At 52.6% G+C, this 57,671-nt stretch carries 41 protein-coding genes, 6 tRNA genes, 6 rRNA genes, 1 pseudogene and 2 riboswitches (1 of these 56 cut by a window edge); of the genes and pseudogenes, 15 read left to right on the top strand and 39 right to left on the bottom strand.

Features of this window, described 5'->3' with window-relative positions; translation table 11 throughout:
- The 6 genes from aceA to HV311_RS23550 all read right to left on the bottom strand — a co-directional run.
- Window positions 1-1,270: the 5' portion of an isocitrate lyase gene (gene aceA, locus HV311_RS23525; RefSeq protein WP_016155323.1), read on the bottom strand. 35 nt of this gene lie to the left of the window's left edge; the window shows 1,270 of its 1,305 coding nt (coding positions 1-1,270); the start codon lies at window positions 1,268-1,270; the stop codon falls past the left edge of the window.
- Between the two features lie 35 nt (window positions 1,271-1,305).
- Complete coding sequence (gene aceB / locus HV311_RS23530; protein WP_191220531.1) at window positions 1,306-2,907, bottom strand: malate synthase A; 1,602 nt, start codon at window positions 2,905-2,907, stop codon at window positions 1,306-1,308.
- A gap of 268 nt (window positions 2,908-3,175) precedes the next feature.
- On the bottom strand, window positions 3,176-4,105 hold the full coding sequence (metA, locus tag HV311_RS23535) for a homoserine O-acetyltransferase MetA (RefSeq protein ID WP_016155321.1): 930 nt from the start codon (window positions 4,103-4,105) through the stop codon (window positions 3,176-3,178).
- Between the two features lie 340 nt (window positions 4,106-4,445).
- A 5S ribosomal RNA gene (rrf, locus tag HV311_RS23540) occupies window positions 4,446-4,561 on the bottom strand.
- A 95-nt stretch (window positions 4,562-4,656) separates the two neighbouring features.
- Window positions 4,657-7,563, bottom strand: a 23S ribosomal RNA gene (locus HV311_RS23545).
- A gap of 234 nt (window positions 7,564-7,797) precedes the next feature.
- Window positions 7,798-9,339, bottom strand: a 16S ribosomal RNA gene (locus tag HV311_RS23550).
- The 16S, 23S and 5S rRNA genes sit together here, the layout of an rRNA operon.
- A gap of 619 nt (window positions 9,340-9,958) precedes the next feature.
- On the opposite strand from HV311_RS23550, the gene purH reads away from it, so the two are divergent.
- Together purH and purD are read left to right on the top strand one after the other, a co-directional pair.
- The gene (gene purH / locus HV311_RS23555; RefSeq protein WP_191220532.1) at window positions 9,959-11,548 is read left to right on the top strand and encodes a bifunctional phosphoribosylaminoimidazolecarboxamide formyltransferase/IMP cyclohydrolase; all 1,590 of its coding nucleotides are present in this window, start codon (window positions 9,959-9,961) and stop codon (window positions 11,546-11,548) included.
- A 15-nt stretch (window positions 11,549-11,563) separates the two neighbouring features.
- Window positions 11,564-12,853, top strand: coding sequence for a phosphoribosylamine--glycine ligase (gene purD / locus HV311_RS23560; protein WP_131380469.1), 1,290 nt, complete (start codon window positions 11,564-11,566; stop codon window positions 12,851-12,853).
- Here the strand turns inward: purD and zraR are convergent.
- Together zraR and zraS are read right to left on the bottom strand one after the other, a co-directional pair.
- Window positions 12,850-14,175: a sigma-54-dependent response regulator transcription factor ZraR gene (gene zraR / locus HV311_RS23565; RefSeq protein ID WP_049282587.1), complete on the bottom strand. Its 1,326-nt coding sequence runs from the start codon at window positions 14,173-14,175 to the stop codon at window positions 12,850-12,852. The genes purD and zraR overlap by 4 nt on opposite strands.
- Before the next feature lie 5 nt (window positions 14,176-14,180).
- Complete coding sequence (zraS, locus tag HV311_RS23570) at window positions 14,181-15,566, bottom strand: two-component system sensor histidine kinase ZraS (RefSeq protein ID WP_191220533.1); 1,386 nt, start codon at window positions 15,564-15,566, stop codon at window positions 14,181-14,183.
- Between the two features lie 264 nt (window positions 15,567-15,830).
- On the opposite strand from zraS, the gene zraP reads away from it, so the two are divergent.
- A complete protein-coding gene (zraP, locus tag HV311_RS23575) occupies window positions 15,831-16,271 on the top strand; it encodes a zinc resistance sensor/chaperone ZraP (RefSeq protein ID WP_016155316.1) in 441 nt (146 codons plus the stop codon).
- Window positions 16,272-16,330: 59 nt separating this feature from the next.
- Here zraP and HV311_RS23580 read toward each other — a convergent pair whose 3' ends face one another.
- From HV311_RS23580 to nudC, 6 genes are all read right to left on the bottom strand, one after another.
- Entirely contained in the window at window positions 16,331-17,023 is a 693-nt protein-coding gene (locus tag HV311_RS23580) for a DUF1481 domain-containing protein (protein ID WP_016155315.1), read from the bottom strand.
- Between the two features lie 11 nt (window positions 17,024-17,034).
- A complete protein-coding gene (hupA, locus tag HV311_RS23585) occupies window positions 17,035-17,307 on the bottom strand; it encodes a nucleoid-associated protein HU-alpha (RefSeq protein ID WP_001044509.1) in 273 nt (90 codons plus the stop codon).
- Window positions 17,308-17,493: 186 nt separating this feature from the next.
- Window positions 17,494-18,084 (bottom strand): YjaG family protein, encoded by a 591-nt coding sequence (locus tag HV311_RS23590; RefSeq protein ID WP_003842015.1) that lies wholly within the window; start codon window positions 18,082-18,084, stop codon window positions 17,494-17,496.
- A gap of 33 nt (window positions 18,085-18,117) precedes the next feature.
- The gene (nfi, locus tag HV311_RS23595) at window positions 18,118-18,798 is read right to left on the bottom strand and encodes a deoxyribonuclease V (RefSeq protein ID WP_103284365.1); all 681 of its coding nucleotides are present in this window, start codon (window positions 18,796-18,798) and stop codon (window positions 18,118-18,120) included.
- Window positions 18,799-18,807: 9 nt separating this feature from the next.
- The gene (hemE, locus tag HV311_RS23600) at window positions 18,808-19,872 is read right to left on the bottom strand and encodes a uroporphyrinogen decarboxylase (protein ID WP_046276272.1); all 1,065 of its coding nucleotides are present in this window, start codon (window positions 19,870-19,872) and stop codon (window positions 18,808-18,810) included.
- Between the two features lie 43 nt (window positions 19,873-19,915).
- Window positions 19,916-20,689 (bottom strand): NAD(+) diphosphatase, encoded by a 774-nt coding sequence (nudC, locus tag HV311_RS23605; protein WP_016155312.1) that lies wholly within the window; start codon window positions 20,687-20,689, stop codon window positions 19,916-19,918.
- A 96-nt stretch (window positions 20,690-20,785) separates the two neighbouring features.
- On the opposite strand from nudC, the gene rsd reads away from it, so the two are divergent.
- The 7 genes from rsd (at window position 20,786) to thiH (ending at window position 26,897) form a co-directional block, all read left to right on the top strand.
- Window positions 20,786-21,274, top strand: coding sequence for a sigma D regulator (gene rsd / locus HV311_RS23610; protein ID WP_191220534.1), 489 nt, complete (start codon window positions 20,786-20,788; stop codon window positions 21,272-21,274).
- Window positions 21,275-21,323: 49 nt separating this feature from the next.
- Window positions 21,324-21,446: riboswitch (TPP riboswitch) on the top strand.
- An 83-nt stretch (window positions 21,447-21,529) separates the two neighbouring features.
- The gene (thiC, locus tag HV311_RS23615; protein ID WP_016155310.1) at window positions 21,530-23,428 is read left to right on the top strand and encodes a phosphomethylpyrimidine synthase ThiC; all 1,899 of its coding nucleotides are present in this window, start codon (window positions 21,530-21,532) and stop codon (window positions 23,426-23,428) included.
- Window positions 23,428-24,063 carry a thiamine phosphate synthase gene (gene thiE / locus HV311_RS23620; protein ID WP_191220535.1) on the top strand — a complete coding sequence of 212 codons (636 nt, stop codon included), beginning with the start codon at window positions 23,428-23,430 and terminating at the stop codon, window positions 24,061-24,063. Before thiC ends, thiE begins: the two co-directional genes overlap by 1 nt.
- Window positions 24,056-24,814, top strand: coding sequence for a HesA/MoeB/ThiF family protein (locus HV311_RS23625; protein ID WP_191220536.1), 759 nt, complete (start codon window positions 24,056-24,058; stop codon window positions 24,812-24,814). The genes thiE and HV311_RS23625 overlap by 8 nt, the downstream gene beginning before the upstream one ends.
- Window positions 24,795-24,995, top strand: a complete 201-nt coding sequence (gene thiS / locus HV311_RS23630) for a sulfur carrier protein ThiS (RefSeq protein WP_191220537.1) — start codon at window positions 24,795-24,797, stop codon at window positions 24,993-24,995. The genes HV311_RS23625 and thiS overlap by 20 nt, the downstream gene beginning before the upstream one ends.
- Before the next feature lies 1 nt (window position 24,996).
- Window positions 24,997-25,767 (top strand): thiazole synthase, encoded by a 771-nt coding sequence (gene thiG / locus HV311_RS23635; protein WP_080860949.1) that lies wholly within the window; start codon window positions 24,997-24,999, stop codon window positions 25,765-25,767.
- A complete protein-coding gene (gene thiH, locus HV311_RS23640) occupies window positions 25,764-26,897 on the top strand; it encodes a 2-iminoacetate synthase ThiH (protein WP_191220538.1) in 1,134 nt (377 codons plus the stop codon). Before thiG ends, thiH begins: the two co-directional genes overlap by 4 nt.
- Window positions 26,898-27,016: 119 nt before the next feature.
- On the opposite strand, the gene cspE is transcribed toward thiH, so the two are convergent.
- Complete coding sequence (gene cspE, locus HV311_RS23645) at window positions 27,017-27,229, bottom strand: transcription antiterminator/RNA stability regulator CspE (RefSeq protein WP_016155304.1); 213 nt, start codon at window positions 27,227-27,229, stop codon at window positions 27,017-27,019.
- Between the two features lie 1,091 nt (window positions 27,230-28,320).
- Between cspE and HV311_RS23650 the strand changes: the two genes are divergently transcribed.
- Window positions 28,321-28,626: a PTS sugar transporter subunit IIB gene (locus HV311_RS23650; protein ID WP_016155303.1), complete on the top strand. Its 306-nt coding sequence runs from the start codon at window positions 28,321-28,323 to the stop codon at window positions 28,624-28,626.
- A 4-nt stretch (window positions 28,627-28,630) separates the two neighbouring features.
- Window positions 28,631-28,948, top strand: coding sequence for a PTS lactose/cellobiose transporter subunit IIA (locus tag HV311_RS23655; RefSeq protein ID WP_016155302.1), 318 nt, complete (start codon window positions 28,631-28,633; stop codon window positions 28,946-28,948).
- 147 nt (window positions 28,949-29,095) lie between these two features.
- Here HV311_RS23655 and rpoC read toward each other — a convergent pair whose 3' ends face one another.
- The 13 genes from rpoC to HV311_RS23720 all read right to left on the bottom strand — a co-directional run bounded on the left by rpoC (window position 29,096) and on the right by HV311_RS23720 (window position 43,230).
- The gene (gene rpoC, locus HV311_RS23660; protein WP_016155301.1) at window positions 29,096-33,319 is read right to left on the bottom strand and encodes a DNA-directed RNA polymerase subunit beta'; all 4,224 of its coding nucleotides are present in this window, start codon (window positions 33,317-33,319) and stop codon (window positions 29,096-29,098) included.
- Between the two features lie 76 nt (window positions 33,320-33,395).
- Window positions 33,396-37,424 (bottom strand): DNA-directed RNA polymerase subunit beta, encoded by a 4,029-nt coding sequence (gene rpoB / locus HV311_RS23665; protein ID WP_003033111.1) that lies wholly within the window; start codon window positions 37,422-37,424, stop codon window positions 33,396-33,398.
- Window positions 37,425-37,744: 320 nt separating this feature from the next.
- Window positions 37,745-38,110 carry a 50S ribosomal protein L7/L12 gene (gene rplL, locus HV311_RS23670; protein ID WP_000028882.1) on the bottom strand — a complete coding sequence of 122 codons (366 nt, stop codon included), beginning with the start codon at window positions 38,108-38,110 and terminating at the stop codon, window positions 37,745-37,747.
- 66 nt (window positions 38,111-38,176) lie between these two features.
- Window positions 38,177-38,674 carry a 50S ribosomal protein L10 gene (gene rplJ / locus HV311_RS23675; RefSeq protein ID WP_005132895.1) on the bottom strand — a complete coding sequence of 166 codons (498 nt, stop codon included), beginning with the start codon at window positions 38,672-38,674 and terminating at the stop codon, window positions 38,177-38,179.
- A 358-nt stretch (window positions 38,675-39,032) separates the two neighbouring features.
- Window positions 39,033-39,740, bottom strand: a complete 708-nt coding sequence (rplA, locus tag HV311_RS23680; RefSeq protein ID WP_016155300.1) for a 50S ribosomal protein L1 — start codon at window positions 39,738-39,740, stop codon at window positions 39,033-39,035.
- A 3-nt stretch (window positions 39,741-39,743) separates the two neighbouring features.
- Complete coding sequence (gene rplK, locus HV311_RS23685) at window positions 39,744-40,172, bottom strand: 50S ribosomal protein L11 (RefSeq protein ID WP_003033122.1); 429 nt, start codon at window positions 40,170-40,172, stop codon at window positions 39,744-39,746.
- Window positions 40,173-40,327: 155 nt separating this feature from the next.
- Complete coding sequence (gene nusG / locus HV311_RS23690) at window positions 40,328-40,873, bottom strand: transcription termination/antitermination protein NusG (protein ID WP_003033125.1); 546 nt, start codon at window positions 40,871-40,873, stop codon at window positions 40,328-40,330.
- Between the two features lies 1 nt (window position 40,874).
- Window positions 40,875-41,258, bottom strand: a complete 384-nt coding sequence (gene secE, locus HV311_RS23695; protein ID WP_053389755.1) for a preprotein translocase subunit SecE — start codon at window positions 41,256-41,258, stop codon at window positions 40,875-40,877.
- Between the two features lie 230 nt (window positions 41,259-41,488).
- A complete protein-coding gene (gene tuf, locus HV311_RS23700; RefSeq protein ID WP_003031109.1) occupies window positions 41,489-42,673 on the bottom strand; it encodes an elongation factor Tu in 1,185 nt (394 codons plus the stop codon).
- A gap of 118 nt (window positions 42,674-42,791) precedes the next feature.
- Window positions 42,792-42,867 (bottom strand) — tRNA-Thr (locus HV311_RS23705).
- A 5-nt stretch (window positions 42,868-42,872) separates the two neighbouring features.
- Window positions 42,873-42,947, bottom strand: a tRNA-Gly gene (locus HV311_RS23710).
- Between the two features lie 114 nt (window positions 42,948-43,061).
- Window positions 43,062-43,146 (bottom strand) — tRNA-Tyr (locus HV311_RS23715).
- A gap of 8 nt (window positions 43,147-43,154) precedes the next feature.
- Window positions 43,155-43,230, bottom strand: a tRNA-Thr gene (locus tag HV311_RS23720).
- Window positions 43,231-43,249: 19 nt separating this feature from the next.
- Between HV311_RS23720 and HV311_RS28120 the strand changes: the two are divergent.
- Window positions 43,250-43,330, top strand: a pseudogene (locus tag HV311_RS28120) (hypothetical protein); the annotation flags it as partial.
- Window positions 43,331-43,619: 289 nt separating this feature from the next.
- On the top strand, window positions 43,620-44,570 hold the full coding sequence (gene coaA, locus HV311_RS23725) for a type I pantothenate kinase (RefSeq protein WP_003031107.1): 951 nt from the start codon (window positions 43,620-43,622) through the stop codon (window positions 44,568-44,570).
- Window positions 44,571-44,603: 33 nt separating this feature from the next.
- On the opposite strand, the gene birA is transcribed toward coaA, so the two are convergent.
- The 9 genes from birA to btuB all read right to left on the bottom strand — a co-directional run bounded on the left by birA (window position 44,604) and on the right by btuB (window position 55,051).
- Window positions 44,604-45,566: a bifunctional biotin--[acetyl-CoA-carboxylase] ligase/biotin operon repressor BirA gene (gene birA / locus HV311_RS23730; protein ID WP_185655178.1), complete on the bottom strand. Its 963-nt coding sequence runs from the start codon at window positions 45,564-45,566 to the stop codon at window positions 44,604-44,606.
- Entirely contained in the window at window positions 45,563-46,591 is a 1,029-nt protein-coding gene (gene murB / locus HV311_RS23735; protein WP_191220539.1) for a UDP-N-acetylmuramate dehydrogenase, read from the bottom strand. The genes birA and murB overlap by 4 nt, the downstream gene beginning before the upstream one ends.
- A 250-nt stretch (window positions 46,592-46,841) precedes the next feature.
- Window positions 46,842-46,957: ribosomal RNA gene (rrf, locus tag HV311_RS23740) — 5S ribosomal RNA — on the bottom strand.
- A 95-nt stretch (window positions 46,958-47,052) separates the two neighbouring features.
- Window positions 47,053-49,959 (bottom strand): 23S ribosomal RNA (locus tag HV311_RS23745).
- A gap of 208 nt (window positions 49,960-50,167) precedes the next feature.
- A tRNA-Ala gene (locus HV311_RS23750) sits at window positions 50,168-50,243 on the bottom strand.
- A gap of 108 nt (window positions 50,244-50,351) precedes the next feature.
- Window positions 50,352-50,428: transfer RNA gene (locus HV311_RS23755), tRNA-Ile, on the bottom strand.
- Between the two features lie 71 nt (window positions 50,429-50,499).
- Window positions 50,500-52,041 (bottom strand): 16S ribosomal RNA (locus HV311_RS23760).
- 375 nt (window positions 52,042-52,416) lie between these two features.
- Window positions 52,417-53,268 (bottom strand): glutamate racemase, encoded by an 852-nt coding sequence (murI, locus tag HV311_RS23765; protein ID WP_016157938.1) that lies wholly within the window; start codon window positions 53,266-53,268, stop codon window positions 52,417-52,419.
- Window positions 53,213-55,051: a TonB-dependent vitamin B12 receptor BtuB gene (gene btuB, locus HV311_RS23770; protein WP_191220540.1), complete on the bottom strand. Its 1,839-nt coding sequence runs from the start codon at window positions 55,049-55,051 to the stop codon at window positions 53,213-53,215. The genes murI and btuB overlap by 56 nt, the downstream gene beginning before the upstream one ends.
- A gap of 65 nt (window positions 55,052-55,116) precedes the next feature.
- Window positions 55,117-55,303, bottom strand: a riboswitch (cobalamin riboswitch).
- Between the two features lie 115 nt (window positions 55,304-55,418).
- Between btuB and trmA the strand changes: the two genes are divergently transcribed.
- Window positions 55,419-56,519, top strand: coding sequence for a tRNA (uridine(54)-C5)-methyltransferase TrmA (gene trmA / locus HV311_RS23775; protein ID WP_019077891.1), 1,101 nt, complete (start codon window positions 55,419-55,421; stop codon window positions 56,517-56,519).
- A 45-nt stretch (window positions 56,520-56,564) separates the two neighbouring features.
- Here trmA and HV311_RS23780 read toward each other — a convergent pair whose 3' ends face one another.
- Window positions 56,565-56,924 (bottom strand): YijD family membrane protein, encoded by a 360-nt coding sequence (locus HV311_RS23780; RefSeq protein ID WP_016155292.1) that lies wholly within the window; start codon window positions 56,922-56,924, stop codon window positions 56,565-56,567.
- 15 nt (window positions 56,925-56,939) lie between these two features.
- Window positions 56,940-57,575, bottom strand: coding sequence for an HTH-type transcriptional repressor FabR (fabR, locus tag HV311_RS23785; RefSeq protein WP_003028862.1), 636 nt, complete (start codon window positions 57,573-57,575; stop codon window positions 56,940-56,942).
- Window positions 57,576-57,671 lie beyond the last annotated feature (96 nt).

The raw sequence follows: 57,671 nt of genomic DNA on the forward strand, positions 1-57,671 counted from the left end.
CGGTCACTGAAGAAGTGCCGCCCTGAATGATGGTGGTTACTTTGTCGAAGTAGCCTGTACCTACTTCCTGCTGATGGGACACGAAGGTGTAACCATCTTTAGCCGCCGCAAATTCCGGCTGCTGAACCTTCTCAACGTAGTGGCGCATGCCTTCACCCTGCGCATAGGAATGCGCGAGGTCGAACATGTTGAACCACATGCTGTGAATACCCGCCAGCGTAATGAACTGGTATTTGTAACCCATATCGGACAGCTGTTGCTGGAAGCTGGCAATGGTTTTGTCATCCAGGTTTTTCTGCCAGTTAAACGATGGCGAACAGTTGTAGGCCAGCAGTTTGCCTGGGAATTTCGCATGAATAGCATCGGCAAAGCGCTTCGCCAGTTCGAGGTCCGGCGTGGAGGTTTCACACCACACCAGATCCGCATACGGTGCGTAGGCCAGGCCACGGCTGATTGCCTGCTCAATACCCGCATGCGTACGGTAGAACCCTTCGCTGGTACGTTCGCCAGTGATGAACTCGCTATCGTATGGGTCACAATCAGACGTAATCAGATCGGCTGCGTCAGCATCGGTACGCGCAATCACCAGCGTCGGAACGCCCATAACGTCTGCAGCCAGACGGGCTGCCACCAGTTTCTGGATAGCTTCCTGAGTCGGCACCAGGACTTTGCCGCCCATGTGACCACATTTTTTCACCGATGCGAGCTGATCTTCGAAGTGAACGGCCGCTGCACCAGCCTCAATCATCGATTTCATCAGTTCAAACGCGTTCAGTACCCCGCCAAAACCCGCTTCCGCATCGGCAACGATCGGCAGGAAGTAATCCACATAGCGCGGATCGTTCGGCTCAATACCGGTTGACCATTGGATCTGATCGGCACGACGGAATGTGTTGTTGATCCTGTCCACCACCGCCGGAACGGAGTTCGCTGGATACAACGATTGATCCGGATACATGCTGGAAGCCAGGTTGGCATCTGCCGCCACCTGCCAACCTGAAAGGTAGACCGCTTCAATACCAGCTTTCGCTTGCTGCAGCGCCTGACCACCAGTCAGCGCACCGAGGCTGTTGATATAACCTTTCTTCGATTCGCCGTGTAGCAGACGCCACATTTTCGCCGCGCCAAGCTGCGCCAGCGTGCATTCCGGGTTGACCGAGCCACGTAATTTCACCACTTCCTCCGCGCTATAGGGGCGCGTGATGCCTTCCCAGCGCGGTTGAGTCCATTCTTTCTGTAATTCTTCGATTTGTTGAGTACGGGTTTTCATGTGCAGATGCTCCATTAGGATAAATTGTGGGTAAATTAGGCCAACAGGCGGTAGCCCGGTAACGTCAGGAAGTCAATTAACTCGTCGGAAGTGGTGATTTGCTCCATCAGGCGCGCGGCATCATCAAAACGCCCGCTGCTGTAGCGGTGTTCTCCCAGTTCGTCCTGAATCACCAACATCTCTTCGGCCAGCATCTGGCGGAACAACGGTTTGGTAACCGGTTTGCCGTTGCTGAGCGTTTTCTGGTGGTGGATCCACTGCCAGATGGAAGTACGAGAGATTTCGGCGGTGGCCGCATCTTCCATCAGACCATAAATCGGTACGCAGCCATTACCGGAGATCCACGCTTCGATGTACTGCACCGCGACACGAATGTTGGCACGCATGCCTTCTTCAGTACGCTCACCTTCACAGGGTGCCAGCAATTGTTCTGCGGTAATCGGCGCATCTTCTTCACGGGTCACGAACAGCTGATTTTTGTTTTCGCCGAGTACGTCGTTGAACACCGCCATTGCGGTATCTGCCAGTCCTGGATGGGCAATCCATGTGCCGTCATGACCGTTATTGGCTTCCAGCGCTTTGTCCGCTTTTACCTTGGTCAGAACCTGGTTGTTACGTTCCGCATCTTTGCTGGGAATGAACGCGGCCATGCCGCCCATCGCGAACGCGCCGCGTTTATGACAGGTTTTAATCAGCAGACGCGAATACGCACTGAGGAATGGCTTATCCATCGTCACCACCTGACGGTCCGGCAACACGCGATCCGGGTGGTTCTTCAGTGTTTTGATATAGCTGAAAATGTAGTCCCAGCGACCGCAGTTCAGGCCCACAATGTGGTCACGCAGCGCGTACAGAATTTCGTCCATCTGGAAAACGGCTGGCAGCGTTTCAATCAGCAGGGTCGCTTTAATTGTGCCGCGCGGCAGATTAAAGCGATCCTCTGCATAGCTGAACACTTCGCTCCACCATGCCGCTTCTTGCCAGGCCTGCGTTTTGGGTAGATAGAAATAAGGGCCACTGCCTTTTGCCAGCAACGTTTTGTAGTTGTGGAAGAAATAGAGGGCAAAGTCGAACAGGCTGCCCGGGATCGATTCGCCACGCCAGGTGACGTGTTTTTCCGGCAGATGCAGACCGCGAACGCGGCACACTAACAGGGCCGGATTGGGTTTGAGTTGATAAATTTTACCGGCTTCGTTGGTGTAGCTAATGGTGCCATTGACTGCATCGCGCAAGTTGATCTGCCCGTCGATAACTTTGCTCCACTCAGGAGCCAGCGAATCTTCAAAATCAGCCATAAAGACTTTGACGTTCGCGTTCAGCGCGTTGATAACCATCTTGCGCTCAACCGGTCCGGTAATCTCTACACGGCGATCCAGTAAATCATCAGGAATACCGCGAACTTTCCAGTTACCTTCACGAATGGAAGCTGTTTCCGAAATAAAATCAGGCAACTTACCGTCATCAATATCCTGCTGCTGCTGGATACGTGCAGCCAGAAGTTTATTCCGCTTTGGCGTAAATCTTGTCACCAACTCGGTCAGAAACTCCACCGCTTCAGCGGTCAGAATCTGCTGTTCCTGTTCGCCACGCGGCCTGGTGAAGATCAGTTCATCGGTTGTCGTTGCCTGTTGATTCATTGCGTAGTTCCTCGTCATTGATCCAAACACATCCCCAATGCGAACGAAGGATCGTTGTGCGGTTTTCGTTCAGCACAACTAAGACTACTCATTTAAATTTCAAAATCAAAAACAATTTCCATTTTTAATTTAATTATCAATTAACTTATTGATAACAATATAAATAAAATTTAATTACACATTGAGGTACGTTTCGGAAATAAAAAAGGCACCCGAAGGTGCCTGATTCAACATGCTGAAACGCTTAAGGATCGTCTGTTACAGAAGATTAATCCAGCGTTGGATTCATGTGACGCAGATCATATGGCGTGATCTGGTAAACGTAATAGTTGAGCCAGTTGGTAAACAACAGATTGCCGTGGCTACGCCAGGTTGCCCGCGGTTTATTTTGCGGGTCATCTTTTGGGAAGTAGTTATAGGGCACTTCCGGCGTTAAGCCCGCTTCGACGTCACGAAAATATTCACTGCCGAGTGTATGGGCGTCATATTCAGGATGGCCCGTTACGAAGGCGATACGTTTATCTTTGCTGGCAAACAGGTAGGCATCTCCCTCTTCTGTTTCGGCAAAAATCTCGAGATCGGTGTAGTCCCTGATAAGGGCAGCAGGAAAATCGGCATAGCGCGAATGCGGGGCCAGGAACGCATCATCAAATCCACGCGTCAGCAGCGCATGAGGATGAAGAATATGGTGCTCATAGACGCCTGAGAGTTTATCCGTACGGGTTTGCTTGGGAATTCCATACAGGATATTCAATGCGGCTTGCACCGCCCAACAGACAAAGAGCGTCGATGTAACATGATCTTTCGCCCATTCAAGCACTTGTTTAATCTGCGGCCAGTAAGCCACGTCATTAAATTCAACCAGACCCAACGGCGCGCCGGTCACGATCAGTCCATCAAAGTTCTGATCGCAGATATCCTCGAAATTACAGTAAAAGTTATTCAGATGCTCCGTAGGGGTGTTGCGTGACTCGCGGGCATCAATGCGCAATAGCTGAACATCTACCTGCAACGGTGAGTTAGACAGTAAACGCAGGAACTGGTTTTCCGTTTCAATCTTCTTGGGCATCAGGTTGAGGATGAGCACCTTCAGTGGACGAATTTCCTGACCAGAAGCGCGAGATGACGTCATCACAAAGACGTTTTCCTCACGCAAGAAATTGACGGCGGGTAGCTCGTCCTGCACGCGAATTGGCATAACCTGATAACCTCACTACATACGTTTAAACGTTTAGACATCCAGATAGCTGAAGATACCCAGGAATCATGCGAATGTCGAGCCTGCATCCTCAAGTTGAGAAAGTTTCACGGCTCCTTGCTGTAGATTAGTGCAGTAAAGAAAAAAGGAGAATGCTATTCGTCATTCGCGTAACAGGCAATGTGCTGCCGGGAGAGCCTGGTGTGCTGCGCTTCTCAGGCCTGAACACCGGTTACAACAGTATGGGCTGGATAAAATGGTACGCTGCATCCGGCAGTTTTCACTCCCTGCAGACGCAAAAAAGCCCATCCGGCAGGATGGGCTTCTTCACTTGTTTGATGCCTGGCAGTTCCCTACTCTCGCATGGGGAGACCCCACACTACCATCGGCGCTACGGCGTTTCACTTCTGAGTTCGGCATGGGGTCAGGTGGGACCACCGCGCTACAGCCGCCAGGCAAATTCTGTTTATCAACACGCTTTTCGCATGTCGATGTAATCTGTAATCAAGCTGAATATCGTGTCTCTTTCGCCAAAACATCTTCGGCGTTGTAAGGTTAAGCCTCACGGTTCATTAGTATCGGTTAGCTCAACGTATCGCTACGCTTACACACCCGACCTATCAACGTCGTCGTCTTCAACGTTCCTTCAGGACCCTTAAAGGGTCAGGGAGAACTCATCTCGGGGCAAGTTTCGTGCTTAGATGCTTTCAGCACTTATCTCTTCCGCATTTAGCTACCGGGCAATGCCATTGGCATGACAACCCGAACACCAGTGATGCGTCCACTCCGGTCCTCTCGTACTAGGAGCAGCCCCCCTCAATTCTCCAGCGCCCACGGCAGATAGGGACCGAACTGTCTCACGACGTTCTAAACCCAGCTCGCGTACCACTTTAAATGGCGAACAGCCATACCCTTGGGACCTACTTCAGCCCCAGGATGTGATGAGCCGACATCGAGGTGCCAAACACCGCCGTCGATATGAACTCTTGGGCGGTATCAGCCTGTTATCCCCGGAGTACCTTTTATCCGTTGAGCGATGGCCCTTCCATTCAGAACCACCGGATCACTAAGACCTGCTTTCGCACCTGCTCGAGCCGTCACTCTCGCAGTCAAGCTAGCTTATGCCTTTGCACTAACCTCCTGATGTCCGACCAGGATTAGCTAACCTTCGTGCTCCTCCGTTACTCTTTAGGAGGAGACCGCCCCAGTCAAACTACCCACCAGACACTGTCCGCAACCCGGATTACGGGTCTACGTTAGAACACCAGCCATTAAAGGGTGGTATTTCAAGGTTGGCTCCATGCAGACTGGCGTCCACACTTCAAAGCCTCCCACCTATCCTACACATCAAGGACCAGTGTTCAGTGTCAAGCTATAGTAAAGGTTCACGGGGTCTTTCCGTCTTGCCGCGGGTACACTGCATCTTCACAGCGAGTTCAATTTCACTGAGTCTCGGGTGGAGACAGCCTGGCCATCATTACGCCATTCGTGCAGGTCGGAACTTACCCGACAAGGAATTTCGCTACCTTAGGACCGTTATAGTTACGGCCGCCGTTTACCGGGGCTTCGATCAAGAGCTTCTCCTTACGGATAACCCCATCAATTAACCTTCCGGCACCGGGCAGGCGTCACACCGTATACGTCCACTTTCGTGTTTGCACAGTGCTGTGTTTTTAATAAACAGTTGCAGCCAGCTGGTATCTTCGACTGATTTCAGCTCCATGAGTAAATCACTTCACCTACATATCAGCGTGCCTTCTCCCGAAGTTACGGCACCATTTTGCCTAGTTCCTTCACCCGAGTTCTCTCAAGCGCCTTGGTATTCTCTACCTGACCACCTGTGTCGGTTTGGGGTACGATTTCGTGTTACCTGATGCTTAGAGGCTTTTCCTGGAAGCAGGGCATTTGTTACTTCAGCACCGTAGTGCCTCGTCATCACACCTCAGCGTTAACAAGACTCCGGATTTACCTGGAATCTCCGCCTACATGCTTAAACCGGGACAACCGTCGCCCGGCTAACATAGCCTTCTCCGTCCCCCCCTCGCAGTAACACCAAGTACAGGAATATTAACCTGTTTCCCATCGACTACGCCTTTCGGCCTCGCCTTAGGGGTCGACTCACCCTGCCCCGATTAACGTTGGACAGGAACCCTTGGTCTTCCGGCGTGCGGGTTTTTCACCCGCATTATCGTTACTTATGTCAGCATTCGCACTTCTGATACCTCCAGCAACCCTCACAGGCCACCTTCAACGGCTTACAGAACGCTCCCCTACCCAACAACACATAGTGTCGCTGCCGCAGCTTCGGTGCATGGTTTAGCCCCGTTACATCTTCCGCGCAGGCCGACTCGACCAGTGAGCTATTACGCTTTCTTTAAATGATGGCTGCTTCTAAGCCAACATCCTGGCTGTCTGTGCCTTCCCACATCGTTTCCCACTTAACCATGACTTTGGGACCTTAGCTGGCGGTCTGGGTTGTTTCCCTCTTCACGACGGACGTTAGCACCCGCCGTGTGTCTCCCGTGATAACATTCTTCGGTATTCGCAGTTTGCATCGGGTTGGTAAGTCGGGATGACCCCCTAGCCGAAACAGTGCTCTACCCCCGAAGATGAGTTCACGAGGCGCTACCTAAATAGCTTTCGGGGAGAACCAGCTATCTCCCGGTTTGATTGGCCTTTCACCCCCAGCCACAAGTCATCCGCTAATTTTTCAACATTAGTCGGTTCGGTCCTCCAGTTAGTGTTACCCAACCTTCAACCTGCCCATGGCTAGATCACCGGGTTTCGGGTCTATACCCTGCAACTTAACGCCCAGTTAAGACTCGGTTTCCCTTCGGCTCCCCTATTCGGTTAACCTTGCTACAGAATATAAGTCGCTGACCCATTATACAAAAGGTACGCAGTCACCCCATAAAGAGGCTCCCACTGCTTGTACGTACACGGTTTCAGGTTCTTTTTCACTCCCCTCGCCGGGGTTCTTTTCGCCTTTCCCTCACGGTACTGGTTCACTATCGGTCAGTCAGGAGTATTTAGCCTTGGAGGATGGTCCCCCCATATTCAGACAGGATACCACGTGTCCCGCCCTACTCTTCGAGTTCACAACACATGCACTTTTGTGTACGGGGCTATCACCCTGTATCGCCGGACTTTCCAGACCGTTCCACTACCACACATGCTGATTCAGACTCTGGGCTGCTCCCCGTTCGCTCGCCGCTACTGGGGGAATCTCGGTTGATTTCTTTTCCTCGGGGTACTTAGATGTTTCAGTTCCCCCGGTTCGCTTCATTACGCTATGTATTCACGTAATGATAGTGTGACGAATCACACTGGGTTTCCCCATTCGGAAATCGCCGGTTATAACGGTTCATATCACCTTACCGACGCTTATCGCAGATTAGCACGTCCTTCATCGCCTCTGACTGCCAGGGCATCCACCGTGTACGCTTAGTCGCTTAACCTCACAACCCGAAGATGTTTCGTAAAACACTTCAGTGTTGCGAAAATTTGAGAGACTCGAACACACCGCTTTTCATTTCTTGTTTACGGAGAAATGAAACAGTGTGTCGTTTCAATTTTCAGCTTGATCCAGATTTTTAAAGAGCAAAACTTCTTAATGCACTCGAAAGTACATTCAGAAGTTCATCATTCATCAGACAATCTGTGTGAGCACTACAAAGGTCGGTTCTTTAAGGTAAGGAGGTGATCCAACCGCAGGTTCCCCTACGGTTACCTTGTTACGACTTCACCCCAGTCATGAATCACAAAGTGGTAAGCGCCCTCCCGAAGGTTAAGCTACCTACTTCTTTTGCAACCCACTCCCATGGTGTGACGGGCGGTGTGTACAAGGCCCGGGAACGTATTCACCGTGGCATTCTGATCCACGATTACTAGCGATTCCGACTTCATGGAGTCGAGTTGCAGACTCCAATCCGGACTACGACATACTTTATGAGGTCCGCTTGCTCTCGCGAGGTCGCTTCTCTTTGTATATGCCATTGTAGCACGTGTGTAGCCCTACTCGTAAGGGCCATGATGACTTGACGTCATCCCCACCTTCCTCCAGTTTATCACTGGCAGTCTCCTTTGAGTTCCCGGCCGAACCGCTGGCAACAAAGGATAAGGGTTGCGCTCGTTGCGGGACTTAACCCAACATTTCACAACACGAGCTGACGACAGCCATGCAGCACCTGTCTCAGAGTTCCCGAAGGCACCAAAGCATCTCTGCTAAGTTCTCTGGATGTCAAGAGTAGGTAAGGTTCTTCGCGTTGCATCGAATTAAACCACATGCTCCACCGCTTGTGCGGGCCCCCGTCAATTCATTTGAGTTTTAACCTTGCGGCCGTACTCCCCAGGCGGTCGACTTAACGCGTTAGCTCCGGAAGCCACGCCTCAAGGGCACAACCTCCAAGTCGACATCGTTTACGGCGTGGACTACCAGGGTATCTAATCCTGTTTGCTCCCCACGCTTTCGCACCTGAGCGTCAGTCTTTGTCCAGGGGGCCGCCTTCGCCACCGGTATTCCTCCAGATCTCTACGCATTTCACCGCTACACCTGGAATTCTACCCCCCTCTACAAGACTCTAGCCTGCCAGTTTCGGATGCAGTTCCCAGGTTGAGCCCGGGGATTTCACATCCGACTTGACAGACCGCCTGCGTGCGCTTTACGCCCAGTAATTCCGATTAACGCTTGCACCCTCCGTATTACCGCGGCTGCTGGCACGGAGTTAGCCGGTGCTTCTTCTGCGAGTAACGTCAATTGCTGCGGTTATTAACCACAACACCTTCCTCCTCGCTGAAAGTACTTTACAACCCGAAGGCCTTCTTCATACACGCGGCATGGCTGCATCAGGCTTGCGCCCATTGTGCAATATTCCCCACTGCTGCCTCCCGTAGGAGTCTGGACCGTGTCTCAGTTCCAGTGTGGCTGGTCATCCTCTCAGACCAGCTAGGGATCGTCGCCTAGGTGAGCCGTTACCCCACCTACTAGCTAATCCCATCTGGGCACATCCGATGGCAAGAGGCCCGAAGGTCCCCCTCTTTGGTCTTGCGACGTTATGCGGTATTAGCTACCGTTTCCAGTAGTTATCCCCCTCCATCGGGCAGTTTCCCAGACATTACTCACCCGTCCGCCACTCGTCACCCAAGGAGCAAGCTCCTCTGTGCTACCGTTCGACTTGCATGTGTTAGGCCTGCCGCCAGCGTTCAATCTGAGCCATGATCAAACTCTTCAATTTAAGTTTGATGCTCGTGAATTAAACTTCGTAATGAATTACGTGTTCACTCAGAGACTTGGTATTCATTTTTCGTCTTGCGACGTTAAGAATCCGTATCTTCGAGTGCCCACACAGATTGTCTGATAAATTGTTAAAGAGCAGTTGCGACGCGCTTTAGCGCTCTGTCGCGAGGTGGCGTATATTACGCTTTCCTCTTTCAGAGTCAACCCTCATTTTCAGGTTTTTCTCTTCAACCGAACCGGCTGTTTGTGTGAAGTGATTCACATCTGCCGTGTCGATGGAGGCGCATTATAGGGAGTTTCCCGCGGCCCGCAACCCTTAAATTGCAGAAAAATGACTGACCGCTGCATTCCACAGCAAAACCCCGCCTTATACCCATTTACACACAGAGTTATCCACAAACCACGCGATCGTTTATGCACTTCTCTGTTTATATGAGCATCCTTCAACGGAAAAAGAAGAGGTCAAAATCGAAAATTAAAAATTCGCGAGCGTTGCGCAAACGTTTTCGTTACAATGCCCCCGCACAACAAGGATGCCCCGTAAGGGGCGTTAGCTGAGTTTTTAGCCAAGAATTCACCTAACGCTCTCTGTAATAGTCAAATCCAGGGGATTTACCATGCAACAACGTCGTCCAGTCCGCCGCGCTCTGCTCAGTGTTTCTGACAAGGCCGGTATCATCGAATTCGCTCTGGCACTTTCCGCACGCGGTGTGGAGCTGCTGTCTACAGGTGGCACTGCGCGCCTGTTAGCTGAGAAAGGTCTGCCAGTGACCGAAGTTTCCGATTACACCGGCTTCCCGGAAATGATGGATGGACGCGTAAAGACCCTGCATCCGAAAGTCCACGGCGGCATTCTTGGTCGTCGCGGTCAGGACGACGGGATTATGGAACAGCACGGCATCGCACCTATCGACATGGTGGTTGTTAACCTGTACCCGTTCGCCGAGACCGTTGCCCGTGAAGGCTGCTCGCTGGAAGATGCGGTAGAAAACATTGATATCGGCGGCCCGACGATGGTGCGTTCCGCTGCCAAGAACCATAAAGATGTAGCTATCGTTGTGAAGAGCAGCGACTACGCCGCCATTATTAAAGAGATGGATGCCAACGACGGTTCTCTGACCCTCGACACGCGTTTCGACCTCGCGATTAAAGCCTTCGAACACACCGCCGCTTACGACAGCATGATCGCCAACTACTTCGGTAGCATGGTTCCGGCCTACCACGGCGAAAGCAAAGAAGCCGCTGGTCGCTTTCCACGTACACTGAACCTGAACTTCATTAAGAAGCAGGATATGCGCTACGGCGAGAACAGCCACCAACAGGCTGCCTTCTATATAGAAGAAAATGTTAAAGAAGCGTCCGTTGCCACCGCGCAGCAGGTACAGGGCAAAGCACTTTCCTACAACAACATCGCCGATACCGATGCGGCGCTGGAGTGCGTAAAAGAATTCAACGAGCCAGCCTGTGTGATCGTCAAACACGCTAACCCGTGCGGCGTGGCAGTCAGTACCTCTATTCTCGATGCTTACGACCGCGCCTATAAAACCGACCCGACCTCCGCGTTCGGCGGCATCATCGCCTTCAACCGCGAACTGGATGCAGAAACTGCTCAAGCCATCATTTCCCGTCAGTTCGTGGAAGTGATCATCGCGCCATCCGCAACCGAAGACGCACTGAAAATCACCGCCGCCAAACAGAACGTCCGCGTGCTGACCTGCGGTCAGTGGGCACAACGTGTGCCGGGCCTGGACTTCAAACGCGTTAACGGCGGTCTGCTGGTTCAGGATCGTGACCTGGGTATGGTGAGCGAAGGTGAACTGCGCGTAGTTTCCAAACGTCAGCCGACCGAACAGGAACTGCGCGATGCGCTGTTCTGCTGGAAAGTAGCTAAGTTTGTAAAATCCAACGCCATTGTTTACGCCAAAGAGAACATGACTATCGGCATAGGCGCAGGCCAGATGAGCCGCGTATATTCCGCAAAAATCGCCGGGATTAAAGCCGCCGACGAAGGTCTGGAAGTTCAAGGTTCCTCTATGGCATCCGACGCCTTCTTCCCGTTCCGCGATGGGATTGATGCCGCCGCCGCCGCCGGTGTGACCTGCGTGATCCAGCCGGGCGGTTCTATCCGTGATGATGAAGTCATTGCTGCCGCCGACGAGCACGGCATAGCGATGGTGTTCACCGACATGCGCCACTTCCGCCATTAATCCACGGAGCAGACGATGAAAGTATTAGTGATTGGCAACGGCGGGCGCGAACACGCGCTGGCCTGGAAAGCGGCGCAGTCGCCAAAAGTCGAAACGGTATTTGTCGCACCAGGCAACGCGGGCACCGCGCTGGAACCTGCGCTGCAAAACGTGGCAATCGGCGTGACCGATATTCCGGCGCTGCTGAACTTTGCCCAGAATGAGAAGATCGATCTGACCATCGTTGGCCCAGAAGCGCCTCTGGTAATTGGCGTGGTCGATGCGTTTCGCGCCGCCGGTCTGAAAATCTTCGGCCCAACCGAAGGTGCAGCGCAGTTGGAAGGCTCCAAAGCCTTCACCAAAGATTTCCTTGCCCGTCATAACATTCCAACGGCGGAGTATCAGAACTTCACCGAGATTGAGCCTGCGCTGGCCTATCTGCGTGAGAAAGGTGCGCCGATCGTTATCAAGGCCGACGGCCTGGCCGCCGGTAAAGGCGTTATCGTCGCGATGACGCTGGAGGAAGCCGAAGCCGCTGTTCATGACATGCTGGCAGGTAACGCTTTTGGCGATGCGGGCCACCGTATCGTTATCGAAGAGTTCCTCGACGGTGAAGAAGCGAGCTTTATCGTGATGGTTGACGGCGAGCACGTGCTGCCAATGGCCACCAGCCAGGACCACAAACGCGTGGGCAACGGCGATACCGGTCCGAATACCGGCGGTATGGGCGCTTACTCACCTGCACCGGTGGTGACTGATGACGTTCATCAGCGCACCATGGAACGCATCATCTGGCCAACCGTAAAAGGCATGGCGGCGGAAGGGAACACTTACACCGGTTTCCTGTACGCGGGTCTGATGATCGACAAACAGGGCAACCCGAAGGTTATCGAGTTCAACTGCCGCTTCGGCGATCCGGAAACCCAGCCGATTATGCTGCGTATGAAATCGGATCTGGTGGAGCTGTGCCTTGCCGCCTGTGACGGCAAGCTGGATGAGAAAACCTCTGAGTGGGACGAACGCGCCTCTTTGGGCGTAGTGATTGCCGCAGGGGGTTATCCGGGCAACTACAATACTGGCGATGAGATCCACGGCCTGCCGCTGGAAGAAGTCGCTGACGGTAAAGTGTTCCACGCGGGCACCAAACTGTCTGCTGACGATCGCGTGCTGACCAACGGCGGTCGCGTCCTGTGCGCCACCGCGCTGGGCAACACCGTTGCCGAGGCGCAGCAGCGTGCCTACGCCCTGATGACCGACATCCGTTGGGACGGCAGCTTCAGCCGTAACGACATCGGCTGGCGCGCCATCGAACGTGAGCAAAACTAACGGCTGAGCTTAGCCAGCAGCGTTTTGCGCGTAATACCTAACTGACGGGCGGCTTCGGTTTTATTGCCGCCCGTTTTTTCCAGCGCCGCCAGAATCACTTCTTTTTCGACATCCACCAGCGGTTGGATCTCGCCACTGTATTCCGTTTTTATCGGTGTCGCGGCAATCGCCATCGGCAGCTCGCGTTCGGAAATATATTCCCCCGTTAGCAGCACCACCGAACGCTCAATCGCATTTTCCAGCTCACGAATATTGCCCGGCCAGTCATAGTGGATCAGCAGATCCATCGCCTGCGGAGTAAAGCCTTTCACCGCTTTTCGATTACGTGTGGCAAAACGCTGGAGAAAATGTTCGGCCAGCAGAGGAATATCTTCCCGACGCTGGCACAGCGCTGGCATTTCAATAGTAATGACGTTCAGGCGATAGTAGAGATCCTGACGAAAGTGCCCGGCGTTAACTTCCTCCGCCAGATCGCGATGTGTGGCGGCGATCAGCCGGACATCAACCGCAATAGTCTGGTTGCTGCCAACCCGTTGCACTTCTCGCTCCTGGATTGCCCGCAGCAGACGCACCTGCATTAGCGGTGAGATATCGCCAATTTCATCAAGAAATAACGTGCCGCCTTCGGCTTCCACAAAGCGCCCTTCCCGCCGCTTATCCGCACCGGTAAACGCGCCTTTCTCATGACCAAAAAGTTCGGACTCCAGCAGCGATTCATTAAGCGACGCACAGTTCAGCGTCACCAGCGGTTTATCACAGCGGGCACTGCTGGCATGCAGCGCCCGGGCCACCAGCTCTTTCCCCGTACCGGAGTCTCCGTGAATGAGCACCGTTGCATCCGAGGGTGCAACCATCGCGATTTCATTGATCAACTGCTGCATCGCAGGACTGCTGCCAATCATGCCAAACTGCGCAGCCGACCCCGACGGCAGTTCAGCGCCCGTTTCCCGCGTATGCGCCAACGCCTTTTCCAGCGTCTCCTGCAGGCGATCAAAATCCAGCGGCTTGATTAAGTAGTCCAGCGCCCCGGTTTTCAGCGCCTCAACGGCGGTCTCCACGCTGGAGAACGCCGTCATGATCAATACCGGAATCGCCGAATTCAGCGCTTTAATCTCTTTCAGCGTTGCGATGCCGTCCATCTCCGCCATACGCACATCGCACAGCACTAAATCAAATACGCGTTCACGCACCTGTTCCAGTGCCGCTTGCCCGCTATAGGCCAGCGCGACCTCATAACCCCAGCCGCGCAGCAGCGCCTGTAAAATGGTGCAGTGGCTGATATCGTCATCTACCACCAGAATATTGATTTTTCCGCGCGTCATCCTTGTTAATCCTGTTGTTTCGCGTTGGTCGGCAGCCAGAGGGTAAAGGTTGCGCCTATGCCCTCAACACTTGCCACATGAATGGTGCCACCGTGCTGTTCAATTATGTTCTGCACTACCGCCAGCCCAAGGCCGGTTCCATCCGCTTTAGTCGTGAAGTAAGGCGTAAAAATGGCCTCCAGCTGTTCCGCTGCAATCCCTTTCCCGCTATCAATAACCACGATTTTAACGCGATCGCCGCTGCTTTCACTCGCTTCAACCGTAATCGTGCCCTGACGACCAATCGCATGAATGGCGTTCAGATACAGATTCAACAGAACCTGAGTCAGTCGGTCGGGATCGGCCTGAATAGCGGGCAGCGTGGAACTGGCCGAAAAACGTAGCTGGATTTCCCGGCTTGCCGCATCCTGACTCACCAGGTTTAATGAGTGGGTGATGACCTCATTGAGATCCACCTGTTGCAGCGTCAGATGCGCAGGTTTCACCAGCTCCAGCAGCTCGCTCACCACCCGATTTAAACGGTCCGCCTCTTTCGCCATCACCTGCGCCAGCTCATGCGACTCACCACCAGCCGGAGTTCGTTCGGCAAAATACTTCGCTAAACCTTTGATCGATGAAAGCGGGTTTCGAATCTCATGCGCGACCCCGGCCGCCAAATGCCCGAGCGCCATCAGTTTTTCTTTACGCTTCATCGCATCCTGCAGTTCTTTGTACGAGCGCTGATAGCGCTGATACCAGAAGAACGTCAGCACAGTGGCCAGCAGCACGGCCGCCAGCGCAGACAGGACGATCAGGGTGTTACGCCACTCTCTTGCCTGAGTCGCAGCCAGATCGCTGGCATCAAAAGCGATAAATATGGTTTGTGCGGGGGGGATAAGCTGTCCGTCATTGCTGGCACAGCGCGCCATGCCATGACGTCCTGGACCATACATCGGCTGAAACTGACGATAAATTTCCAGGACCGGTGTTTTTTCACCGTCCCCCGTAGGCATGTCAATATTCCGCCAGCTTTCCTGTTCCCCGGGGCTTAGTTGCCGCAGGACATCCGGTGAATAGAGCGTTTTACCGACCATCGCGGAATTGCTGTGAGTAATAATGACGCCATGATCGTCAACGACGGCAAACCATAGCACGCCTGGTTGTACGGCCATTTCCTCCAGCAGCGTCTGCTGTTGAGCATGATGCATGCGCATCCCCATACCTACGCGTGTACCAGACTCCAGAGCGCGGATGAGCACGCTGCCTTTTTCCAGTAGCGTTTGCCGCGCGGCACCGCTTTCCCGCCCATAGTCCCGAATGGTCATAATCGAAAACCAACCGACCAAAATCAGGATTGCCGCCAGCAAGAGTCGGCTCAACCACTTGGCCGCCGTGTCCTTATAAAGACGCATACGCTCTCCCTTTATCCCACCTGTTCCTTTCATCGTTGCAGGTATACAGCAGAAATCATGCCATTTTTTCTCCGTGATAACCCTGCCCTCAGACACAAACCGCTGAAAGTAGCGGGTAAAAATGACCCGCCGGCGCGTTCTGGCGAGTCATTTTTACTCGTCGCCCTGTAAAGACCACGACTACAACGCCCGCGGGACCGGGATTGCCGCTTTGGCACGGAAGATGCAAAAGGAAATGTAATCTAACCAACAGGAGAACGACCCATGAAACGGAACAACAAACTGGCGCTGATTGCACTCTCTCTTATCGCGTTGGGCTCTACCCCGGCGCTGGCGCAGAATCACTGGGGATATGGTGATGGAATGCAGCAACGAGGCGGTACGCCAATGACCACTGAGCAGCAGGCTACCGCGCAGAAAATCTATGATGATTACTACTCGCAGACCAACGCCTTGCGCCAACAGCTGACCTCTAAACGTTATGAGTACAACGCGTTGCTAACAGCCAGCTCGCCGGACACTGCAAAAATTAATGCCGTGGCAAAAGAGATGGAGGCGTTGAATCAGTCACTGGATGAGCAGCGCGTTAAACGCGATGTCGCAATGGCCCAGGCAGGCGTACCTCGCGGAGCGGGAATGGGCTACGGCGGGTGCGGCGGTGGCGGTAACCATCGCGGCGGCCATATGGGAATGGGCCACTGGTAAACGTTTTTTGCCGGATGGCGGCCTCACCTTATCTGGCCCGATGTCCTGGCATCAGGTTTTCAGAAGGTTTTGGCAGTAGGCTGCCAGTGACAAAAATCTTCATTAGCGACCAGCAGTAGCTGCGACCCTTCGGGCGCTTCCAGCCATGCCACACTCACTTCTACAGATGAATGGCTCTGGCGGCGCTCAATGTGGTTTATCGCCCACGATTCCAGATCGGGCTTCAGTGTTTCACCTTCACAGGTCGTGACTGTGTTATTCGCATGCCAGCGTCCCTGACGCAATATCACCCGTCCCTGACGCAACGCATCGCTGGTCTGGCGGATTTGATCGGCACGATAGCGGTAAAGCGCAATTTGATCGCTGGAAAGCTGCTGCTTTTGCCCATCGACTTCACGCTGCATGAAACTCAGTTCGCCCCGGTCATCGAAGCGTATACGGACATGTTCCGGTGGTTGACTGTAAGTGTTGAGTTCTATCAGCGAGAGCGAATCACCCTGCCAGCGGTATTCACTGGTGGTGGTATCGCCTTTACGCCACGGACTAAATACCGAGAGCAAGTGAACATCGTCGCTGGAATCTTTACGCCAAATGCGTACCGCCCCCTGATCGCCAACATAGCCGCTGGCCGTGAACGGAGGAAGCTCAGAGTGGCGACTACAGGCAGACAGTAACAGCACACCTGAAAGCCAAAGCGAATGACGCCAGATGGACAAAAGGGGCGAAACCGCCCCTTCGATAAAACTGTTCACTGCCACGCGAATTACTTAACCGCGTCTTTCAGTGCTTTACCAGAAACAAATGCCGGTACGTTAGCTGCGGCAATTTTGATTTCTTTACCGGTCTGCGGGTTGCGGCCAGTGCGCTCAGCACGGTGGTTCACTTTGAAGGTACCGAAACCAACCAGTTGTACAGCATCGCCTTCTTTCAGAGACTCAGTAATAGCAGCCAGAGTGGATTCCAGAGCAGCTTTAGCCTGTGTTTTAGACAGTTCTGCTTTGTCTGCAATTACATCAATCAGTTGAGTCTTGTTCATAAGTTATCCTTACAATGTGTTTATCGCTTGCTAAGCATCGAGTGCGACGGAAATGCCAGAAAAGCACTCTCCTGCATACACGCACCGATAGCCACTTTTTTTCGCCCCCCAAATGTAGACCAGACCGGGGGCGGATGGGAAGCCTTCAGGCACGACAAATCAGGCGTTAAATCACGTTTTATGGTGTCATTGCTGAAAATTTATACCAATATTGCTCTCGCCAGCCTCGCGCAGGTCTGCACGAAGCCCTTTTATCAGCTCAATATCGCGTTCTTCACAGTCGGCTAAAAGTCGGAAAATTTCCCACTGAATATCCCATTCTTGCTCAACGGCCGGGTTCTCTTTGAGCTCTTCATCGGTCATTTCGCGACCAGCCTGGGTCATTTCCAGCATCGCAACCGTCGTAATCGAAGCCTTACTAACCTCAATTGCATGTTCCAGCGTTTCACCGCTAAGACGCGAATGCATCAGTTCGCTTAATGCCACACAGGCATCAATCGCCGGATAAACGCCGTACAGATCGTAATCGTCTGCTGAAGGAATAGCCTCTTCAAATTTTTCCAACTGGCTATCGAAATTGATTTTCGCGTCTTTAACCGTCAGCGCTTCCCAAATCAAATCCAGAATTCGGCGGTAAATTTGTCCATCGCCAAATTCGGTTTGCTTACAGAACATGGCGTAGTTGGGGTACATGCGTTCGCACAGACAGGCCATAAACGTGACGTGCTGCCAGCTTTCCAGCTTCTCCAGACGCAGGTGAATCGGATTTTGTAACATGATGAGTTCTCAAATACGGAAATTAGCGGCAGTTTACCCGATATGGGGCGTTTTTGCTGCAAGCCGCGTAAAAGCAGGGCGTTCGGATGCCACCGCATCTGCCCAGCGTGTTGGTTCCGGCAGACGATAGCCGTTCATACAGCGTTGTACCCACGCTAACGCGCTGTCCTGGCTCACGCGATGACCCGTAGAGATAAACAGCGGGTTACAGCGTGCTTTGCTGCGCCAAACCCATGCCAGCTGTTCGCCTTTATCCAACAACGGCGCTAACGCTCCGGGTTCGGCGGCGAGCGGCTCAAACTTGCCGCACAACCGTTTTTTCGCCACGCCAATCGTCGGGACATCCACCAGCAGGCCAAAATGGCTGGCCACGCCCAGACGGCGAGGGTGAGAGATCCCGTGACCGTCAACGAACAGCAGATCAGGCTTGTGCGAAAGCTGCTGCCAGGCGGCCATCAGCGCGGGTGTTTCGCGAAAGGAGAGAAAGCCAGGAATGTAGGGCATGGTGGTGGCGATTCGCGCCACCGTGTATTCAACCAGTTCCAGCGAGGGGTACTTCAGTAAGACCATCGCGGCTCGCGTCACTTCGCCCCCCTGCTCGAACCCAACGTCCGCCCCGCCGATCAGATCCGGCGGATCGCTCCTCAGGCGATCCTCGCGGATCACTGAGGAGGCCAGTTCAAGCTGCTGCGCGCGTAATGACGCAAGATCCATAATGACTCCTTAGCGGTGGTACTGTTCAGACAACCGATGTACCGCCTCCACAAAGACACCCGCATGCTCTGGCGGGACATCCTGATGAATGCCGTGGCCCAGGTTAAAGACATGGCCTTCACCCTGACCAAAACCGGCCAGAATCGTCGCCACCTCTTCTTCGATGCGGGCTGGCGGCGCATACAGCATGGACGGATCCATATTGCCCTGCAGTGCCACTTTATGACCTACACGACGACGCGCATCGGCAATGTCAGTGGTCCAGTCCAGACCTAACGCATCACAGCCGGTTTCCGCCATCGCTTCCAGCCACTGACCACCGCCTTTAGTGAACAGCGTCACCGGTACGCGACGACCTTCGTTCTCGCGCATCAGGCCGTCGACGATTTTGTGCATGTAGTACAGGGAGAACTGCTGATAGTCGCGACCGGTCAGCACACCGCCCCAGGTGTCGAAAATCATTACCGACTGCGCGCCCGCTTTGATCTGCGCGTTCAGGTACAGAGTGACGCTCTTCGCCAGCTTATCAAGCAGCAGATGCAGCGCCTTTGGATCGGCGTACATCATCTTTTTAATCACGGTGAAGGCCTTACTACTGCCGCCTTCGACCATATAGGTCGCCAGTGTCCACGGGCTACCGGAGAAGCCGATCAGCGGCACTTCGCCTTTCAGTTCACGGCGGATAGTGCGCACCGCATTCATCACATACCCCAGCTCATCTTCCGGGTCCGGGATCGGCAGTTTGTCGACGTCAGCCTTGCTGGCGATCGGAGAGGTAAAGCGTGGGCCCTCTCCGGCTTCAAAATACAGCCCAAGTCCCATCGCATCGGGAATCGTCAGGATATCCGAAAAGAGGATCGCCGCATCAAGCTTATAGCGACGCAGCGGCTGCAGCGTGACTTCGCAGGCCAGCTCGGCATTTTTGCACAGCGCCATAAAATCGCCCGCTTCGGCGCGCGTGGCTTTATATTCCGGTAGATAGCGGCCCGCCTGGCGCATCATCCATACCGGAGTGACATCAACGGGCTGGCGCAGCAGCGCACGCAGATAACGATCGTTCTTCAGTTCGGTCATTTTTCCATTCCTTGAGCTATTTCACGCCAGTGTAACATGTGTGTCACTCATACTCTGCCCGACAGAGGGCGACAGTATCTTCAATCAATCGACGCGCGACGGTGCCCGGCGGGGGCAGGAGCGGTAAATCGTCGTAGCGATACCAGTTCGCTTCCAGCAGTTCCTTCGGGTCAATAACAATTTCGCCGCTATCATACTCCGCCATAAATGCGGTCATCAAAGACTGTGGGAACGGCCACGGCTGAGAAGTGACGTAGCGCAGGTTTTTTACCTTAATGCCGCTCTCTTCCATGACTTCGCGCGCCACCGCCTGCTCGAGGGTCTCGCCCACTTCGACAAAACCCGCCAGCACGGTATGCACGCCGTTACGATGGCGAACATGTTGGGCAAGCAGGATAGCGTCGTCACGGCGAATAGCGACGATAATGCAGGGGGCAATTTGCGGGTAGTAGCGTTCTCGACAGTGGCTACACAGCATCGCCCATTCCGTTTTACTCGGGTGCATGGGATGACCGCAGTAACCGCAGAATTTATGTGAGCGGTAGAACTCGGCCAGTTGTACGCCGCGTCCGGCCAGTTGAAACAGGCCAACATCCTGGTCAATGACCTGGCGCACAGACCCCATATCGTGCCGACGCTGCTGCTGCACCAGCCAGACCGTCTCCCCTTCCCATTCGCCTATAGGAAGTGCACGCTGCCCAGTCAGATCAAAACTTGCTGCGTCGCCGTAAGGCAGTTCGCCATGAGGCAACCATAACTTTTGCTCATGACTGACAATCCACCAGCCGCTATCTAATTTTTCAATTATACGATCCATATCTCTTGCGCAACCTTTGCTTCACAGGCATGTTGTTTACATTATTTTTACATTTACGGGTGAGCCGTTCCTAAACACCATCTTGCGGAGTCAATCATGCTAAACCAGCTGGAAAGCCTGACGGAGCACGTCGGAGGAAGTAACAAACTGGTTGATCGCTGGCTACATGTACGTAAGCACCTGCTCGTGGCTTACTACAATCTGGTTGGCATTAAGCCTGGCAAAGAATCGTACATGCGGCTCAATGAAAAGGCGCTGGATGATTTTTGCCAGAGCCTGGTCGATTACCTTTCCACCGGACACTTCAGTATTTATGAACGTATTCTCCATAAATTGGAAGGGAACGGGCAGCTTTTAAAAGCCACAAAAATTTGGCCGCTCCTGGAAGCCAATACGCAACTGATCATGGACTACTATGATACCAGTCTGGAGACCGCCATTGATCACGATAACTTCCTTGAATTTCAACAGGCCTTATCGGATATCGGCGAGGCGCTGGAAGCCCGGTTCGTGCTGGAAGATAAGCTGATCATGCTGGTTTTTGATGCGATGCACGAGAGTGGCATGATCAAACGTCCTGCTTGAGATTTGCGACATTAACGCGTAATTTACATTCATTACCTCTTTTTGAGGTTACTTCTTGTCGGAGTGCTTATTTTCCACAGCAGCATGAGTGGAAAAGGCTGAGACCGTTAATTCGGGATCCGCGGAACCTGATCAGGTTAAAACCTGCGAAGGGAACAAGAGTCAATCTACAACCGTATCGCCCTTTGGCGTTCGTCTCTCTTGCTTCATCCGTCGTCTGACAAGCCATATCCTTACTTTTATTTGGAATGAGCTATGTCTGCCACTACTAAACCATCACGCCGCGAACAGCGCGCCCAAGCCCAACACTTTATCGACACGCTGGAAGGTACCGCCTTTCCTAACTCAAAACGTATCTACATCACCGGTTCGCAGGCGGATATTCGCATCCCGATGCGCGAAATCCAGCTAAGTCCTACGCTGATTGGTGGTACGAAAGACAACCCGCAGTTTGAAGAGAACGAAGCCGTGCCGGTGTACGACACCTCCGGGCCGTACGGCGATCCTGATGTGGCGATTAACGTTCAGCAGGGTCTGGCGAAACTGCGCCAGCCGTGGATTGCGGCGCGTAATGATAGCGAAGAATTAGACGACCGTAGCTCCGCTTATACCAAAGAACGTCTGGCCGACGATGGCCTGGACGAGCTGCGTTTCAGCGGCCTGCTGACGCCAAAACGCGCCAAAGCCGGCAAGCGCGTTACCCAGTTGCACTATGCCCGTCAGGGGATGGTTACCCCGGAGATGGAATTTATCGCCATCCGTGAAAACATGGGCCGCGAGCGCATTCGTAGTGAAGTGCTACGCCATCAGCATCCAGGGATGAACTTTGGCGCTCGCCTGCCGGAAAACATCACCCCGGAATTCGTGCGTGATGAAGTCGCTGCGGGCCGCGCGATTATTCCTGCCAACATCAACCACCCGGAATCCGAGCCGATGATCATCGGCCGCAACTTCCTGGTGAAGGTGAACGCCAACATCGGTAACTCGGCGGTGACCTCCTCCATTGAAGAAGAGGTAGAGAAGCTGGTGTGGTCGACCCGCTGGGGCGCAGATACGGTGATGGACCTCTCTACCGGCCGCTATATTCACGAAACCCGCGAGTGGATCCTGCGTAACAGCCCGGTGCCGATCGGTACCGTACCGATCTACCAGGCGCTGGAGAAGGTTAACGGGATCGCCGAAGATCTCACCTGGGAAGCCTTCCGCGACACGCTGCTCGAACAAGCCGAACAGGGCGTCGACTACTTCACCATTCACGCGGGCGTACTGCTACGCTACGTGCCGATGACCGCCAAACGCCTGACAGGAATTGTCTCGCGCGGCGGTTCGATCATGGCGAAATGGTGTCTCTCTCATCACAAAGAGAACTTCCTGTTTGAACATTTCCGCGAGATTTGCGAAATCTGTGCCGCCTATGACGTTTCGCTCTCTCTCGGCGACGGCCTGCGTCCAGGCTCGATTCAGGATGCCAACGACGAGGCGCAGTTCTCCGAGCTGCATACGCTGGGCGAACTGACCAAAATCGCCTGGGAATACGACGTGCAGGTGATGATTGAAGGCCCGGGTCATGTGCCGATGCATATGATCCAGCGCAACATGACCGAAGAGCTGGAGCACTGCCATGAAGCGCCGTTCTACACCTTAGGGCCGTTGACGACAGATATCGCGCCGGGCTATGACCACTTCACCTCCGGCATTGGTGCGGCGATGATCGGCTGGTTTGGCTGTGCAATGCTGTGCTACGTCACGCCAAAAGAGCACCTTGGCCTGCCGAACAAAGAAGACGTGAAGCAAGGGCTGATTACCTACAAGATTGCCGCCCATGCCGCTGATTTAGCCAAAGGCCATCCGGGAGCGCAGATCCGCGATAACGCCATGTCGAAAGCGCGCTTCGAATTCCGCTGGGAAGACCAGTTTAACCTCGCACTCGACCCATTCACCGCCCGCGCCTATCACGATGAAACCCTGCCACAGGAGTCCGGCAAGGTTGCCCACTTCTGCTCCATGTGCGGGCCGAAGTTCTGCTCGATGAAAATCAGCCAGGAGGTCCGCGACTACGCCGCCGCACAAACCATTGAAATCGGAATGGCGGATATGTCGGAGAACTTCCGCGCCAAAGGCGGCGAAATCTACCTCAAAAAAGAGGAGGCGTGATGTACCAGCCTGATTTCCCGACCGTGCCGTTCCGCCTCGGGCTTTACCCGGTGGTAGACAGCGTTGAATGGATTGAACGCTTGCTGCAGGCAGGTGTGCGCACGATTCAACTGCGCATTAAAGATAAACGTGATGAAGAGGTCGAAGCCGACGTCATTGCCGCCATAGAGTTGGGGCGTCGCTATGATGCTCGCCTGTTTATCAACGACTACTGGAGTCTGGCAATTAAGCACAACGCGTACGGCGTGCATCTGGGCCAGGAAGACCTCGAAACCACCGACCTGAAGGTGATTCAGGCGGCGGGGCTACGCCTGGGTGTTTCCACTCACGATGATATGGAGATAGACGTAGCGCTGGCTGCTAAGCCTTCTTATATCGCGCTGGGTCATGTCTTCCCGACGCAAACCAAGCAGATGCCGTCGGCCCCGCAGGGTCTCACGCAGCTGGCAAGCCATAGTAAACGACTGGCGGATTACCCCACTGTCGCTATCGGCGGCATCAGCCTTGAGCGCGCCCCAGCGGTGCTGGCGACCGGCGTTGGCAGCATTGCCGTGGTCAGCGCCATAACCCACGCCGCAGACTGGCAGGCAGCCACGGCGCAGCTACTGGACATTGCGGGAGCCGGCGATGAATGACCGCGATTTTATGCGCTACAGCCGCCAGATCCTGCTCGGCGACATTGCCATTGAGGGCCAACAAAAGCTGCTCGATAGCCATGGGCTGATCGTCGGCTTAGGTGGGCTCGGCTCGCCTGCGGCACTGTATCTGGCGGGAGCGGGCGTCGGCACGCTGACGTTGGCGGACGATGATGACGTTCATCTGAGCAACCTGCAGCGGCAAATATTGTTCACCACCGATGATATCGCCCGCCCGAAAGCACAGGCGGCAAAGCGACATCTGGCACGCCTTAATCCAGACAGCGAGCTGATCGTCCTTGAGCAGCGGCTGACCGGTGAGGCGCTCCGGCATGCGGTAGCGCGTGCCGACGTGGTGCTCGACTGTACCGATAACATGGCGACGCGCCAGGAAATTAACGCCGCCTGCGTGATGCTCAACACTCCGCTCATCACCGCCAGCGCTGTGGGCTTTGGCGGCCAGCTAATGGTACTGACGCCACCGTGGGAACAAGGCTGTTACCGTTGCCTGTGGCCGGATGATGTAGAGCCGGAACGCAACTGCCGCACCGCCGGCATCGTCGGCCCGGTTGTGGGCGTGATGGGCACCTTGCAGGCGCTGGAGGCGATTAAATTACTCAGCGGCATTGAAACTCCCAATGGAGAGCTACGCCTGTTCGACGGTAAAACCAGCCAGTGGCGCAGCCTCGCGCTGCGTCGTGCCAGCGGCTGCCCGGTCTGCGGAGGACAACATGCAGATTCAGTTCAATGATGAGCCGATGCAGTGCGCCGAGGGACAAACCGTCAGCGGGCTGCTCACTGCGCTAAATCAACTTAAATCGGGAGCGGCGCTGGCGCTCAATCAGCAGATCCTACCGCGCGAGCAGTGGGAGCAGCAAATCGTGCAGGAAGGCGACCAGATCCTGCTTTTTCAGGTTATTGCAGGGGGTTGATATGTTACGTATTGCCGACAAAACGTTTGATTCACATCTGTTCACCGGCACCGGAAAATTTGCTTCGTCGCAGCTTATGGTCGAGGCGATTCGCGCCTCCGGCAGCCAACTGGTGACGCTGGCGATGAAGCGCGTGGATTTGCGCCAGCACAACGATGCCATTCTGGCCCCACTTATCGACGCGGGGGTGACGCTACTGCCTAACACCTCTGGGGCGAAAACCGCGGAAGAGGCTATTTTCGCCGCCCAGCTGGCGCGTGAAGCGCTGGGCACAAACTGGCTAAAATTAGAAATCCACCCGGACGCCCGCTGGCTATTGCCGGATCCGATTGAAACGTTAAAAGCCGCGGAAGCATTGGTGAAACTGGGCTTTGTGGTGCTGCCCTACTGCGGCGCGGATCCGGTGCTGTGTAAGCGGCTGGAAGAGGTCGGCTGCGCGGCGGTAATGCCGCTCGGCGCGCCCATCGGTTCTAATCAGGGACTGGAAACGAAAGCGATGCTGGAGATTATTATCCAACAGGCAACCGTACCGGTGGTGGTTGATGCGGGTATCGGCGTCCCCAGCCACGCCACACAGGCGCTGGAAATGGGTGCCGACGCAGTGCTGGTCAACACGGCAATCGCCGTGGCCGCCTGCCCGGTCACGATGGCTACCGCCTTCCGTCTGGCGGTTGAAGCGGGCCTTCTGGCGCGCCAGGCGGTACCAGGAAGCAAAAGTTCACAGGCAAGCGCCACCAGCCCGTTAACCGGATTCCTGGAGGCCTTCGTATGAAAACGTTCAGCGACCGCTGGCGCCAGCTTGACTGGGATGATATCCGCCTGCGTATCAACGGTAAAACCGCCGCTGACGTGGAGCACGCCCTCAACGCTTCACAGCTTAGTCGCGACGATCTGATGGCGTTGCTCTCCCCTGCCGCCGCCGACTTTCTGGAGCCGTTGGCACAGCGAGCGCAGCGCCTGACCCGGCAGCGCTTCGGCAACACGGTCAGCTTTTATGTGCCGCTGTATCTCTCGAATCTTTGCGCCAACGACTGCACCTACTGCGGCTTTTCCATGAGCAACCGTATCAAACGCAAAACGCTGGACGAAGATGAGATAAAACGAGAGTGTACCGCTATCCGTGAGCTGGGTTTTGAGCATCTGTTGTTGGTCACCGGTGAACATCAGACAAAAGTCGGAATGGATTACTTTCGTCGCCATTTGCCCACCATTCGCCGCCAGTTTGCCTCGTTGCAGATGGAAGTTCAGCCGCTGTCAGAGGCTGAATATGCGGAGCTGAAGATGCTGGGACTGGATGGCGTGATGGTGTATCAGGAGAGCTATCATGAGGCGATTTACGCTCGCCACCATCTGAAGGGGAAAAAGCAGGATTTCTTCTGGCGACTGGAAACGCCGGACAGGCTGGGCCGCGCAGGGATCGACAAAATCGGTCTTGGCGCGTTGATTGGTTTGTCCGACAGCTGGCGGGTCGATTGCTATATGGTGGCTGAACATCTGCTGTGGATGCAGCAGCATTACTGGCAGAGCCGCTACTCCATCTCCTTCCCTCGCCTGCGCCCATGCACCGGTGGCGTTGAACCCGCATCGATCATGGACGAGCGACAGTTGGTCCAAACCATTTGCGCGTTTCGTTTACTGGCGCCAGAAATTGAGCTGTCGCTCTCCACCCGCGAATCGCCATGGTTCCGTGATCATGTGATCCCGCTGGCGATCAACAACGTCAGCGCCTTCTCAAAAACACAGCCCGGCGGTTATGCCGATAACCATCCTGAACTGGAACAGTTCTCCCCACACGACGCCCGTCGCCCAGAAGCCGTTGCTGAAGCACTAATGGCGCAAGGGTTACAGCCCGTGTGGAAGGACTGGGACAGCTATCTGGGACGCGCTTCGCAGATGCCGTAAGTCCGGAGCAATCGCATAAAACGAAAAAACCCGCTTTCGCGGGTTTTTCTTCACTGTCACTTAACTGCTCAGGCTCTGGCCTTCATCGCTATCGTAAGCATTAGTGAAATTATCGGCGATTACAGCGCGACAACGTTAACAGCAGACGGGCCTTTAGCGCCATTCTCCACAGAGAACTCCACTTTTTGACCTTCGTCTAATGTTTTAAAATCGTTACTCTGGATAGCAGAGAAATGCACAAACACGTCCTTGCTACCGTCCTGAGGAGTGATAAAGCCGAAGCCTTTCTCAGAGTTAAACCATTTTACTAAACCAGTCATTTTGTTAGACATAGATACTTCCTTTCATATTTTTGAGCCGCTTAAGCAGCGAAGATGGCCTGTTTTGCAGAAATTAACTTATGGGGCACTTAGGGAGGAGGCTCATGAAGAAGAGTATCTGAGGATAACGCTTGAACTGAGAACTGCTTTACTAAAACTGCTTTCATAAGGTCTGTGTATCAAACCGATGTCGCTATAGTAGACTTACTTCTAATCAATAAGCAAGCATTAATTTATTTAATAATCGATTAGCGCCGAAATGTTACACCATCGCGGTTGAGCATTTCAGGTAACAACTTGATCTAAAATGAACAAAAGCCCTGACCATTGCAGTCAGGGCTTTAAGTTACTACACACTTCAAATTTAACATTAATAAACTTAACGATTTAATACTGCTGATGGTACTACTTTAAAATGTACACGTTTACTACAGATAATATTGGATATTGATACTAACTAAAAACCGTCCTCTATTTACCGTTAAACACATTCCACCCGCTTGATAATAGAACTCAAGGCTGGTGACCTAAACAAGTACACTTCCCCTCGCGACATATACTCTTTGATGCGTTGCCTTATTTCCCTTGCGATAACCAGAAAACAGAAACCGCAAACATTTACTATTAAATCATGGCGTTACATCGTCGCGTTTTACTAACTATTTGCGATTAGATATATCAACTACGTGGCCTGAAAGCATTGCCGAGGTGAATAAATAGCGTTTTCAGCATCGACTATCCCATACAAAAATACTTCGTGGCCTTTATCGCAACCCCCAATCAAGCTCTACTAACACTTACTACGTTAACAGCAAACTACAATTTCTCCGCTGTTAAGTATTAACATACGGGTTTAAAAAATGCTGTCAATACTGTTTTTTATAACATGTCTTTATTAACAGTGATTATATATTCCTGCATATGATAAATGGGTCAACAATCGCCAAATCAGGGCCAGATCGTAGGGTTGAGCCTCTTTTTGTAACCGGTTTCAGAAAAAGTGACTTTCTTTGTGATGCCTTGCACACAATCGTTGCAAAGCAGTTGTTGCTGCGGCTGGCTCGCGATAATTATCACCCCACACATGTTGATCGAGACTGCTTATGAAAAACATCGTTTTATGCTGTGCCGCCGGAATGTCCACCAGCATGCTGGTGCAAAAGATGAAAGATGCCGCCCAGAAAAAAGGAGTCGACGTCACTATCAAAGCGGTCCCGGTGGCTGAGTTTGAAGAGAATATCGCCACTGCGGATATCGTATTGCTCGGCCCACAGGTTAAGTATGAACAGGCCAAGCTGCAGGCGCTCGCCGACCCGCTAGGAAAAAAAGTCGCCGTTATCGATATGATGGATTACGGCATGATGAAAGGCGATGCGGTACTGGACAAAGCGCTGAAACTACTGGAGTGATGGCATGGAAGAGTTAGAAACGATCATCATGGAATTATTGGTAAACGCCGGAGCTGCGCGCAGTCAAGCCCTGACGGCGTTGCAACTGGCGCGTAAAGGTGATTTCGCCGGAGCAGAACACGCGATGATGGAATCACGCGAGTATGTTAAACAAGCGCATAAAATCCAGACCCAGCTGATCGGAATTGACGAAGGTACCGGCAAACTACCGGTTAATCTCATCACCGTCCATTCGCAGGACCACCTGATGAATGCCATGGTGATTCAGGATCTGGCAGGCGATATGATTGAACTGTATCGACGCTTACCGCCAGTAAACTGATCGGATGGCGTAAGCCGTAGGCCTCATAAGCCTGGCATCATCATGCCGGATGGCAGCTGATGCCTTATCCGATCAACATAATACATCTTAAATCCATCGACATAAAAAAACCCGCCGAAGCGGGTTTTTTATTAGCGTCAGCAACGATTAATCGTTGTCAGAACCGCCCAGGCCTGCGTTCAGCAGTTCTGCCAGGCTGGCAGACGCATCTTCAGCAGTCACCTGCGGAGCAGCTGGCAGTTCGCCCGCTGCGCGGCGGCGCATACGATCCTGGTGGTACGCATAACCGGTACCCGCCGGGATCAGACGACCCACGATAACGTTCTCTTTCAGACCGCGCAGTTCATCACGTTTACCTGCAACAGCGGCTTCGGTCAGGACACGCGTGGTTTCCTGGAACGATGCTGCAGAGATGAAGGACTCGGTTGCCAGAGACGCTTTGGTGATACCCAGCAGATCGCGGGAGAATGTTGCACCCACTTTGCCGTTCGCTTCCAGATCGCGGTTAGCAATCTTGACGCGGGAGTATTCAACCTGCTCGCCTTCCAGGAAGTCGGAGCTACCAGCGCTTTCGATGGTGGCTTTACGCAGCATCTGACGAACGATAACTTCGATGTGCTTATCGTTAATCTTAACGCCCTGCAGACGGTATACGTCCTGAACTTCGTTAACGATATAACGAGTTACAGCATGCACACCACGCAGACGCAGGATGTCGTGCGGCGCTTCCGGACCGTCGGAAACAACGTCACCACGTTCTACACGTTCACCTTCGAACACGTTGAGCTGACGCCATTTCGGAATCATCTCTTCATACGGCTCGCTACCGTCTACCGGGGTGATAACCAGACGACGTTTACCTTTGGTTTCTTTACCAAAGGAAATGATGCCGCTGATTTCAGCCAGGATTGCCGGCTCTTTCGGACGACGTGCTTCGAACAGGTCCGCAACGCGCGGCAGACCACCGGTGATATCCTTGGTACCGCCGGATTCCTGCGGAACACGCGCCAGGGTGTCACCAGAACTGATCTGTACGCCATCTTCCAGCTGAACAATCGCTTTACCCGGCAGGAAGTACTGAGCAGGCATATCGGTGCCTGGGATCAGAACGTCGTTGCCCTGAGCATCAACAATTTTCAGTGCCGGACGCAGGTCTTTACCACCCGCAGTACGTTCTGCAGAATCCAGAACCACCAGAGAAGACAGACCGGTCAGCTCGTCGGTCTGACGAGTAATGGTCTGGCCGTCGATCATGTCAGTGAAGCGGACGAAACCACTCACTTCGGTGATAACCGGCATGGTGTGCGGATCCCAGTTCGCTACGGTTTCGCCGCCAGCAACCTGTTCGCCATCACCTTTCGCCATAACGGAGCCGTAAGGCACTTTATAGCTTTCTTTGGTACGGCCGAATTCGTCGATCAGTTTCAGTTCGGTGTTACGTGAGGTGATAACCAGTTTACCGCTGGAGTTAACAACCGACTTCGCATTGCTCAGACGGATGCTACCTTTGTTTTTCACCTGGATGCTGGATTCAGCAGCCGCACGAGATGCCGCACCACCGATGTGGAATGTACGCATCGTCAGCTGTGTACCCGGTTCACCGATGGACTGTGCCGCGATAACGCCGATTGCTTCACCTTTATTGATGATGTGGCCACGCGCCAGGTCACGACCGTAACAGTGCGCACATACACCAAAGTCGGTGTCACAGGATACAACGGAACGGACCTTGACGGAGTCAACTGAATTCTCTTCCAGCAGGTCACACCACTGTTCGTGCAGCAGCGTGTTGCGTGGAACCAGAATATCCGCCGTGCCCGGCTTCAGAACGTCTTCAGCAGTCACACGACCCAGAACGCGATCGCGCAGCGGTTCTTTAACATCACCACCCTCGATAACCGGGGTCATGGTGATACCTTCCAGCGTGCCGCAATCGTCTTCAGTAACAACCAAGTCCTGCGCAACGTCAACCAGACGACGGGTCAGATAACCGGAGTTCGCTGTTTTCAGTGCGGTATCCGCCAGACCTTTACGAGCACCGTGAGTAGAGATGAAGTACTGGAGTACGTTCAGACCTTCACGGAAGTTCGCGGTGATTGGCGTTTCGATGATGGAGCCATCTGGCTTAGCCATCAGACCACGCATACCGGCCAGCTGACGAATCTGTGCTGCAGAACCACGCGCACCGGAGTCGGCCATCATGTAGATGCTGTTGAAGGAAACCTGCTGCTCTTCTACGCCGTCACGGTTAATCACGGTTTCGGTTTGCAGGTTATCCATCATCGCTTTGGATACACGATCGTTCGCCGCAGCCCAGATATCGATAACTTTGTTATAGCGTTCGCCCGCGGTTACCAGACCAGACTGGAACTGCTCCTGGATCTCAGCAACTTCAGCTTCCGCTTCAGAGATGATCTCGTGTTTCTTCTCTGGGATGACCATGTCATCAATACCAACAGATGCACCTGAACGCGCTGCATAAGCAAAGCCGGTGTACATTGTCTGGTCAGCGAAGATAACGGTCGGCTTCAGGCCCAGAATGCGGTAACAGGTGTTCAGCATTTTGGAGATTGCTTTCTTGCCCAGCGCCTGGTTGACGATGGAGAAAGGCAGACCTTTCGGTACGATCATCCACAGAATGGCGCGACCAACGGTCGTGTCTTTCAGGCTGGTGTGCGCAACGAATTCGCCGTTTTCATCTTTTTCGTATTCAGTGATACGCACTTTAACGCGCGCATGCAGAGAGGCCAGACCTGCGCGATAGATACGCTCAGCTTCTTTCGGGCCAGTCAGCACCATGCCTTCGCCTTTGGCGTTAACACAGTCACGGGTCATGTAGTACAGACCCAATACAACGTCCTGAGACGGAACGATGATAGGTTCGCCGTTCGCCGGAGACAGGATGTTGTTGGTAGACATCATCAGCGCACGCGCTTCGAGCTGGGCTTCCAGCGTCAGCGGTACGTGAACAGCCATCTGGTCACCATCGAAGTCGGCGTTATATGCCGCACAAACCAGCGGGTGCAGCTGGATAGCTTTACCTTCGATCAGTACCGGTTCAAATGCCTGGATACCCAGACGGTGCAGGGTTGGTGCACGGTTCAGCAGTACCGGGTGTTCGCGGATAACTTCGTCCAGGATATCCCAAACGACAGCTTCTTCACGCTCAACCATTTTCTTAGCGGCTTTGATGGTGGTGGCCAGGCCACGCAGTTCCAGCTTGCCGTAAATGAACGGTTTGAACAGTTCCAGTGCCATTTTCTTCGGCAGACCGCACTGATGCAGACGGAGGTATGGACCTACGGTGATTACAGAACGACCGGAGTAGTCAACACGCTTACCGAGCAGGTTCTGACGGAAACGACCCTGTTTACCTTTGATCATATCGGCCAAAGATTTCAGAGGACGTTTGTTAGAACCGGTGATCGCACGACCACGACGACCGTTATCCAGCAGGGCGTCAACCGCTTCCTGCAGCATACGTTTTTCGTTACGTACGATGATGTCCGGCGCAGCCAGATCCAGCAGACGTTTCAGACGGTTGTTACGGTTGATCACGCGACGGTACAGATCGTTCAAATCTGATGTTGCGAAACGACCACCATCCAGCGGAACCAGCGGACGCAGATCTGGCGGCAGAACCGGCAGAACGGTCAGGATCATCCACTCTGGCTTGTTGCCAGACTGTACGAATGCTTCCAGCAGTTTGATACGTTTGGTCAGCTTCTTACGCTTGGTTTCGGAGTTGGTTTCGTTCAGCTCTTCGCGCAGAGTTTCGCACTCTTGCTCCAGATCCATGCTCTTCAACAGGGCCTGGATTGCTTCCGCACCCATCTTCGCGTCGAATTCGTCACCGAACTCTTCCAGCGCGTCCAGATACTGCTCTTCAGTCAGGATCTGTTGACGTTCCAGGTTAGTCATACCGCCTTCGATAACCACATAAGATTCGAAGTACAGTACGCGTTCGATATCGCGCAGCGGCATATCGAGCAGCAGACCGATACGGGACGGCAGAGATTTCAGGAACCAGATGTGAGCGGTCGGAGACGCCAGCTCGATGTGGCCCATACGCTCACGGCGTACTTTAGTCTGGGTCACTTCAACGCCGCACTTCTCACAGATCACACCACGGTGTTTCAGGCGCTTGTACTTACCGCACAGGCACTCATAGTCTTTTACCGGCCCAAAGATACGGGCGCAGAAAAGGCCGTCACGTTCAGGTTTGAACGTACGGTAGTTGATGGTTTCCGGCTTCTTAACTTCACCGAAAGACCATGAACGGATCATGTCTGGCGAGGCCAGAGCAATTTTGATCGCATCAAACTCTTCGGTTTTAGTCTGCGCTTTCAGAAACTTTAATAAATCTTTCACGGATTTGCTCCCGTCGGAGTTAGCACAATCTGGCGCTGGCTGTTACGCCAGCACCAGTGACCTGTTTGATCGAGAGTTACTCGTCTTCCAGCTCGATGTTGATACCCAGCGAACGAATCTCTTTCAACAGTACGTTGAAGGATTCCGGCATGCCTGGTTCCATCTGATGGTTGCCGTCCACGATGTTTTTATACATCTTAGTACGACCGTTCACGTCATCAGACTTAACGGTGAGCATTTCCTGCAGGGTGTATGCCGCGCCGTATGCTTCAAGCGCCCACACTTCCATCTCCCCGAAGCGCTGACCACCGAACTGAGCCTTACCACCCAGCGGCTGCTGAGTAACCAGGCTGTAAGAACCGGTAGAACGCGCATGCATCTTGTCATCAACCAGGTGGTTCAGTTTCAGCATGTACATGTAGCCAACGGTAACCTGGCGCTCGAACTGCTCACCGGTACGACCGTCGAACAGTGTGATCTGACCGGAAGTCGGCAGGCCACCCAGCTGTAACAGTTCCTTGATTTCAGACTCTTTCGCACCGTCGAACACCGGCGTTGCGATCGGCATACCTTTTTTCAGGTTTTCAGCCAGACGCAGAACTTCTTCATCGCTGAAGGTATTCAGGTCAACTTTCTGACGAACATCTGAACCCAGATCGTAAGCACGCTGGATGAATTCGCGCAGTTTCGCGACTTCCTGCTGCTGTTTCAGCATGGCGTTGATCTTATCGCCGATACCTTTCGCAGCCATACCCAGGTGGGTTTCAAGGATCTGACCGATGTTCATACGCGATGGTACGCCCAGCGGGTTCAGCACGATATCTACCGGCGTACCGTTAGCATCGTGTGGCATATCTTCGATCGGGTTGATCTTAGAGATTACACCTTTGTTACCGTGACGACCTGCCATCTTATCACCAGGCTGGATCCGACGTTTAACCGCCAGATAAACCTTAACAATCTTCAGCACGCCCGGTGCCAGATCGTCGCCCTGAGTGATTTTACGGCGTTTCGCTTCGAGTTTTTTCTCGAACTCGTGTTTCAGTTCGTCGTACTGCTCAGCCAGTTGTTCCAGCTGATTTTGTTTCTCTTCGTCGGTCAGGCCGAGTTCTAACCAGCGATCGCGCGGCAGTTTGTCGAGCTTCTCAGCTTCAACACCACCGGAAACCAGCACAGCGTAGATACGGCTGAACAGGCCAGCTTCGAGGATTTGCAGTTCTTCAGACAGGTCTTTTTTCGCCTGCTTCAGCTGCATCTCTTCGATTTCCAGCGCACGTTTGTCTTTTTCTACGCCATCGCGAGTAAAGACCTGAACGTCGATAATTGTACCGGAAACACCGTTTGGCACGCGCAGAGAAGAGTCTTTAACGTCAGACGCTTTCTCACCGAAGATCGCACGCAGCAGCTTCTCTTCTGGCGTCAGCTGGGTTTCACCTTTCGGCGTTACCTTACCAACCAGAATGTCGCCACCGGTTACTTCCGCGCCGATATAAACGATACCGGATTCATCCAGTTTGGAGAGCGCAGCTTCACCCACGTTCGGGATGTCAGCGGTGATCTCTTCCGGCCCCAGCTTGGTGTCACGGGACACACATGCCAGTTCCTGAATGTGGATGGTGGTGAAACGGTCTTCCTGGACAACACGCTCAGATACGAGGATGGAGTCTTCGAAGTTGTAACCATTCCATGGCATGAATGCCACGCGCATGTTCTGACCGAGCGCCAGTTCACCGAGGTCGGTGGACGGACCGTCTGCCAGCACATCACCACGTTCAACCGGTTCGCCCAGAGATACGCAAGGCATCTGGTTGATACAGGTGTTCTGGTTAGAACGGGTGTATTTGGTCAGGTTATAAATGTCGATACCTGCTTCGCCCGGGTACATCTCGTCTTCGTTAACTTTGATAACGATACGGGAAGCATCCACGTACTGGACGGTACCGCCACGTTTAGCAACTGCGGTAACACCGGAGTCGACGGCAACAGCACGTTCCATACCGGTACCAACCAGCGGCTTATCAGCACGCAGAGTCGGAACCGCCTGACGTTGCATGTTCGCACCCATCAATGCACGGTTGGCGTCATCGTGTTCCAGGAACGGGATCAGGGACGCACCGACGGATACCACCTGCTGGGTGGATACGTCCATGTAGTCAACCTGGTCACGGCTGAACAAGCTGGATTCGCCTTTGCTACGGCAGGTAACCAGATCTTCTACAAAGTGGCCTTCGTCATCCAGGTTGGAGTTCGCCTGAGCGATAACGTAGTTGCCTTCTTCGATAGCAGACAGGTAATGAATTTCGTCAGTTACAACACCGTCGGTCACTTTACGGTACGGAGTCTCGAGGAAGCCGTATTCGTTAGTCTGTGCGTACACGGACAAGGAGTTGATCAGACCGATGTTCGGACCTTCAGGCGTTTCGATTGGACATACGCGACCGTAGTGAGTCGGGTGTACGTCTCGAACTTCGAAGCCTGCGCGTTCACGAGTCAAACCGCCTGGGCCGAGTGCAGAGATACGACGTTTGTGCGTAATCTCAGACAGCGGGTTGTTCTGGTCCATAAACTGAGACAGCTGGCTGGAACCAAAGAACTCTTTCACTGCTGCAGAAATCGGCTTAGCGTTGATCATATCCTGAGGCATCAGGGTATCCAGATCGCCCAGAGACAGACGCTCTTTCACCGCACGCTCAACACGTACCAGGCCAACGCGGAACTGGTTTTCCGCCATTTCGCCTACGGAACGGATACGACGGTTACCGAGGTGGTCGATATCATCGACTTCGCCTTTACCGTTACGGATATCGATGAGCTTCTTCATCACTTCGATGATGTCATCTTTGCTCAGGATACCGGAACCTTCGATTTCGTCGCGCAGCAGAGAACGGTTGAACTTCATACGACCAACCGCAGACAGGTCATAGCGGTCTTCGGAGAAGAACAGGTTCTCGAACAGGCTTTCAGCAGCTTCACGCGTCGGCGGCTCACCAGGGCGCATCATGCGGTAGATTTCTACCAGCGCGCTCAGACGATCGTTGGTTGGGTCGACACGTACAGTTTCAGAAATGTACGGACCGTGGTCCAGATCGTTGGTGAACAGCGTTTCGATACGCTTGTGGCCAGACTGGCTCAGCTTAGCCAGCAGATCCAGACTCAGCTCCATGTTAGCTGCGCAGATCAGCTCGCCAGTAGATTCGTCAACGTAGTCTTTAGCCGCAACTTTACCAGCAATGTATTCAACCGGAACTTCGATATGTTTGATATCGTCTTTTTCCAGCTGGCGAATGTGGCGCGCAGTGATGCGACGGCCTTTTTCGACGTAGACTTTGCCGTTAGCTTCGATGTCAAAGGAGGCGGTTTCACCACGCAGGCGTTCCGGCACCAGTTCCATCTGCAGCTTGTTGTCACGAATTTCGAAAACAACTTTCTCAAAGAACAGGTCAAGGATCTGCTCAGTGGTGTAGTTCAGTGCACGCAGAATAATGGTCGCAGGCAGTTTACGGCGACGGTCAATACGTACGAACAGGTTGTCCTTCGGATCGAATTCGAAGTCCAGCCAGGAACCACGGTAAGGGATGATACGCGCGTTATACAGCACTTTACCCGAAGAGTGGGTTTTACCTTTGTCGGAGTCAAAGAAGACGCCAGGACTACGGTGCAGCTGAGAAACGATAACACGTTCGGTACCGTTGATAACAAAGGTACCGTTGTCTGTCATGAGCGGAATTTCGCCCATGTAGACTTCTTGTTCTTTAATGTCTTTTACGGTGCCTTCCGGCGCTTCGCGCTCGTAGATCACCAGGCGCAGTTTTACGCGCAGCGGTGCGGAATAGGTCACGCCACGGATCTGACATTCCTGAACGTCAAACACCGGTTCGCCAAGGCGGTAGCTGACGTATTGCAGCTCGGAATTACCGCTGTAGCTCTGAATCGGGAAAACGGAACGGAAAGCTGCTTCCAGACCATACTGCCCTTCAGGATCTTGCTCGATGAACTTCTGAAACGAGTCAAGCTGGATAGAAAGGAGATAAGGTATGTCCAACACTTGCGGACGTTTACCAAAATCCTTACGAATACGTTTTTTCTCGGTATAGGAGTAAACCATTAGGGTTCCTCAGCTCGCTGACAAGTCGACCCATCTGTCCGACGAAGGGACAGTTTGTGCAACACTATTTTGTTGACCGGAAAATCGAATACTTTCCGCAATGCCTGTTGCTATCACGCTTAAACCATTTCATTGCGATTTACACAGAACTGACGTTCTGTCGCAGTATATTAAGACGTCGATAGAAACAAGCATTGAAAGGCACAGCAGTAGTCAAACAGTGTGAAATGCTACTGGCGCCTTACAGCGCAAAAAGGCTGGTGACTAAAAAGTCACCAGCCATCAGCCTAATTTCTTAGGCTGCAACCAGAAAAGTTGGCTTATTTAACTTCAACTTCAGCGCCAGCTTCTTCCAGAGATTTTTTCAGTGCTTCTGCGTCGTCTTTGCTCACGCCTTCTTTCAGCGCAGCCGGTGCAGATTCTACCAGGTCTTTAGCTTCTTTCAGACCCAGGCCAGTTGCGCCACGTACTGCTTTGATAACAGCAACTTTGTTAGCGCCTGCAGCTTTCAGAATTACGTCGAATTCAGTTTTTTCTTCAGCAGCTTCAGCCGGGCCAGCAGCTACAGCTACAGCAGCAGCAGCAGAAACACCGAATTTTTCTTCCATTGCAGAAATCAGTTCTACAACGTCCATTACGGACATAGCGGATACTGCTTCAATGATTTGATCTTTAGTGATAGACATTTAAATTGTTCCTGAAAATCAGAATAAGTTTATACGTAAGCAGATGCTTTACAAAGATAACTGCGATTAAGCAGCTTCTTTCGCATCGCGTACAGCAGCCAGAGTACGAACCAGTTTGCCAGCCGAAGCTTCTTTCATGGTTGCCATCAGGCGTGCAATTGCTTCTTCGTAGGTCGGCAGAGTTGCCAGGCGATCGATATTCGATGCCGTAATCAACTCACCTTCAAAGGCTGCGGCTTTGACCTCAAATTTTGCATTCGCTTTCGCGAACTCTTTGAACAGACGAGCAGCAGCGCCCGGGTGTTCCATAGAGTATGCAATCAGGGTCGGACCAACAAACGTGTCTTTCAGGCACTCGAACTGAGTACCTTCAACGACGCGGCGCAGCAGGGTGTTACGAACAACACGCATGTATACGCCAGCTTCACGACCTGCTTTACGCAGTTCAGTCATTTTATCTACAGTTACGCCACGGGAATCCGCAACTACTGCAGACAGCGCGCCTTTGGCTACTTCGCTGACTTCAGCAACAATCGCTTGTTTGTCTTGAAGATTTAAAGCCATTAGCTTTGCTCCTGGATGTTTGCCGGAACTCATGTTCCGGAACTCACTTCACTCCCCCCAACGGAGAGAGCGTCTAAATACGGTGAGCAGAAACAAGCCAGAGTATCAGAAATAATCTTAGCGTTCTGTCACCGTCTACGCAGGGCATTAAGTTTCTTACGAAACACCTGCGGTCTTCGACGGAGGCCTGGATTAGGCCAGGCTCCAACGAACAAATCTTTTCTATCTGTCGCTATTCAATCTGTCGTGGCGTTAACTGCCTTGCCACAGCCTGAATATCTCAGATATACGTCTGCAATTAGCAGAATACGTGGGGGTAAGATTGTAGACAAAATCACCGCCCACGTAAAGGCGAATATTAGTTCGCCACAGTCGCAGTCAGACCGGACTGATCAACGGCAACGCCAGCACCCATGGTGGTGGAGATGCTAACTTTCTTGATGTACACGCCTTTTGCCTGAGTCGGTTTTGCTTTTTTCAGCGCAACCAGCAGAGCTTCCAGGTTTTCTTTCAGTTTGTCAGCGTCAAAATCCACTTTACCGATGGTGGTGTGGATGATGCCGTTTTTGTCGTTACGGTAACGAACCTGACCAGCTTTAGCATTCTTAACAGCTTCAGCAACGTTAGGAGTTACAGTACCAACTTTCGGGTTTGGCATCAGGCCGCGCGGACCCAGAACCTGACCCAGCTGGCCAACAACGCGCATTGCATCCGGGGAAGCAATAACAACGTCAAAGTTCATTTCGCCTTTCTTGATCTGTTCAGCCAGATCTTCCATACCTACCAGCTCAGCGCCTGCAGCTTTAGCAGCTTCAGCGTTTGCACCCTGGGTAAATACGGCTACGCGAACGGAACGGCCAGTACCGTGCGGCAGTACAGTTGCACCACGTACGTTCTGGTCAGATTTACGAGCATCGATGCCGAGGTTAACAGCAACGTCCACGCTTTCTACGAATTTAGCAGTGGCCAGCTCTTTCAGCAGAGCGATAGCTTCGTTGATGTCGTACTGCTTAGTAGCATCAACTTTGTCACGGATCACGGACATGCGCTTGGTCAGTTTAGCCATTTCTTAGTCCTCCACTACCAGGCCCATGGAACGTGCAGTACCTTCAATGGAGCGAGTCATCGCTTCAATGTCGGAACCAGTCATGTCGGCAGCTTTGGTCTGCGCGATTTCCTGCAGCTGAGCGCGGGAAATTTTACCCACTTTGTCTTTGTTCGGCTTGCCGGAACCAGACTTGATACCAGCCGCTTTCTTCAGCAGAACTGCTGCCGGAGGCGTTTTGGTAACGAAAGTGAAAGAACGGTCAGCGTAAACGGTGATAACAACCGGGATTGGCAGACCTTTTTCCATGGAATCAGTTTTAGCGTTGAACGCTTTGCAGAATTCCATGATGTTCACGCCTTGTTGACCCAGTGCAGGACCTACCGGCGGACTCGGGTTAGCCATACCAGCTGCAACCTGCAGCTTGACATAGGCTTGGACTTTCTTAGCCATTCTAAATTCCTCTAGTTGGGTTATAACGCCTCAAGGAGGCTCCCCGTGATTAAATTCGTTTTACGGATAGGATCCATAAAAACAAAAGGCGCGAAATTGTATTCCAATCTCGCGCCTTGTGCAACGATTAAATCGTCGCTTTTTTGATCGGGGTGTTAGGCTTTTTCAACCTGAGCGAAGTCCAGTTCAACTGGAGTCGCACGACCGAAGATAGATACGGAAACTTTCAGACGAGACTTCTCGTAGTCCACTTCTTCAACCACGCCGTTAAAGTCAGCGAACGGACCGTCGCTAACGCGAACCATTTCACCTGGCTCAAACATCGTTTTCGGACGCGGCTTGTCGCCAACCTGCTGCAGACGGTTCATGATCGCATCAACTTCTTTGTCGCTGATCGGCGCCGGACGGTCAGAAGTACCGCCGATAAAGCCCATCACACGCGGCACGCTGCGCACCAGGTGCCAGCTTGCGTCATTCATCACCATCTGGACCAATACATAGCCCGGGAAGAATTTACGTTCGCTCTTGCGACGCTGACCGCCACGGATTTCGACCACTTCTTCGGTCGGCACCATGACTTCGCCAAACAGCTCTTCCATATTTTGTAACTTGATATATTCGCGCAGCGATGTAGCTACGCGGCCTTCAAAACCGGAAAACGCCTGAACGACGTACCAGCGCTTTTTAGGGGCTTCAGACATCTTAGAACCTCAGGCCAGTGATAAAGGATACCAGGCGAACCAGAATACCATCCAGTCCCCACAGGATCAGTGACATTACTGCGGTAACCGCAGCCACAATTAATGTGGTGTGCAATGTTTCCTGGCGAGTTGGCCAAATGACCTTACGGACTTCGGTTCTCGCTTCACGGGCAAAAGCAACGGTCGCTTTACCTTTTGTTGTCAACAGCGCGACACCACCCGCTGCGGCAATCAGAATCACTACGGCCAGCGCACGCAGCGGCAGCATCATGTCACGATAGAGGTAGTTGCCAACGATAGCTACAAGCAGCAATATAGCGACAACAACCCACTTCATCGCTTCCAGGCCGCGCCCGCTTCCTTGAGCTTCGGTATTCGCACTCATAAACCAACCTGTCAGAAGTATTCTACAAACATTTTCACCCCGCGTAAGCGAGGCGATCCAAACCGAAATGCTCTGGTGCGTTTCGGACTAAACGCCCTCTTCAGAGCCTGTCTCAGCAATGATTATGACAAATAAAATCACTGATGAGCCAGGTTCTGGTGTGAAAGCGTGCAAAAAGGGCATCAAATGATGCCCTTTTATTGCGCATTGCGTCAAATGTTATTCGGCAATTAGCTCATTACTTTGGCAACAACGCCCGCACCAACAGTACGGCCGCCTTCACGGATTGCGAAACGCAGACCGTCGTCCATCGCGATTGGGTGGATCAGGGTAACAACCATTTTGATGTTGTCGCCCGGCATTACCATCTCAACGCCTTCCGGCAGTTCGATGGTACCAGTCACGTCAGTAGTACGGAAGTAGAACTGCGGACGGTAGCCTTTGAAGAACGGAGTATGACGGCCGCCTTCATCTTTGGACAGAATGTACACTTCAGATTCGAACTTGGTGTGCGGCTTGATAGAGCCCGGCTTAGCCAGTACCTGACCACGTTCGATTTCTTCACGTTTGATACCACGCAGCAGAACACCAACGTTCTCACCAGCACGGCCTTCGTCCAGCAGTTTGCGGAACATTTCAACGCCAGTACAGGTAGACTTAGCAGTCTCTTTGATACCAACGATTTCAACTTCTTCACCAACTTTGATGATACCGCGCTCTACACGACCGGTAACAACGGTACCACGACCGGAGATGGAGAATACGTCTTCGATAGGCAGCAGGAACGGCTTGTCAATCGCACGCTCTGGTTCTGGGATGTAAGAATCCAGGAAGCCAGCCAGTTCGATGATTTTCGCTTCCCACTCTGCTTCGCCTTCCAGCGCTTTCAGAGCAGAACCACGAACGATCGGAGTGTCGTCGCCCGGGAAATCGTACTGAGACAGAAGTTCACGAACTTCCATTTCTACCAGTTCCAGCAGCTCTTCGTCATCAACCATGTCGCATTTGTTCAGGAACACGATGATGTACGGAACGCCTACCTGACGACCCAGCAGGATGTGCTCACGAGTCTGCGGCATCGGGCCGTCAGTCGCAGCAACAACCAGGATCGCGCCGTCCATCTGCGCAGCACCGGTGATCATGTTTTTAACATAGTCGGCGTGGCCCGGGCAGTCTACGTGTGCGTAGTGGCGAGTCGGGGTGTCATATTCAACGTGAGAAGTGTTGATGGTGATACCACGAGCTTTTTCTTCCGGCGCGTTATCGATCTGGTCGAATGCACGAGCAGCACCGCCGTAGGTTTTAGCCAGTACGGTAGTGATTGCAGCGGTCAGCGTTGTTTTACCATGGTCAACGTGGCCGATAGTACCGACGTTAACGTGCGGTTTTGTACGTTCAAATTTTTCTTTAGACATCGATTGTCCCTCTAAGACACGGATAAATCGGTGATATCACCACATCAACCAGGCCATATGCCTGAGCTGTTGAATGCTTTTAAAAGTAAACAGAGAGAAACGGGAAGGAGAAGTGAAGTGGTGCTGATACCCAGAGTCGAACTGGGGACCTCACCCTTACCAAGGGTGCGCTCTACCAACTGAGCCATATCAGCACGTCTGGAGCGGGCAGCGGGAATCGAACCCGCATCATCAGCTTGGAAGGCTGAGGTAATAGCCATTATACGATGCCCGCATCCTGAAACTCGGCTACCCAGTTCTTTCTGTAATAAAAAAGAGATTTCTCTCTTTTTTATTCGAGCTGATTAATTTTTTAACCAACTCAGGCGGCGATAACGCTGCCAGAAAGTGGTGGTGGGGGAAGGATTCGAACCTTCGAAGTCTGTGACGGCAGATTTACAGTCTGCTCCCTTTGGCCGCTCGGGAACCCCACCGGACTTGATGGTGCCGACTACCGGAATCGAACTGGTGACCTACTGATTACAAGTCAGTTGCTCTACCTACTGAGCTAAGTCGGCATCAAGTAGCGCGCATTTTATGGAGACATGCGCACTCATGCAACTAAAAAATTGCATAAAATGTTCTATCGCTCACATTTTGCGCTATACGACCGATAAATAATCTATTCCTTCTTCGAATTGAACAAATTTCCAACGTCAGCCGCGCTCCCAGAAGGCATTTTGCTCCAGCATGCCGTTATCAATAGAGAGAAAGTGCATCTTTATACATCTGGAATAGCCGTCACATTGCGTTTCAGGGGACGATTTTTTCTTATTATTCCCTCCCATCTGGTGTTACCCTCCTGCCCATTGTCCAAATTAACTGAAATGTGCGTGCCATTGCGTACCGGGGATGATTTCGTTTTTTACCGCAGACCTGATATAGCAATGACAGCCAGACCATGCGTATGAGTATAAAAGAGCAAGCGTTAACGTCGCCTTACCTACAGTTTGATCGCAACCAGTGGGCTGCGCTTCGTGATTCCGTGCCGATGACTCTGACCGAGGAAGAGATTGCTCGTCTGAAAGGCATTAACGAAGACTTATCGCTGGAAGAAGTTGCTGAGATTTATTTGCCATTATCGCGTTTGCTAAATTTTTACATCAGTTCGAACCTGCGGCGTCAGGCTGTGCTGGAGCAATTTTTAGGCACCAACGGCGAGCGTATTCCTTATATTATTAGCATTGCTGGCAGCGTCGCCGTCGGCAAAAGTACGACTGCACGTGTGTTGCAAGCGTTGCTGAGTCGCTGGCCCGAGCATCGTAAGGTTGAGCTGATCACTACTGACGGTTTTCTTCATCCTAACCAGGTGTTGAAAGATCGTGGGCTCATGAAGAAGAAAGGCTTTCCTCAGTCCTATGATATGCACCGTCTGGTTAAATTCGTTTCCGATCTAAAGTCTGGCGTCCCCAACGTTACGGCACCGGTCTATTCTCATCTGATTTATGATGTGATCCCTGATGGCGACAAAACCGTTGCCCAGCCCGACATATTAATCCTCGAAGGGCTCAATGTATTACAAAGTGGGATGGACTATCCTCACGATCCACATCATGTATTTGTTTCTGACTTTGTCGACTTTTCTATTTATGTGGATGCGCCAGAAGAATTACTCCAGACGTGGTATATCAACCGCTTCCTGAAATTCCGCGAAGGGGCATTTACCAACCCAGACTCTTATTTCCATAACTATGCGAAATTGTCGGAAGACGAGGCAATCAACACGGCTACATCACTGTGGAAAGAAATCAACTGGTTGAATTTAAAACAAAACATTTTACCAACGCGTGAGCGAGCCAGCTTAATCATGACGAAAAGCGCCAATCATGCCGTTGAGCAAGTCAGATTACGAAAATAAAAAAATAAAGGGGAGCCATAGCTCCCCTTCTTATTATTCAGCGCTTCTAAGCGATATTTCCCCACCCATCCAGGGTTTTATCACGCCATTTTGTTCGAGTAGTAATGCACCTTGCGCATCTATTCCACGAGATACGCCAAATATTTCTTTATCACCAATAATGAGTTTAACGGGACGGTCGATAAAGTTATCCAGCGCCCTCCAGCGGGACAAATACGGCGCCAGGCCCTCATGCTCAAACAGTATCAGGGCAGCGCGCAGCTCGCGGATCAGTCGGGCAGCCAGAGTATTGCGGTCAATGGTAATACCCGCTTCCTGCAGATTAATCCAGCCTTGATTAACCACATTCTCCTCAACCCGACGCATGGACATGTTTATACCCGCCCCAATAACAATCTGTGCGGCATCGCCCGTTTTTCCGGTGAGTTCAACCAGGATCCCTGCCAGTTTACGGTCGAGCAAATAGAGGTCGTTGGGCCATTTAACACGCACTTTATCCGCGCCCAGATCGCGTAAAACCTCAGCCATGACAATACCAATCACCAGGCTCAGGCCAATCGCGGCTGCCGGTCCTTGTTCCAGTCGCCAGAACATTGAAAGGTACAGATTGGCGCCAAAGGGAGAGAACCATTTACGTCCACGACGACCACGACCGGCCTGCTGATACTCAGCGACGCAGGCATCCCCTGACTCCAGTTGACCAATTCGATCCATCAGGTACTGATTGGTTGAGTCGATAACCGGCAGGACCGTTATATTCCCGCCATCCAGCTGAGAATAAATAAGTGATGAATCTAATAGCTGGATAGGTTCAGGTAAGCTGTATCCTTTACCAGGGACAGTAAATACATCAACACCCCAGTCACGTAGCGTCTGGACATGTTTATTGATTGCCGCACGGCTCATTCCCAGCTTTTCACCGAGTTGCTCACCAGAGTGAAATTCGCCATCGGCTAATAATGAAATAAGCGTCAGGGGGACGGTATTATCCTTCATGCAACGATCTCCACGGCATTCACTTCACCCAGTGGGCCAATAAACCGGACTTCCGGTTCAAGCCAGACATTGAATTTCTCACCGACTTTTTGGCGTACGTGATGCGCCAGTTGCACCACATCCTGACTCGTAGCATGGCCTGCATTGATCAGCACCAGTGCCTGCTGCTGATGTACCGCTGCGCCGCCAATGCGCATGCCTTTTAGCTGACATTGATCGATAAGCCAGCCAGCAGCCAGTTTCACAGAGCCATCAGCCTGCGGGTAATGAGGTGCAGTCGGAAATTTCGCCAGGAGTTCCTGCACAATGTCCGCGGTAACAACCGGGTTTTTAAAGAAACTCCCCGCATTACCGTTTACTTTTGGATCGGGCAGTTTTGTGGTGCGCATATGGCAAACAGAATCAAAAACCTGCCGAGGCGTTACCGTGGCAGGATCAAGACGCGTCAGGTCACCATAAGTGAGAACGGGTTGCCACTGTTTAGGTAAGCGCAGACCAACCGCTACAATCGCGAAACGATCCTGGTACTCATGTTTGAAGATACTGTCACGGTAACCAAATCGGCATTCTGCGGCGCCGACGCGCAGATGTTTGCCGGTCGAAAGCTCTACGCAGTCCACATATTCACAGACGCGCCGCAGTTCTACGCCATAGGCACCAATATTCTGGATCGGCGATGAACCCACGCAGCCGGGGATCAGCGCCAGATTTTCCAGTCCGGGCATGCTTTGCTGCAGCGTATGCTCTACCAGATGATGCCAGTTTTCACCCGCGCCTACGTGCAAATGCCACGCATCAGGTTGTTCTGTAATCGCTATTCCCTTGATACGGTTGACGATCACCGTTCCATGGAAGGCATCAAGAAACAGGACGTTACTCCCTTCGCCCAGGATTAGCACTGGATGATGTGATGCATTGGCTGATTGCCAGGCATTTAGTAGTTGTTGCTCATTTTCAGCACAGACAAGCACATTAGCTTGTTGATCGATACCGAAGGTGTTCCAGGCTTTAAGGGAGTGATTCATAGACGCTTTCCTGATGCAAAATCGCGCTTAGTTTACCGTATATGCTGCAGGATGGCTTGTGTTATGGAAGCTTAGGATGTTGCTTTGCAACCGATGAGGCTGCAATCACAGTAAGAATAAGGTTTACAGGCGCTGTATCCGGTAATAACAGACGCTGGCCGGATAAGGCGGGAGGTCACATCCGGCGATTTTCATCCCTGCAGACGCAAAAAAGCCCATCCGGCAGGATGGGCTTCTTCACTTATTTGATGCCTGGCAGTTCCCTACTCTCGCATGGGGAGACCCCACACTACCATCGGCGCTACGGCGTTTCACTTCTGAGTTCGGCATGGGGTCAGGTGGGACCACCGCGCTACAGCCGCCAGGCAAATTCTGTTTATCAACACGCTTTTCGCATGTCGATGTAATCTGTAATCAAGCTGAATATCGTGTCTCTTTCGCCAAAACATCTTCGGCGTTGTAAGGTTAAGCCTCACGGTTCATTAGTATCGGTTAGCTCAACGTATCGCTACGCTTACACACCCGACCTATCAACGTCGTCGTCTTCAACGTTCCTTCAGGACCCTTAAAGGGTCAGGGAGAACTCATCTCGGGGCAAGTTTCGTGCTTAGATGCTTTCAGCACTTATCTCTTCCGCATTTAGCTACCGGGCAATGCCATTGGCATGACAACCCGAACACCAGTGATGCGTCCACTCCGGTCCTCTCGTACTAGGAGCAGCCCCCCTCAATTCTCCAGCGCCCACGGCAGATAGGGACCGAACTGTCTCACGACGTTCTAAACCCAGCTCGCGTACCACTTTAAATGGCGAACAGCCATACCCTTGGGACCTACTTCAGCCCCAGGATGTGATGAGCCGACATCGAGGTGCCAAACACCGCCGTCGATATGAACTCTTGGGCGGTATCAGCCTGTTATCCCCGGAGTACCTTTTATCCGTTGAGCGATGGCCCTTCCATTCAGAACCACCGGATCACTAAGACCTGCTTTCGCACCTGCTCGAGCCGTCACTCTCGCAGTCAAGCTAGCTTATGCCTTTGCACTAACCTCCTGATGTCCGACCAGGATTAGCTAACCTTCGTGCTCCTCCGTTACTCTTTAGGAGGAGACCGCCCCAGTCAAACTACCCACCAGACACTGTCCGCAACCCGGATTACGGGTCTACGTTAGAACACCAGCCATTAAAGGGTGGTATTTCAAGGTTGGCTCCATGCAGACTGGCGTCCACACTTCAAAGCCTCCCACCTATCCTACACATCAAGGACCAGTGTTCAGTGTCAAGCTATAGTAAAGGTTCACGGGGTCTTTCCGTCTTGCCGCGGGTACACTGCATCTTCACAGCGAGTTCAATTTCACTGAGTCTCGGGTGGAGACAGCCTGGCCATCATTACGCCATTCGTGCAGGTCGGAACTTACCCGACAAGGAATTTCGCTACCTTAGGACCGTTATAGTTACGGCCGCCGTTTACCGGGGCTTCGATCAAGAGCTTCTCCTTACGGATAACCCCATCAATTAACCTTCCGGCACCGGGCAGGCGTCACACCGTATACGTCCACTTTCGTGTTTGCACAGTGCTGTGTTTTTAATAAACAGTTGCAGCCAGCTGGTATCTTCGACTGATTTCAGCTCCATGAGTAAATCACTTCACCTACATATCAGCGTGCCTTCTCCCGAAGTTACGGCACCATTTTGCCTAGTTCCTTCACCCGAGTTCTCTCAAGCGCCTTGGTATTCTCTACCTGACCACCTGTGTCGGTTTGGGGTACGATTTCGTGTTACCTGATGCTTAGAGGCTTTTCCTGGAAGCAGGGCATTTGTTACTTCAGCACCGTAGTGCCTCGTCATCACACCTCAGCGTTAACAAGACTCCGGATTTACCTGGAATCTCCGCCTACATGCTTAAACCGGGACAACCGTCGCCCGGCTAACATAGCCTTCTCCGTCCCCCCCTCGCAGTAACACCAAGTACAGGAATATTAACCTGTTTCCCATCGACTACGCCTTTCGGCCTCGCCTTAGGGGTCGACTCACCCTGCCCCGATTAACGTTGGACAGGAACCCTTGGTCTTCCGGCGTGCGGGTTTTTCACCCGCATTATCGTTACTTATGTCAGCATTCGCACTTCTGATACCTCCAGCATGCCTCACAGCACACCTTCAACGGCTTACAGAACGCTCCCCTACCCAACAACACATAGTGTCGCTGCCGCAGCTTCGGTGCATGGTTTAGCCCCGTTACATCTTCCGCGCAGGCCGACTCGACCAGTGAGCTATTACGCTTTCTTTAAATGATGGCTGCTTCTAAGCCAACATCCTGGCTGTCTGTGCCTTCCCACATCGTTTCCCACTTAACCATGACTTTGGGACCTTAGCTGGCGGTCTGGGTTGTTTCCCTCTTCACGACGGACGTTAGCACCCGCCGTGTGTCTCCCGTGATAACATTCTTCGGTATTCGCAGTTTGCATCGGGTTGGTAAGTCGGGATGACCCCCTAGCCGAAACAGTGCTCTACCCCCGAAGATGAGTTCACGAGGCGCTACCTAAATAGCTTTCGGGGAGAACCAGCTATCTCCCGGTTTGATTGGCCTTTCACCCCCAGCCACAAGTCATCCGCTAATTTTTCAACATTAGTCGGTTCGGTCCTCCAGTTAGTGTTACCCAACCTTCAACCTGCCCATGGCTAGATCACCGGGTTTCGGGTCTATACCCTGCAACTTAACGCCCAGTTAAGACTCGGTTTCCCTTCGGCTCCCCTATTCGGTTAACCTTGCTACAGAATATAAGTCGCTGACCCATTATACAAAAGGTACGCAGTCACCCCATAAAGAGGCTCCCACTGCTTGTACGTACACGGTTTCAGGTTCTTTTTCACTCCCCTCGCCGGGGTTCTTTTCGCCTTTCCCTCACGGTACTGGTTCACTATCGGTCAGTCAGGAGTATTTAGCCTTGGAGGATGGTCCCCCCATATTCAGACAGGATACCACGTGTCCCGCCCTACTCTTCGAGTTCACAACACATGCACTTTTGTGTACGGGGCTATCACCCTGTATCGCCGGACTTTCCAGACCGTTCCACTACCACACATGCTGATTCAGACTCTGGGCTGCTCCCCGTTCGCTCGCCGCTACTGGGGGAATCTCGGTTGATTTCTTTTCCTCGGGGTACTTAGATGTTTCAGTTCCCCCGGTTCGCTTCATTACGCTATGTATTCACGTAATGATAGTGTGACGAATCACACTGGGTTTCCCCATTCGGAAATCGCCGGTTATAACGGTTCATATCACCTTACCGACGCTTATCGCAGATTAGCACGTCCTTCATCGCCTCTGACTGCCAGGGCATCCACCGTGTACGCTTAGTCGCTTAACCTCACAACCCGAAGATGTTTCGTAAAACACTTCAGTGTTGCGAAAATTTGAGAGACTCGGACACACCGCTTTTCATTTCTTGTTTACGGAGAAATGAAACAGTGTGTCGTTTCAATTTTCAGCTTGATCCAGATTTTTAAAGAGCAAAACTTCGCAGTGAACCTTTTCAGGTACACTCTGAAGTTTTCTTGTGTTTTTGCAGTAAAGGATGGTGGAGCTATGCGGGATCGAACCGCAGACCTCCTGCGTGCAAAGCAGGCGCTCTCCCAGCTGAGCTATAGCCCCATCGTAGTTAAATCTCGTTTAACCTTAATTTCTGTTGAGGCAAGGCGTGGTGACGCGAAGCATACTGAAGTATGTGAGCGTCGCCGCAACGCAGCATCAGCAGAAATTTGGTAGGCCTGAGTGGACTTGAACCACCGACCTCACCCTTATCAGGGGTGCGCTCTAACCACCTGAGCTACAAGCCTGCAGAGATTTTCTTACTGCTAATTTTCATCAGACAATCTGTGTGAGCACTACAAAGAACGTTTCTTTAAGGTAAGGAGGTGATCCAACCGCAGGTTCCCCTACGGTTACCTTGTTACGACTTCACCCCAGTCATGAATCACAAAGTGGTAAGCGCCCTCCCGAAGGTTAAGCTACCTACTTCTTTTGCAACCCACTCCCATGGTGTGACGGGCGGTGTGTACAAGGCCCGGGAACGTATTCACCGTGGCATTCTGATCCACGATTACTAGCGATTCCGACTTCATGGAGTCGAGTTGCAGACTCCAATCCGGACTACGACATACTTTATGAGGTCCGCTTGCTCTCGCGAGGTCGCTTCTCTTTGTATATGCCATTGTAGCACGTGTGTAGCCCTACTCGTAAGGGCCATGATGACTTGACGTCATCCCCACCTTCCTCCAGTTTATCACTGGCAGTCTCCTTTGAGTTCCCGACCGAATCGCTGGCAACAAAGGATAAGGGTTGCGCTCGTTGCGGGACTTAACCCAACATTTCACAACACGAGCTGACGACAGCCATGCAGCACCTGTCTCAGAGTTCCCGAAGGCACCAAAGCATCTCTGCTAAGTTCTCTGGATGTCAAGAGTAGGTAAGGTTCTTCGCGTTGCATCGAATTAAACCACATGCTCCACCGCTTGTGCGGGCCCCCGTCAATTCATTTGAGTTTTAACCTTGCGGCCGTACTCCCCAGGCGGTCGACTTAACGCGTTAGCTCCGGAAGCCACGCCTCAAGGGCACAACCTCCAAGTCGACATCGTTTACGGCGTGGACTACCAGGGTATCTAATCCTGTTTGCTCCCCACGCTTTCGCACCTGAGCGTCAGTCTTTGTCCAGGGGGCCGCCTTCGCCACCGGTATTCCTCCAGATCTCTACGCATTTCACCGCTACACCTGGAATTCTACCCCCCTCTACAAGACTCTAGCCTGCCAGTTTCGGATGCAGTTCCCAGGTTGAGCCCGGGGATTTCACATCCGACTTGACAGACCGCCTGCGTGCGCTTTACGCCCAGTAATTCCGATTAACGCTTGCACCCTCCGTATTACCGCGGCTGCTGGCACGGAGTTAGCCGGTGCTTCTTCTGCGAGTAACGTCAATTGCTGCGGTTATTAACCACAACACCTTCCTCCTCGCTGAAAGTACTTTACAACCCGAAGGCCTTCTTCATACACGCGGCATGGCTGCATCAGGCTTGCGCCCATTGTGCAATATTCCCCACTGCTGCCTCCCGTAGGAGTCTGGACCGTGTCTCAGTTCCAGTGTGGCTGGTCATCCTCTCAGACCAGCTAGGGATCGTCGCCTAGGTGAGCCGTTACCCCACCTACTAGCTAATCCCATCTGGGCACATCCGATGGCAAGAGGCCCGAAGGTCCCCCTCTTTGGTCTTGCGACGTTATGCGGTATTAGCTACCGTTTCCAGTAGTTATCCCCCTCCATCGGGCAGTTTCCCAGACATTACTCACCCGTCCGCCACTCGTCACCCAAGGAGCAAGCTCCTCTGTGCTACCGTTCGACTTGCATGTGTTAGGCCTGCCGCCAGCGTTCAATCTGAGCCATGATCAAACTCTTCAATTTAAGTTTGATGCTCGTGAATTAAACTTCGTAATGAATTACGTGTTCACTCAGAGACTTGGTATTCATTTTTCGTCTTGCGACGTTAAGAATCCGTATCTTCGAGTGCCCACACAGATTGTCTGATAAATTGTTAAAGAGCAGTTGCGACGCGCTTTAGCGCTCTGTCGCGAGGTCCCGTATATTACGTTTTCCTCATTCAGAGTCAAGCATTTATTTTTGCTTTTCTCTGCGAGATTCTCAGTGGAACCCCGCTGACCCGGCGGTTTGTAATCCGTTGTTCCGTGTCAGTGGAGGCGCATTATAGGGAGTTATTTCAGGCTGACAAGGGGAAATTTAAAATAATCTCCCGAGTGCCTATTTTTCCACCAAAACAGCCTAAACAGCCAGTTTTTCGAGCGTCTTAAAGCCATAACGCTGCAGCACGGGCAATAATTGTTCGGCTTCTGCCGTCATTGCCATGCAGAATGCGACATTCTCATCAGTTGATTTCGCGTCTGGCGCTTCATGTTCTAATAACCAGGCCGTACGACGCGCAATCGCGGCACCAGAATCCACCAGCCGCGTCCCCTCAGGCAGGACCTGTAAAAGTTCTTCCCGTAATAGAGGGAAATGGGTGCATCCGAGCACCACCGTGTCAGGTGGTTCCGACATCCGCAGCCAAGGGCGCAGGACACGACGCAGTTCTTCCAGAGAAACGGTTTCACCGTGCAGCTTCGCTTCCGCCAGTTCCACCAGCTCAGCGGAACCCAGCATCGCTATCTGACATTCGTTAGCAAACCGTGCAATCAACTCATGGGTATATGAACGCTTCACCGTTGCACGCGTAGCCAGCAGTCCCACCACACCATTCGCCGTGAGTCGCGCCGCCGGTTTAATGGCAGGCACCACGCCCACAACCGGAAAGGCAAATTTCTCACGTAATGCAGGGAGCGATACCGTGCTTGCTGTATTACACGCGATGACCGCAAGAGAGAGGGGATAGCGCTGCTGGACCGCAGTCACAATCTCAACAACACGTTCGACGATAAACTCCTCGCTCTTCTCTCCATAAGGAAAGGCGACGTTGTCGAAAGCGTATATATAGTGGAGATCCGGCAGAAGACGCCGGATCTCGTCATAGACCGACAACCCACCGACGCCGGAATCAAACACCAGCACGGTGGGACGCGGATCAGAAAGTGTAGCTGCCAGACAAGGTGTATTCCCGTCCTGCAGTTGCGTAGCCATAAACTGTCTCGTAATCTTTATCGAACAGGTTGGCGATTTTACCACGAACTGTCAGCTGTGAGGTGATTGGATATGACACGCCAAGATCCCACAGGCTAACCCCACCCATTTTTACCGGCTGGTAGGTTACGTAGTCAGTGTCATAACGCGTTCCCAGGTAATGATACGTCAGGCCCCAGTCAAAATCATAAACCTGCCAGTCGAGCTGGTACTTCACCTGGTTTTTAGAACGGCGTGCGAGCGGCTTGTCCGTAATCGCATTGCGCGAATCGACATAATCGTAGCTCAGCGTATGTGCCAACGGCCCGGTATCAAAGTTTGCGGTCGCTTCCACACCTTTAATACGAACTTTACCTTCGTTAAAGTATTTCTCGGTATGCGGGTCGTAATCGATCATGTCGTCAATATCATTACGATATCCAGATACACGCCAGTTCACGCCCGCCGTTAAGCCTTCAAACGCCCCTTCCCATTGCTTACTTTGTTCAGGATCCAGGTTCGAATTGCCGTAATAACCATGCAACTGTCCGAGATTAGGCGCTTTGTAAGATGTACCGTAGGACGCAATAAAACGATAGCCTTCAAAAAACTCCCATCCGGCACTGGTTTGCCATGTGCCATGACGACCAAATTCGGAGTTATCATCACTGCGCGCCGCACCTTCAAAGGTAAAGTCGCCCAGTTGCTGCAACCCGGTCAGGTAGAGACCCGTATTACGCTGATCGTAACCGTCTGTGACATACCCGGTGCCAGGCGTCGTGGTTTGCTTTTGCCAGTCAACGCCTGCGCCTACGTTACCGTGACCAAGCACCATACTGTTGGACCACTGAACATTATATTGCTTCATATCATCCAGTGTGGCCGAGGAGTCATAGCGGCCATAATCCGGATCATAGTTGTAATCTTTACTATGGCTATAGCTGGAAACCAGTTGTGACTGGATAAGTTCGCCATTAAAGCGCAGCCCGGCATCCCAGCTTTGGCTATAGAGCTGACGGGTATCCACTAACGGCGTCCCAGGATAATAATACGCGTCATAATCTGTTCGGTTATCATAGCCGTAGCCGCGAACAAACCCGCTCCATGTATCGGAAAAGTTATGTTCCAGCGCGCCATACAGCGTCTTACTTAAGAAACCGTCTTTGTCGGGCTGAGCCTGAGAGCCAGTGCTACCGTATGCGACAACATCAAAACCTTTGGTATAGGCATAATCGCCCATTAATGTGACGCGCGTATTTTCGCCAAGCTGTTGTTGGGTTGAGACATCATAATTCTGATACCCATTGCTCCCCACACCGGCAGTGAGTTCCGTCCCCTGCTTTTCACGCGTGGTAATGATATTCACCACACCGCCAATCGCATCAGAACCATAAACCGCCGAACGCGGCCCACGAATGTATTCGATACGTTGCACTAACGAGACTGGGAACTGGCTAAGATCGGCTGCGCCGCTAACCCCTGCCAGGTTCAGACGCACGCCGTCAATCAACACCAGCACATGGCTGGCGTTGGTGCCGCGAATAGAAATAGACGAATTTTGTCCCATACCACCGTATTGGGCGATATCCACGCCCGGCAGGCGACGAAGCACATCATTGACGGAAGTGGATTGCCAGCGATCGATATCCTGACGCGTAACAACGGTGATAGGGGCAAGTACAGCGCTACGAGGCTGCTGAAAACGGTTGGCAGTGACGACGAGAGTATCTGGGCTAGTGTCCTGCGCCCAACCCGAAAATGCTGTGACGGACAGTACCGTGCACAGCAACGATTTTTTAATCATTGTAAAGCATCCACAATATAAGAAGGATGCCGCAGGTCCCACCGATAGTACGCGATGATGAAAACCAGATGCGACGTTAGCCGGCAGGTCTTCGGGCTTGGAGGCAACTTAAAGAGATGATGACTTCCCACGGCAAGCCGCAGTGTCTGCACCAGGTGCGCTCATCTCCTACCTTCCTTACCGCTGCGCGTCAGCTCCAGATTCACACTGGATTCCCTTTTAACTCACAGGACCGGAAAACGGATGCTACAGTTTGTTACAACCTGGTGTCCAGACCGCGCATCACAATATCGGAAATCATCAATGACTGGACATCTGTTGAGCAATCCCTACAATCCCCGCGTACTTTTATTTTTCAGGACGCATCATGACCCCCGAACACCTTCCGACAGAACAGTACGACGCCCAGTTAGCTGAAAAAGTAGTGCGTCTGCAGAGCTTAATGACGCCATTTTATGCACAGGCTCCGGAAGTGTTTCGCTCGCCGGTCAGCCACTACCGTATGCGCGCGGAATTTCGTCTGTGGCATGACGGAGATGATCTGTACCACATCATGTTCGACAGCCAGACCAAAAGCCGTATCCGCGTCGACAGTTTCCCGGCGGCCAGCGAGCTTATCAACACGCTGATGACGGCAATGATCGACGGCGTTCGCAACAACCACGTCCTGCGCCACAAACTGTTCCAGATTGATTACCTCACTACCCTGAGCGATCAGGCGGTGGTATCGATGCTGTACCATAAAAAGCTGGATGATGAATGGCGTCAGGAAGCTGAAGCGCTGCGGGATGCGTTACGGGCGCAAAACCTGAACGTGCATCTGATTGGCCGGGCAACCAAAACCAAAATCGAGCTGGACCAGGATTACATTGACGAACGCTTGCCGGTTGCGGGTAAAGAGATTATCTACCGCCAGGTTGAGAACAGCTTCACCCAGCCGAATGCCGCCATGAATATTCAGATGCTGGAATGGGCGATTGATGTCACCAGGGGATCAAAAGGCGACCTGCTTGAGCTGTACTGCGGCAATGGCAATTTCTCGTTAGCCCTCGCACAAAACTTCAACCGCGTGCTGGCCACTGAAATCGCTAAACCGTCCGTGGCTGCTGCGCAATACAACATTGCGGCTAACCATATTGATAACGTACAAATTATCCGCATGGCGGCCGAAGAGTTTACTCAGGCGATGAACGGGGTTCGCGAGTTCAACCGTTTGCAGGGAATCGATCTGAAGAGTTACCAGTGTGAAACCATTTTCGTTGACCCACCACGCAGCGGTCTGGACAGCGAAACAGAGAAAATGGTGCAGGCGTACCCACGGATTCTGTACATCTCCTGTAACCCGGAGACATTGTGTAAGAACCTGGAAACGTTAAGCCAGACGCACAATGTTTCACGCCTGGCTCTGTTCGATCAGTTCCCGTATACGCACCATATGGAGTGCGGAGTATTACTGACCGCCAAGTAAATGATGTCCTGGCCGGGGGCGCTTCGCTTGCCCGGCCTACAAATATTACTCCACGATTTCCTGTCTACGGTTACGCACTTTAAAGCCGATCCAGAACACCAGAATCACCGACAGAACCGCTGGGAAGAAGTTTGAGCCAATATCCGGATATTCAGCGCGCACCACAGTGCTGTACAACAGAACGCCGAGAATAAAACAGGCGGCGGCCAGGCCCGGTAACCCCACAGGCATGGTGCGGTTTTGATAGCGTTGATGCAGACAATAAACCGTCAGCACCAGCGAAATAATTGGGAATACTGAGAATGGCACAATGGAGCTAAACAGCGCCGCAAATGTGCCATTGATCGATAAGCCAGCAACCAGCGCCAGCAGCAGCGTACCTTTATCTTGACCTGACTGTTTCATTGCTCGTCCTTCTCGTTACTCGGAGTGATGCGTCATCTTCTCTTGTTCACGGCGGTACCAATAAAATGCGCCCTTCGCGATCATGCGCAGTTGCAATACCAGCCGTTCTTCCAGCTGTCGACGCTGCTCGGCGCCAACATCCAGTGCTTCTGCCCCGGCGCTGAACACAATGGTGACCATGGCTTCGGCCTGCGCTTCAGTAAACGCACGAGGCATATGGTTTTCGAGTTCGAGATAGTCCGCAAGTTCCGCAATGAAGTGCTGAATTTCACGAGCGACCGCTGCGCGAAACGCCGCGGAGGTTCCCGAACGCTCGCGCAATAATAAACGGAAGGCGTTGGGATTGTTGCCGATGAACTCCATAAATGTTGAGACCGAGGTGCGGATCACACTCCCGCCCTTCGCGATACGCTGACGCGCCTGACGCATCAACTGACGCAGCATCAAACCACTCTCATCCACCATCGTCAGGCCGAGTTCATCCACATCGCGGAAATGGCGATAAAACGAGGTTGGCGCAATGCCCGCTTCACGAGCGACTTCGCGTAAACTGAGGCTGGCAAAACTACGCTCAGCGCTGAGTTGACTAAATGCGGCTTCTACCAGCGAACGCCGGGTTTTTTCTTTTTGTTGCGCTCTAACGCCCATCACGATGTCTGAATCCTTCCACATACCTTGCTGGCACTATACCAGAGATTAGGCGGTTGGCATGGCTTTGTGAATGATTGTTTACGCGCAGTTTGTGCT

Origin of the sequence: Citrobacter sp. RHBSTW-00881 (genome assembly GCF_013728515.1) — a bacterium.
Taxonomy (GTDB): Bacteria; Pseudomonadota; Gammaproteobacteria; order Enterobacterales; family Enterobacteriaceae; genus Citrobacter; species Citrobacter braakii.

Excerpts from the sequence above, each read along its gene's own strand:
- rplK (WP_003033122.1), bottom strand. The coding sequence starts at position 40,172 with ATGGCTAAGAAAGTCCAAGCCTATGTCAAGCTGCAGGTTGCAGCTGGT.
- murI (WP_016157938.1), bottom strand. The coding sequence starts at position 53,268 with ATGGCTACGCAACTGCAGGACGGGAATACACCTTGTCTGGCAGCTACA.
- zraP (WP_016155316.1), top strand. The coding sequence starts at position 15,831 with ATGAAACGGAACAACAAACTGGCGCTGATTGCACTCTCTCTTATCGCG.
- zraR (WP_049282587.1), bottom strand. The coding sequence starts at position 14,175 with ATGACGCGCGGAAAAATCAATATTCTGGTGGTAGATGACGATATCAGC.
- thiG (WP_080860949.1), top strand. The coding sequence starts at position 24,997 with ATGTTACGTATTGCCGACAAAACGTTTGATTCACATCTGTTCACCGGC.
- hupA (WP_001044509.1), bottom strand. The coding sequence starts at position 17,307 with ATGAACAAGACTCAACTGATTGATGTAATTGCAGACAAAGCAGAACTG.
- thiS (WP_191220537.1), top strand. The coding sequence starts at position 24,795 with ATGCAGATTCAGTTCAATGATGAGCCGATGCAGTGCGCCGAGGGACAA.
- HV311_RS23590 (WP_003842015.1), bottom strand. The coding sequence starts at position 18,084 with ATGTTACAAAATCCGATTCACCTGCGTCTGGAGAAGCTGGAAAGCTGG.
- cspE (WP_016155304.1), bottom strand. The coding sequence starts at position 27,229 with ATGTCTAACAAAATGACTGGTTTAGTAAAATGGTTTAACTCTGAGAAA.
- rplL (WP_000028882.1), bottom strand. The coding sequence starts at position 38,110 with ATGTCTATCACTAAAGATCAAATCATTGAAGCAGTATCCGCTATGTCC.
- nudC (WP_016155312.1), bottom strand. The coding sequence starts at position 20,689 with ATGGATCGTATAATTGAAAAATTAGATAGCGGCTGGTGGATTGTCAGT.
- purH (WP_191220532.1), top strand. The coding sequence starts at position 9,959 with ATGCAACAACGTCGTCCAGTCCGCCGCGCTCTGCTCAGTGTTTCTGAC.
- btuB (WP_191220540.1), bottom strand. The coding sequence starts at position 55,051 with ATGATTAAAAAATCGTTGCTGTGCACGGTACTGTCCGTCACAGCATTT.
- trmA (WP_019077891.1), top strand. The coding sequence starts at position 55,419 with ATGACCCCCGAACACCTTCCGACAGAACAGTACGACGCCCAGTTAGCT.
- HV311_RS23650 (WP_016155303.1), top strand. The coding sequence starts at position 28,321 with ATGAAAAACATCGTTTTATGCTGTGCCGCCGGAATGTCCACCAGCATG.
- rplA (WP_016155300.1), bottom strand. The coding sequence starts at position 39,740 with ATGGCTAAACTGACCAAGCGCATGTCCGTGATCCGTGACAAAGTTGAT.
- rplJ (WP_005132895.1), bottom strand. The coding sequence starts at position 38,674 with ATGGCTTTAAATCTTCAAGACAAACAAGCGATTGTTGCTGAAGTCAGC.
- tuf (WP_003031109.1), bottom strand. The coding sequence starts at position 42,673 with ATGTCTAAAGAAAAATTTGAACGTACAAAACCGCACGTTAACGTCGGT.
- secE (WP_053389755.1), bottom strand. The coding sequence starts at position 41,258 with ATGAGTGCGAATACCGAAGCTCAAGGAAGCGGGCGCGGCCTGGAAGCG.
- nfi (WP_103284365.1), bottom strand. The coding sequence starts at position 18,798 with ATGGATCTTGCGTCATTACGCGCGCAGCAGCTTGAACTGGCCTCCTCA.
- thiC (WP_016155310.1), top strand. The coding sequence starts at position 21,530 with ATGTCTGCCACTACTAAACCATCACGCCGCGAACAGCGCGCCCAAGCC.
- metA (WP_016155321.1), bottom strand. The coding sequence starts at position 4,105 with ATGCCAATTCGCGTGCAGGACGAGCTACCCGCCGTCAATTTCTTGCGT.
- HV311_RS23780 (WP_016155292.1), bottom strand. The coding sequence starts at position 56,924 with ATGAAACAGTCAGGTCAAGATAAAGGTACGCTGCTGCTGGCGCTGGTT.
- nusG (WP_003033125.1), bottom strand. The coding sequence starts at position 40,873 with ATGTCTGAAGCCCCTAAAAAGCGCTGGTACGTCGTTCAGGCGTTTTCC.
- coaA (WP_003031107.1), top strand. The coding sequence starts at position 43,620 with ATGAGTATAAAAGAGCAAGCGTTAACGTCGCCTTACCTACAGTTTGAT.
- murB (WP_191220539.1), bottom strand. The coding sequence starts at position 46,591 with ATGAATCACTCCCTTAAAGCCTGGAACACCTTCGGTATCGATCAACAA.
- birA (WP_185655178.1), bottom strand. The coding sequence starts at position 45,566 with ATGAAGGATAATACCGTCCCCCTGACGCTTATTTCATTATTAGCCGAT.
- thiE (WP_191220535.1), top strand. The coding sequence starts at position 23,428 with ATGTACCAGCCTGATTTCCCGACCGTGCCGTTCCGCCTCGGGCTTTAC.
- purD (WP_131380469.1), top strand. The coding sequence starts at position 11,564 with ATGAAAGTATTAGTGATTGGCAACGGCGGGCGCGAACACGCGCTGGCC.
- HV311_RS23625 (WP_191220536.1), top strand. The coding sequence starts at position 24,056 with ATGAATGACCGCGATTTTATGCGCTACAGCCGCCAGATCCTGCTCGGC.
- thiH (WP_191220538.1), top strand. The coding sequence starts at position 25,764 with ATGAAAACGTTCAGCGACCGCTGGCGCCAGCTTGACTGGGATGATATC.
- hemE (WP_046276272.1), bottom strand. The coding sequence starts at position 19,872 with ATGACCGAACTGAAGAACGATCGTTATCTGCGTGCGCTGCTGCGCCAG.
- zraS (WP_191220533.1), bottom strand. The coding sequence starts at position 15,566 with ATGCGTCTTTATAAGGACACGGCGGCCAAGTGGTTGAGCCGACTCTTG.
- rpoB (WP_003033111.1), bottom strand. The coding sequence starts at position 37,424 with ATGGTTTACTCCTATACCGAGAAAAAACGTATTCGTAAGGATTTTGGT.
- rsd (WP_191220534.1), top strand. The coding sequence starts at position 20,786 with ATGCTAAACCAGCTGGAAAGCCTGACGGAGCACGTCGGAGGAAGTAAC.
- aceB (WP_191220531.1), bottom strand. The coding sequence starts at position 2,907 with ATGAATCAACAGGCAACGACAACCGATGAACTGATCTTCACCAGGCCG.
- HV311_RS23655 (WP_016155302.1), top strand. The coding sequence starts at position 28,631 with ATGGAAGAGTTAGAAACGATCATCATGGAATTATTGGTAAACGCCGGA.